This is a genomic window from Sphingopyxis sp. 22461 (genome assembly GCF_052044915.1).
GTDB lineage: Bacteria > Pseudomonadota > Alphaproteobacteria > Sphingomonadales > Sphingomonadaceae > Sphingopyxis.
The window spans coordinates 112,307-167,703 of sequence record NZ_JBQENY010000011.1; the positions used below are offsets into that span (position 1 = coordinate 112,307).

Annotated in this window: 56 protein-coding genes (1 of these 56 cut by a window edge); 22 read left to right on the forward strand and 34 right to left on the reverse strand. The window is 65.8% G+C overall.

The annotated features are described in order from the left end of the window. Positions 1 to 160 precede the first annotated feature (160 nt). The 4 genes from ACTJI5_RS18405 to xseA all read right to left on the reverse strand — a co-directional run bounded on the left by ACTJI5_RS18405 (position 161) and on the right by xseA (position 6,209). Positions 161 to 3,295 (reverse strand): TonB-dependent receptor domain-containing protein, encoded by a 3,135-nt coding sequence (locus tag ACTJI5_RS18405; protein ID WP_440861327.1) that lies wholly within the window; start codon positions 3,293 to 3,295, stop codon positions 161 to 163. Positions 3,296 to 3,564: 269 nt separating this feature from the next. Next, entirely contained in the window at positions 3,565 to 4,497 is a 933-nt protein-coding gene (locus ACTJI5_RS18410) for a M23 family metallopeptidase (RefSeq protein ID WP_440861328.1), read from the reverse strand. Further along, on the reverse strand, positions 4,494 to 4,706 hold the full coding sequence (locus ACTJI5_RS18415) for a DUF2093 domain-containing protein (RefSeq protein ID WP_037516223.1): 213 nt from the start codon (positions 4,704 to 4,706) through the stop codon (positions 4,494 to 4,496). Before ACTJI5_RS18415 ends, ACTJI5_RS18410 begins: the two co-directional genes overlap by 4 nt. 75 nt (positions 4,707 to 4,781) lie before the next feature. After that, positions 4,782 to 6,209, reverse strand: coding sequence for an exodeoxyribonuclease VII large subunit (gene xseA / locus ACTJI5_RS18420; RefSeq protein ID WP_440861329.1), 1,428 nt, complete (start codon positions 6,207 to 6,209; stop codon positions 4,782 to 4,784). Here xseA and purD point away from each other — a divergent pair. The 3 genes from purD to ACTJI5_RS18435 all read left to right on the forward strand — a co-directional run bounded on the left by purD (position 6,208) and on the right by ACTJI5_RS18435 (position 9,142). Further along, entirely contained in the window at positions 6,208 to 7,485 is a 1,278-nt protein-coding gene (purD, locus tag ACTJI5_RS18425; protein ID WP_440861330.1) for a phosphoribosylamine--glycine ligase, read from the forward strand. The two genes, xseA and purD, sit on opposite strands and share 2 nt — an antisense overlap. A 146-nt stretch (positions 7,486 to 7,631) precedes the next feature. After that, positions 7,632 to 8,465: a hypothetical protein gene (locus ACTJI5_RS18430; RefSeq protein WP_440861331.1), complete on the forward strand. Its 834-nt coding sequence runs from the start codon at positions 7,632 to 7,634 to the stop codon at positions 8,463 to 8,465. A 248-nt stretch (positions 8,466 to 8,713) separates the two neighbouring features. After that, a complete protein-coding gene (locus tag ACTJI5_RS18435; protein ID WP_310255774.1) occupies positions 8,714 to 9,142 on the forward strand; it encodes a hypothetical protein in 429 nt (142 codons plus the stop codon). Between the two features lie 38 nt (positions 9,143 to 9,180). Here ACTJI5_RS18435 and ACTJI5_RS18440 read toward each other — a convergent pair whose 3' ends face one another. Beyond that, on the reverse strand, positions 9,181 to 10,503 hold the full coding sequence (locus ACTJI5_RS18440; protein ID WP_440861332.1) for a hemolysin family protein: 1,323 nt from the start codon (positions 10,501 to 10,503) through the stop codon (positions 9,181 to 9,183). Positions 10,504 to 10,725: 222 nt separating this feature from the next. On the opposite strand from ACTJI5_RS18440, the gene ACTJI5_RS18445 reads away from it, so the two are divergent. Then, entirely contained in the window at positions 10,726 to 11,415 is a 690-nt protein-coding gene (locus tag ACTJI5_RS18445) for an OmpA family protein (protein WP_440861333.1), read from the forward strand. 55 nt (positions 11,416 to 11,470) lie between these two features. Here the strand turns inward: ACTJI5_RS18445 and ACTJI5_RS18450 are convergent, their stop codons facing one another. From ACTJI5_RS18450 to ACTJI5_RS18475, 6 genes are read right to left on the reverse strand one after another with little or no spacing between them, the layout of a single operon-like run. Continuing rightward, positions 11,471 to 12,100, reverse strand: a complete 630-nt coding sequence (locus ACTJI5_RS18450) for a MarC family protein (protein WP_037512727.1) — start codon at positions 12,098 to 12,100, stop codon at positions 11,471 to 11,473. After that, entirely contained in the window at positions 12,097 to 12,771 is a 675-nt protein-coding gene (locus ACTJI5_RS18455) for a hypothetical protein (protein WP_440861334.1), read from the reverse strand. The genes ACTJI5_RS18450 and ACTJI5_RS18455 overlap by 4 nt, the downstream gene beginning before the upstream one ends. Then, positions 12,771 to 13,667, reverse strand: coding sequence for a bifunctional methylenetetrahydrofolate dehydrogenase/methenyltetrahydrofolate cyclohydrolase FolD (folD, locus tag ACTJI5_RS18460; protein ID WP_440861335.1), 897 nt, complete (start codon positions 13,665 to 13,667; stop codon positions 12,771 to 12,773). Before folD ends, ACTJI5_RS18455 begins: the two co-directional genes overlap by 1 nt. Further along, positions 13,667 to 13,966, reverse strand: coding sequence for a YggT family protein (locus ACTJI5_RS18465; protein ID WP_058539877.1), 300 nt, complete (start codon positions 13,964 to 13,966; stop codon positions 13,667 to 13,669). The genes folD and ACTJI5_RS18465 overlap by 1 nt, the downstream gene beginning before the upstream one ends. Positions 13,967 to 14,010: 44 nt before the next feature. Then, on the reverse strand, positions 14,011 to 14,919 hold the full coding sequence (gene argB / locus ACTJI5_RS18470; RefSeq protein ID WP_414712706.1) for an acetylglutamate kinase: 909 nt from the start codon (positions 14,917 to 14,919) through the stop codon (positions 14,011 to 14,013). After that, entirely contained in the window at positions 14,916 to 15,572 is a 657-nt protein-coding gene (locus tag ACTJI5_RS18475) for a queuosine precursor transporter (RefSeq protein WP_325543555.1), read from the reverse strand. The genes argB and ACTJI5_RS18475 overlap by 4 nt, the downstream gene beginning before the upstream one ends. Positions 15,573 to 15,700: 128 nt before the next feature. Between ACTJI5_RS18475 and ACTJI5_RS18480 the strand changes: the two genes are divergently transcribed. The 3 genes from ACTJI5_RS18480 to ACTJI5_RS18490 all read left to right on the forward strand — a co-directional run bounded on the left by ACTJI5_RS18480 (position 15,701) and on the right by ACTJI5_RS18490 (position 18,134). Beyond that, entirely contained in the window at positions 15,701 to 17,053 is a 1,353-nt protein-coding gene (locus tag ACTJI5_RS18480) for a NupC/NupG family nucleoside CNT transporter (protein ID WP_440861336.1), read from the forward strand. Between the two features lie 119 nt (positions 17,054 to 17,172). After that, the gene (locus ACTJI5_RS18485) at positions 17,173 to 17,802 is read left to right on the forward strand and encodes a beta/gamma crystallin-related protein (protein ID WP_440861337.1); all 630 of its coding nucleotides are present in this window, start codon (positions 17,173 to 17,175) and stop codon (positions 17,800 to 17,802) included. Positions 17,803 to 17,816: 14 nt separating this feature from the next. After that, a complete protein-coding gene (locus tag ACTJI5_RS18490; protein WP_058539881.1) occupies positions 17,817 to 18,134 on the forward strand; it encodes an MliC family protein in 318 nt (105 codons plus the stop codon). A gap of 42 nt (positions 18,135 to 18,176) precedes the next feature. Here the strand turns inward: ACTJI5_RS18490 and ACTJI5_RS18495 are convergent, their stop codons facing one another. The 7 genes from ACTJI5_RS18495 to gluQRS all read right to left on the reverse strand — a co-directional run bounded on the left by ACTJI5_RS18495 (position 18,177) and on the right by gluQRS (position 23,890). Then, entirely contained in the window at positions 18,177 to 18,665 is a 489-nt protein-coding gene (locus ACTJI5_RS18495; protein WP_310255787.1) for a hypothetical protein, read from the reverse strand. Between the two features lie 167 nt (positions 18,666 to 18,832). Beyond that, positions 18,833 to 19,699: a 3-hydroxyacyl-CoA dehydrogenase NAD-binding domain-containing protein gene (locus tag ACTJI5_RS18500; protein WP_310255789.1), complete on the reverse strand. Its 867-nt coding sequence runs from the start codon at positions 19,697 to 19,699 to the stop codon at positions 18,833 to 18,835. A 70-nt stretch (positions 19,700 to 19,769) separates the two neighbouring features. Beyond that, positions 19,770 to 20,756 carry an L-histidine N(alpha)-methyltransferase gene (gene egtD / locus ACTJI5_RS18505; protein ID WP_440861338.1) on the reverse strand — a complete coding sequence of 329 codons (987 nt, stop codon included), beginning with the start codon at positions 20,754 to 20,756 and terminating at the stop codon, positions 19,770 to 19,772. A gap of 1 nt (position 20,757) precedes the next feature. Further along, positions 20,758 to 22,029: an ergothioneine biosynthesis protein EgtB gene (gene egtB, locus ACTJI5_RS18510; RefSeq protein ID WP_440861339.1), complete on the reverse strand. Its 1,272-nt coding sequence runs from the start codon at positions 22,027 to 22,029 to the stop codon at positions 20,758 to 20,760. 181 nt (positions 22,030 to 22,210) lie between these two features. Next, positions 22,211 to 22,792: a cob(I)yrinic acid a,c-diamide adenosyltransferase gene (locus tag ACTJI5_RS18515; RefSeq protein WP_058539885.1), complete on the reverse strand. Its 582-nt coding sequence runs from the start codon at positions 22,790 to 22,792 to the stop codon at positions 22,211 to 22,213. 12 nt (positions 22,793 to 22,804) lie between these two features. Further along, on the reverse strand, positions 22,805 to 23,029 hold the full coding sequence (locus tag ACTJI5_RS18520) for an HIG1 domain-containing protein (protein WP_310255793.1): 225 nt from the start codon (positions 23,027 to 23,029) through the stop codon (positions 22,805 to 22,807). Between the two features lie 9 nt (positions 23,030 to 23,038). Next, positions 23,039 to 23,890, reverse strand: coding sequence for a tRNA glutamyl-Q(34) synthetase GluQRS (gluQRS, locus tag ACTJI5_RS18525; RefSeq protein ID WP_058539887.1), 852 nt, complete (start codon positions 23,888 to 23,890; stop codon positions 23,039 to 23,041). A gap of 170 nt (positions 23,891 to 24,060) precedes the next feature. On the opposite strand from gluQRS, the gene ACTJI5_RS18530 reads away from it, so the two are divergent. The 4 genes from ACTJI5_RS18530 (at position 24,061) to ppc (ending at position 28,523) form a co-directional block, all read left to right on the forward strand. Further along, on the forward strand, positions 24,061 to 24,627 hold the full coding sequence (locus ACTJI5_RS18530; RefSeq protein ID WP_037512689.1) for an HNH endonuclease: 567 nt from the start codon (positions 24,061 to 24,063) through the stop codon (positions 24,625 to 24,627). Between the two features lie 83 nt (positions 24,628 to 24,710). Further along, positions 24,711 to 25,136 (forward strand): YbaY family lipoprotein, encoded by a 426-nt coding sequence (locus ACTJI5_RS18535; RefSeq protein WP_058539888.1) that lies wholly within the window; start codon positions 24,711 to 24,713, stop codon positions 25,134 to 25,136. A 97-nt stretch (positions 25,137 to 25,233) separates the two neighbouring features. Further along, entirely contained in the window at positions 25,234 to 25,680 is a 447-nt protein-coding gene (locus ACTJI5_RS18540; RefSeq protein ID WP_439513115.1) for a hypothetical protein, read from the forward strand. Between the two features lie 164 nt (positions 25,681 to 25,844). Beyond that, positions 25,845 to 28,523, forward strand: a complete 2,679-nt coding sequence (gene ppc / locus ACTJI5_RS18545; protein WP_440861340.1) for a phosphoenolpyruvate carboxylase — start codon at positions 25,845 to 25,847, stop codon at positions 28,521 to 28,523. 84 nt (positions 28,524 to 28,607) lie between these two features. Here ppc and ACTJI5_RS18550 read toward each other — a convergent pair whose 3' ends face one another. From ACTJI5_RS18550 to ACTJI5_RS18565, 4 genes are all read right to left on the reverse strand, one after another. After that, a complete protein-coding gene (locus tag ACTJI5_RS18550) occupies positions 28,608 to 29,126 on the reverse strand; it encodes a hypothetical protein (protein WP_310255803.1) in 519 nt (172 codons plus the stop codon). A gap of 159 nt (positions 29,127 to 29,285) precedes the next feature. After that, positions 29,286 to 30,089, reverse strand: a complete 804-nt coding sequence (locus ACTJI5_RS18555) for an SDR family oxidoreductase (protein ID WP_037512680.1) — start codon at positions 30,087 to 30,089, stop codon at positions 29,286 to 29,288. A gap of 129 nt (positions 30,090 to 30,218) precedes the next feature. Next, entirely contained in the window at positions 30,219 to 31,337 is a 1,119-nt protein-coding gene (locus ACTJI5_RS18560) for an acyl-CoA dehydrogenase family protein (protein WP_440861341.1), read from the reverse strand. Positions 31,338 to 31,443: 106 nt separating this feature from the next. After that, a complete protein-coding gene (locus ACTJI5_RS18565) occupies positions 31,444 to 32,625 on the reverse strand; it encodes an acyl-CoA dehydrogenase family protein (protein ID WP_440861342.1) in 1,182 nt (393 codons plus the stop codon). Positions 32,626 to 32,798: 173 nt separating this feature from the next. On the opposite strand from ACTJI5_RS18565, the gene ACTJI5_RS18570 reads away from it, so the two are divergent. From ACTJI5_RS18570 to ACTJI5_RS18615, 10 genes are all read left to right on the forward strand, one after another. Beyond that, positions 32,799 to 33,656, forward strand: coding sequence for an SDR family NAD(P)-dependent oxidoreductase (locus tag ACTJI5_RS18570; RefSeq protein ID WP_440861343.1), 858 nt, complete (start codon positions 32,799 to 32,801; stop codon positions 33,654 to 33,656). Beyond that, entirely contained in the window at positions 33,653 to 35,110 is a 1,458-nt protein-coding gene (locus ACTJI5_RS18575; protein WP_440861344.1) for an MFS transporter, read from the forward strand. Before ACTJI5_RS18570 ends, ACTJI5_RS18575 begins: the two co-directional genes overlap by 4 nt. A gap of 110 nt (positions 35,111 to 35,220) precedes the next feature. Continuing rightward, positions 35,221 to 36,510 carry an acyl-CoA dehydrogenase family protein gene (locus ACTJI5_RS18580; protein ID WP_440861345.1) on the forward strand — a complete coding sequence of 430 codons (1,290 nt, stop codon included), beginning with the start codon at positions 35,221 to 35,223 and terminating at the stop codon, positions 36,508 to 36,510. A 22-nt stretch (positions 36,511 to 36,532) separates the two neighbouring features. Continuing rightward, a complete protein-coding gene (locus ACTJI5_RS18585) occupies positions 36,533 to 37,624 on the forward strand; it encodes a Zn-dependent alcohol dehydrogenase (RefSeq protein WP_440861346.1) in 1,092 nt (363 codons plus the stop codon). Beyond that, the gene (locus ACTJI5_RS18590) at positions 37,621 to 38,688 is read left to right on the forward strand and encodes a phosphotransferase family protein (protein WP_440861347.1); all 1,068 of its coding nucleotides are present in this window, start codon (positions 37,621 to 37,623) and stop codon (positions 38,686 to 38,688) included. The genes ACTJI5_RS18585 and ACTJI5_RS18590 overlap by 4 nt, the downstream gene beginning before the upstream one ends. Beyond that, the gene (locus ACTJI5_RS18595) at positions 38,685 to 39,461 is read left to right on the forward strand and encodes an SDR family NAD(P)-dependent oxidoreductase (protein WP_440861348.1); all 777 of its coding nucleotides are present in this window, start codon (positions 38,685 to 38,687) and stop codon (positions 39,459 to 39,461) included. Before ACTJI5_RS18590 ends, ACTJI5_RS18595 begins: the two co-directional genes overlap by 4 nt. Beyond that, positions 39,461 to 40,264 (forward strand): SDR family NAD(P)-dependent oxidoreductase, encoded by an 804-nt coding sequence (locus ACTJI5_RS18600; protein ID WP_440861386.1) that lies wholly within the window; start codon positions 39,461 to 39,463, stop codon positions 40,262 to 40,264. The genes ACTJI5_RS18595 and ACTJI5_RS18600 overlap by 1 nt, the downstream gene beginning before the upstream one ends. A 13-nt stretch (positions 40,265 to 40,277) precedes the next feature. Beyond that, entirely contained in the window at positions 40,278 to 41,480 is a 1,203-nt protein-coding gene (locus tag ACTJI5_RS18605; protein WP_440861349.1) for a serine hydrolase domain-containing protein, read from the forward strand. 61 nt (positions 41,481 to 41,541) lie between these two features. Continuing rightward, positions 41,542 to 43,575, forward strand: a complete 2,034-nt coding sequence (locus ACTJI5_RS18610; RefSeq protein ID WP_440861350.1) for a 3-hydroxyacyl-CoA dehydrogenase NAD-binding domain-containing protein — start codon at positions 41,542 to 41,544, stop codon at positions 43,573 to 43,575. A gap of 144 nt (positions 43,576 to 43,719) precedes the next feature. After that, on the forward strand, positions 43,720 to 43,956 hold the full coding sequence (locus ACTJI5_RS18615) for a hypothetical protein (protein WP_440861351.1): 237 nt from the start codon (positions 43,720 to 43,722) through the stop codon (positions 43,954 to 43,956). 97 nt (positions 43,957 to 44,053) lie between these two features. On the opposite strand, the gene mmsB is transcribed toward ACTJI5_RS18615, so the two are convergent. The 10 genes from mmsB to ACTJI5_RS18665 all read right to left on the reverse strand — a co-directional run bounded on the left by mmsB (position 44,054) and on the right by ACTJI5_RS18665 (position 52,240). Next, positions 44,054 to 44,929 (reverse strand): 3-hydroxyisobutyrate dehydrogenase, encoded by an 876-nt coding sequence (gene mmsB / locus ACTJI5_RS18620; protein WP_440861352.1) that lies wholly within the window; start codon positions 44,927 to 44,929, stop codon positions 44,054 to 44,056. Positions 44,930 to 45,047: 118 nt separating this feature from the next. Then, on the reverse strand, positions 45,048 to 45,830 hold the full coding sequence (locus ACTJI5_RS18625) for an enoyl-CoA hydratase-related protein (protein WP_440861353.1): 783 nt from the start codon (positions 45,828 to 45,830) through the stop codon (positions 45,048 to 45,050). Positions 45,831 to 45,944: 114 nt separating this feature from the next. After that, complete coding sequence (locus ACTJI5_RS18630) at positions 45,945 to 46,991, reverse strand: enoyl-CoA hydratase/isomerase family protein (protein ID WP_440861354.1); 1,047 nt, start codon at positions 46,989 to 46,991, stop codon at positions 45,945 to 45,947. Beyond that, positions 46,988 to 48,133 (reverse strand): acyl-CoA dehydrogenase family protein, encoded by a 1,146-nt coding sequence (locus tag ACTJI5_RS18635; protein WP_440861355.1) that lies wholly within the window; start codon positions 48,131 to 48,133, stop codon positions 46,988 to 46,990. Before ACTJI5_RS18635 ends, ACTJI5_RS18630 begins: the two co-directional genes overlap by 4 nt. Before the next feature lie 2 nt (positions 48,134 to 48,135). After that, positions 48,136 to 48,531, reverse strand: coding sequence for a RidA family protein (locus ACTJI5_RS18640; RefSeq protein ID WP_439512831.1), 396 nt, complete (start codon positions 48,529 to 48,531; stop codon positions 48,136 to 48,138). Then, positions 48,524 to 48,826, reverse strand: a complete 303-nt coding sequence (locus tag ACTJI5_RS18645) for an I78 family peptidase inhibitor (protein ID WP_058539909.1) — start codon at positions 48,824 to 48,826, stop codon at positions 48,524 to 48,526. The genes ACTJI5_RS18640 and ACTJI5_RS18645 overlap by 8 nt, the downstream gene beginning before the upstream one ends. Before the next feature lie 25 nt (positions 48,827 to 48,851). After that, positions 48,852 to 49,379: a hypothetical protein gene (locus tag ACTJI5_RS18650; RefSeq protein ID WP_440861356.1), complete on the reverse strand. Its 528-nt coding sequence runs from the start codon at positions 49,377 to 49,379 to the stop codon at positions 48,852 to 48,854. A gap of 59 nt (positions 49,380 to 49,438) precedes the next feature. Next, positions 49,439 to 50,356: a polysaccharide deacetylase family protein gene (locus ACTJI5_RS18655; protein ID WP_440861357.1), complete on the reverse strand. Its 918-nt coding sequence runs from the start codon at positions 50,354 to 50,356 to the stop codon at positions 49,439 to 49,441. Next, complete coding sequence (locus ACTJI5_RS18660; protein WP_037512643.1) at positions 50,353 to 50,742, reverse strand: RidA family protein; 390 nt, start codon at positions 50,740 to 50,742, stop codon at positions 50,353 to 50,355. Before ACTJI5_RS18660 ends, ACTJI5_RS18655 begins: the two co-directional genes overlap by 4 nt. A gap of 4 nt (positions 50,743 to 50,746) precedes the next feature. Beyond that, on the reverse strand, positions 50,747 to 52,240 hold the full coding sequence (locus ACTJI5_RS18665) for a CoA-acylating methylmalonate-semialdehyde dehydrogenase (protein WP_440861358.1): 1,494 nt from the start codon (positions 52,238 to 52,240) through the stop codon (positions 50,747 to 50,749). A 97-nt stretch (positions 52,241 to 52,337) separates the two neighbouring features. On the opposite strand from ACTJI5_RS18665, the gene ACTJI5_RS18670 reads away from it, so the two are divergent. After that, the gene (locus ACTJI5_RS18670) at positions 52,338 to 53,225 is read left to right on the forward strand and encodes a LysR family transcriptional regulator (protein WP_440861387.1); all 888 of its coding nucleotides are present in this window, start codon (positions 52,338 to 52,340) and stop codon (positions 53,223 to 53,225) included. On the opposite strand, the gene ACTJI5_RS18675 is transcribed toward ACTJI5_RS18670, so the two are convergent. Together ACTJI5_RS18675 and uxaC are read right to left on the reverse strand one after the other, a co-directional pair. Further along, entirely contained in the window at positions 53,222 to 54,541 is a 1,320-nt protein-coding gene (locus ACTJI5_RS18675) for a mannitol dehydrogenase family protein (RefSeq protein WP_440861359.1), read from the reverse strand. The genes ACTJI5_RS18670 and ACTJI5_RS18675 overlap by 4 nt on opposite strands. After that, on the reverse strand, positions 54,538 to 55,397 hold the 3' portion of the coding sequence (gene uxaC, locus ACTJI5_RS18680) for a glucuronate isomerase (RefSeq protein WP_440861360.1). The gene runs 553 nt beyond the window's last position; the window shows 860 of its 1,413 coding nt (coding positions 554–1,413); its start codon lies beyond the right edge, outside the window — the gene reads right to left on this strand; it ends in the stop codon at positions 54,538 to 54,540. The genes ACTJI5_RS18675 and uxaC overlap by 4 nt, the downstream gene beginning before the upstream one ends.

Genomic DNA, 55,397 nt, shown 5'->3' on the forward strand with positions numbered 1-55,397 from the left:
CACCGTCGGGCTAATGGATCCCGGATCAAGTCCGGGATGACGAAAATGGAAGGTGGCCGCTCACCACCCCAAAGCCGCCATTCGATCTGGCGCTCTTACGCCATAGAAAAAGGGGCGGACATTGCTGCCCGCCCCCAATTCTTGCCGAAGCGTGAAGTGACTAGAACTTCAGCTTTGCCGACACAGCGTAACGGCGACCCAGCGCGTCGTACGACGACGGGTAGGTGTTACCGCTGTTGTAGGTGGTCGAACCGATCGAGTTGCCAACGATCGGCGGCTTCTTGTTCAGCAGGTTCTGCACCGTCATCGTCACGGTCAGATTGTCGCTGACGCTGAAGCGGCCCGTCAGGTCGAAATAGTTTGCCGCCTTGATCTTGCGGAACGCCGGATCGACCATGCAGCCGTCCGGATCGGCACCGTTCGGATCGCGGCAGTCAGCCGGCGAGGCCAGAGCCGCGTCGAGGTCGCTCTGCAGCTGCAGCGGTTCGAACTGGACGCTGTCCTGCCAACGCCACAGCAGCGACAGGTCGACCTTGTCGAAGCCGAGCGTGAAGCGGTTCGAGAACTGGAACTCGGGCTGGATCGAGCCCGTGAACGAGCAGTTCACGCTGTAGAAGCCGACGCATTCGCGGTTGATCGAGTCGGGGTCCGCCGCGTTCGCGTTGAACTTCGAGCTACGCGTCCAGTTACCGACGAACGACCAGTCGAGGCTCGCGAAGCCGAGATCCGCGTTGTAGTTCATCAGCAAGTCGACACCGTCGGTGAACAGGCGGCCGAGGTTGTTCGTCGTGCCGAACAGGCCTGCGGTGGTCGCCGGATCGCCGTCGAGACCGCCGGTGAGCGGGTTACGACGGATCGACGTACAAGCCGGATCGGACGCGCTGGCAGCCGTGATGTCGCTGAAGCAGGCGCCGATGATATCGCCCGGAAGCGGCACGCCCAGAACGTCGTCGATCTTGATGTTGTAATAGTCGACCGACAGGTTGAACCGCGGCAGGAAGTCGGGCTGGAAGACCACACCGAGCGTCCAGGTGTTCGCCGTTTCCGGCTGCAGGTTCAGGTTACCACCGGTGGTGATGTTCGCCTGAGCCGCGGTCGGGTTGGTGATCGAACCGATCGTGCCGACCGGAGCGCCCTGTGCGATACAGATCGCGCGCAGGTTGGCGTTAGCCGTCGGTGCGGTGCCCGCGCAGGGGTCGAGAGCGAGGTTGGTCAGACCGACCGAGGTCGGCGTGAACAATTCGCCGATGTTCGGGGCGCGAACCGCACGGCTGTAGTTACCGCGGAACTTGACGCCCGCGCCCGGTTCCCAGCTACCGCCGGCTTTCCAGGTCCAGGTGTCATAGCCACCGGCGCCCTTGATGCTGTAATCCGAATAACGGATACCGGCTTCGAGGGTCAGGCTTTCGAAGAACGGCTTGTCTTCGACCAGCGGAGCGACGATTTCGGCATAAGCTTCATAAACGTCGTACGCGCCGTCGATGTCGGGAGCCGCACCGCCAGCACCGCCGAGTTCACCCGCGGTCTTGGCGAGCGTATCCGCCGACTGCTGCGCGGTGTATTTGCGATATTCGCCACCGAGAGCGAAGCCGATCGGCTGCACCGCCAGCGGCGACGCGAAGCCGACGTCACCCGAAATGATCGCACGAACCTGCGACAGCGAGGTGCGGTTGGTCGATGTGCTGTTTTCCGACAGGAAGTCAGCAGCGGCCGGGGTGATCGAGCCTTCGGGGCCGAACAGGTTGACGGGAACGCAGCCGTTCGACGTGTCCTGGCAGACCGGGTTGGCGAGCGTGCCGTTGACCAGCGATCCCTGACGGAAACGCGACTGCAGCGTGTAGTTCTGGATGCTCTGGATATTCTCCGATTCGCCATAGGCGCCTTCGATGTTCCAGTCGATCGTGTCGGTGATGCCGCCACGTGCGCCAACGCGATAATCGAAGAAGGTCGTCTGATAATCGCTGATGCGCGGACCGACTTCCGGCGTACGACGGTTCAGCGTTGCGGCCGGGTTGTTAAAATAACCTTCGCCGTCGCCAATCGAGCCATTCCCATCGACGTCGAACGGAACGAACGTGTTGTTAAAGCCGATCTCGCGATAAGCCGCATCACCGCGGCCGGTTGCGGCCGCTGCTGCGGAGCACTCGCCAGGTGTGAAACGCGGCGTGTATACGGACGTGCTCGGATTGACGTCGAACGCGCAGAACTGATTGCGCAGTGCAGTCGGCAGGAACGGATTGTTCAGGTTGATCGGCACCGAGCCGCCGAACGAGCCCGACGGTGCGATGATCGTCGAGACCTTGTTCTTCGAGAACATGCCGCGCGTGTAGACTTCGATCGCGTCCGACACTTCGTAGTTCGCCTGGCCATAGATGTTATAGCGTTCGAACGGCGTCTGGAAGATGTTGTCCGGGTTGAAGTTGAACGATGCGAACGGCGCAACGGCCTGGCCTGCGGCGTTGATCTGACGCACGCCGCCGTTGCCAGTGGCCGGATTGGTGTTAATCGTACCATCGGGGTTCAGCGGGCGGGTGCCCGAGAAGCGCGACGGAACCGCGGTGCCCGAACCGCCGTTGCCGCCGGTGTAGCTGTCGACCTGGAAGAAGGAGAAGTCGCGGTCGCCCTGATAGACGGCGTCGGCCGACTGATAGCCGATGCTCAGCACGGCGTTACCGCGGCCATCGTCGAAGTTCGCACCGATCGTGGCGTCGACGCGGAAGACGTTGCCGTCGCCCTGCTCGGTGATCTGGTTCGAAGCGGTGACTTCCAGACCCGCGAAATCGCGCTTGGTCACGAAGTTCACCACGCCGGTGATGGCGTCGGCACCATAGGTGGTCACGGCGGCGCCGGTCAGCGCGTCGACGCGCTCGATCAGGGCCAGCGGGATGTTGTTAAGGTCGACGCGGCCGTTCACGTCCGACGGAGCGACGCGGTTGCCGTTCAACAGGACGATGTTACGGACCGAGCCGAGGCCGCGAAGATCGACGTACGAACCGCCGGTGTTGCCGTTGTTGACGGCCGAACCCATGCTGGGGACGACGCCGGGCATTTCGCGCAGAACTTCTTCAGCGACGTTCGACTGCTTCAGTTCGATCGTGTCCGAGGTCGTAACGTTGACCGGGGTCGACTGTTCGAGGTTCGGGTTACGGATCAGCGAGCCGGTGACGACGATTTCCGACTGCGCGGCAGTCTCTTCGGCGGCGTCCTGCGCAAAGGCAGGAGCCGAAACCAGGGCGACACTCAATACGAGCGGCGCAGCGCCTAGCCTCAGCTTGGAATATTGGGTTTTCTTCACAGTGCAGTCCCTTGCTACTGGTGGATTGAATTACCCGGACGCCCCCGCGGCAGGCCAAAGCCGACGCGCACAGATGCCCCGATAGCGTGCGGGATGTAACTTCGTTCATGTCGAGTAAAGCGAATTCCCGGCGCAATCGGCGGTTTCGCGAGCCATTGTGACGTATTTGCAACAAACGCGGGAATCCGCGAAATACTATATGCTGCAGCGCGGCATTCCGCGACATATTGTTTCACTGGTTACGAATTCGCGGGGCACCCGGTCAGGGCTCAGCCGCCGATCGGCCCCGCCAGCTTGCCGGGGTCGAGCCGCGCGCCACGCCATTTCAGCCCCCAGTGCATATGCGGCCCCGTCGCGCGCCCGGTTCGCCCCACCGTGCCCAGCCGCTGCCCCTGCACGACCCGGTCGCCGACCCTGACATCGAGCCGCTGACAATGGAGGAAGGCGCTCGACAGCCCCATGCCATGATCGACGATCAGCAGATTGCCCTCGAGCGTGAAGGGGGCGCTCGCGGCGAGCACGACGACCCCGTCGGCGGGCGCGACGAACGGCGTTCCGGCCGGCACCGCGACATCGGTGCCGCTGTGATAGCTGCCGGGCTTGCCCTGATAGACACGCTGCGACCCGAAAAAACCCGACAGGCGCCCCGTCACCGGCCAGCGGAACGTCTGCCGCCAGCCGTCCGAATCGACCTGCATGTTCCGCGCCGCCGCGATCTCAGCGAGTTCGGCGGGACGGCGGCGCTCGAAATCGGCGTCGCTCGCCGCGCTGCCGCGATAGGGCGCGTTGATATGCTCGAGCCGCCAACGGCCTGCCGCGACCGCGATGACGCGCTGGACCTCGCGCCCGCCGGTCAGCGTCGCAACCAGCCGCGCGCTTGTCCCGGCATCGCGGTCGAACGCGATCAGGAAGCGTCCGTCGTCGGCGAACGGAATCGCCTTGCCGTCGAGGGTGAGCGCACGTGTGTCGCTTGGCGCCTGCCCGACCATCGCCGCGCCCTGTTCGGCGAGCCCGGCGAGCGTGAAGTCTGCGCGCACCGGCGCGCGCGGCGGCGCGGGCGGGGATGGCGGGGTGGCGACGGGCTGAACGGCGGGCCGCGGCGCGGGCCTGGTTTCGGTCTCGGCCGCCGGAACACAACCCGCAGCAACGATCAGGAGCCCCAACGCCGCCCCGTACCGCAGCCCGTCGGCCCCGACCCTCATGCCTTGCGCGCGGCGTCCAGTTCGGCCTGCACCGATATCTCGGCACTGGCATAGGGCTCCTGCCGCGCGACCGACCAATAGCGCAGCTCGTCGAGCCCGATCGGCGCGCCGCTCACCGCGCACAGCACATGGTCGCCGGGCGCAAGGACGCGAAACCCGTTCGGTCCATATTGCAGGCGGGCAAGGCGGTTGCGGCTGGCGATCAACATGATTCTCTATCCATTTAGCGGGCAAGTCAGGCCGCAACTATAACAGTATCGCGCCGCGCAGCCACCCCCGGATGCTCAGAAGAGCTCGCCCTGCCCCCGCTTGGGCTCCGCGGGCGGCGCCTTGCGCGCCGGCTTCGGCGTCGCAGGAGGCGACGCACCATCGCCGCCGACCGCGACCGGAACCTCGCCGTCGGCAAACTGCAGCTGCAGATGCCCGGCAGCGCGCGCCTTCGCCGCGGTCGTGACGATCGCGCCGCCGCCATCGCGCACCATCGCATAGCCGCGCGACAACAGCGCACGCGGGTCGAGGCTGTCGAGCAACCGCCCCAGCCCTTCGAGCAGCGCCCGGTCGCGGTCCCAGCGTCGCGCGAGCAGCGCGGGACGCAGCGCGGCCCCACGCGTCGCGAGCCGCTCCGAAATCACCGTCAGCCGGTGGCGCTGGCTGCGGTCGAGCCGGTCGCCGGCATCGTCGAGCCGCTGGCGCTGCGGCGCATAGAGCGCGTCGCGCTTCGGCAGGTGGCGCGCGAGGGCGGTCAGCCGCTCGCTCGCCAGTGCCTGATGCCGGTTCGCCGCCCCGATAATTCGGCCGTTCCACGTTGCCAGCTGCGCCTGCAGCTCGGCGCGCACCGGAACCGCCATCTCGGCCGCCGCAGTCGGGGTCGGCGCGCGCACGTCGGCGGCATAATCGGCGAGCGTCACGTCGGTCTCGTGCCCCACCGCGCTGATCGTCGGGATGCGGCAATCGGCGATCGCGCGCACGACCACCTCCTCGTTGAACGCCCACAGATCCTCGATCGACCCGCCGCCGCGCGCGACGATGACCAGATCAGGACGCGGCACCGGTCCGCCGGGCGCAATCGCGTCGAAGCCGCGCACCGCATTCGCCACCTGCGCCGCCGCGCCGTCGCCCTGCACCAGCACCGGCCAGACGATGACATGCGTCGGGCAGCGATCGGCCAGCCGATGGAGGATATCGCGGATCACCGCCCCGGTCGGCGAGGTTACGACGCCGATCGTGCGCGGCAGATAGGGAAGCCGGTCATATTTCCGCTCGCGGTCGAACAGCCCCTCGGCGCCGAGCCGCGCCTTCAATTTCTCGAAGAGCAGCATCAGCGCGCCTTCGCCCGCGACCTCGAGCGTATCGACGACGAGCTGATATTTGGAGCGCCCCGGATAGGTGGTGAGCTTGCCGGTCGCGATCACCTCGATCCCGTCCTCGGGCCGGAACGCGAGGCGCGCCGCCTGCCCCTTCCACATCACCATGTCGATCAGCGCATTATCGTCCTTCAGCGCCGCATAGAAATGTCCCGACGCGGCGCGTTTCGTCCCCGACAATTCACCCCGCACGCGCACGCGCGCGAAGCCGTCCTCGACCGTGCGCTTGATCGCCGCCGATAACTGGCTGACCGACAGCGCCGGTGCATTGTCGCCGGGCGCCGCCTCGGCTAACAGCCGCGCTTCGGTGCCATCGTCGGACGCCATATCGGGAAAAGGGACTGACATGAATATCCTGCTGGTCGGATCGGGGGGCCGCGAACATGCGCTCAGCTGGCAGTTGGCACAATCGCCAAGCTGCGCCAAGCTCTATGCCGCACCGGGCAATCCGGGGATCGAGGCGCACGCCGAATGTGTCGCGATCGCCGCCGACGATCTCGATGGCCTGATCGCCTTCGTAAAGGCGCATACGATCGATTTCGTCGTCGTCGGCCCCGAAGCCCCGCTCGTCGCGGGCCTCGCCGACCGGCTGCGCGACCTGGGCGTCGCGGTCTTCGGCCCCGGCGCCGCCGCGGCGCGGCTCGAAGGGTCGAAGGGCTTCACCAAGGATCTCTGCGCCCGCGCTTCAATCCCGACCGCTGCCTATGTCCGCTGCACCTCCGCCGACGAAGCGCGCGCCGTGCTCGAAGGCTTTTCGATCCCCGTCGTGATCAAGGCCGACGGCCTCGCCGCGGGCAAAGGCGTGATCATCGCCGAAACAATCGAAGAAGCGGAAGCCGCAATCGAGGACATGTTCGACGGCGCTTTCGGCGGCGCGGGCGCCGAGGTGGTGATCGAGGAATTTATGACCGGCGAGGAGGCGAGCTTCTTCGCGCTCTCCGACGGCACCGACGTGATGGCGTTCGGCAGCGCGCAGGACCACAAGCGCGTCGGCGACGGCGACGTGGGCCCGAACACCGGCGGCATGGGCGCATACAGCCCCGCCCCCGTGCTCACCCCCGATCTCGAAGCCAAAGTGATGGATCGCATCATCCGCCCGACGGTCAGGGCGCTCGCCGCCGAGGGCACGCCTTACGTTGGCGTGCTGTTCGCGGGCCTCATGCTCACCACCGAAGGCCCCAAGCTGATCGAATATAACGCCCGCTTCGGCGATCCCGAATGCCAGGTGCTGATGATGCGCTACGCCGGCGACCTCGCCGCGCTGCTTTACGCCGCGTCGACCGGCGCGCTCGCCGGCGCCGCCGCGCCCGCTTTCGCCAGCGATTATGCGCTGACCGTCGTGATGGCGGCGAACGGTTATCCCGCCACCCCCGAAAAGGGCGGCGCGATCCACGGCATCGCCGACGCCGAAGCGGGCGGCGTGCGCGTTTTCCACGCCGGCACGGCACGCGACGACGGCCAGATCGTCGCGGCGGGCGGGCGCGTGCTGGGCGTCACCGCAACGGGCCGCACCGTGACCGAGGCGCAGGCGCACGCCTACGCCGCCGTCGACAAGCTCGATTTCGCGACCGGCTTCTGCCGCCGCGATATCGGCTGGCGCGAGGTCGCGCGCGAAGCGAAGTGAACACTGACCTCGTCATTCCCGCGAAAGCGGGAACCCAGCGAGCCGACGTTGCAACTGCGTTCCCGCTTTCGCGGGAATGACGAATAAATATAGGTCGACCAAGTCCGTACGGCCGAATAGGCTATCCGCAACATTGGGAGAAGATCATGGCCTGGCTTCAGGAAAACTGGATTATCGCGGTCGTCGGCCTCGTCATTGCCGTCGTGCTGCTGTGGTGGCTGTTCGGACGCTCGAAACCCGAAGACATCGCACCAACCGTCGTCGAAACGGCGAAACCCGCGAAACCGCTCGAACCGGTGAAGCCCGAAATCATCGCCGCCGAGCCCGCACGCTTCAAACCGATCGAGCCTAAGCCCCAGCCCGTCGCGCCGGCCGCCCCGCCCCCGGCGCCCGAACCGGTCGCCAAGGCCGCTCCGCCGCCCCCCGAGCCCGCACCCGCTCCAAAGCCCGCACCCGTCGCCGAGCCTGTTGCCAAGGCCCCGCCCCCGGCGCCCAAACCTGCTGCGAAACCAAAAGCCGCCGCGAAGCCTGCCGCGAAGAAAACCACGGCCAAGGAACCGGCTGCGAAACCAGCGGCAAAGCCCGCGACAAAGACGGCAACCAAGCCCGCCGCCAAAAAGGCCACCAAACCGGCGCCCGCAAAGGCGGCCGCCGCCATTCCCGAAGAGCCGACCGTTCCGCCGCCACCCGCCCCCGCCCCGAAGCCCGCCGCGGCGGTGCCCAAAAGCGGCCCCGACAATCTGCAACTGCTGAAGGGTGTCGGCCCCAAGCTCGTCGTGCTGCTGAACGGCCTCGGCGTCAGCAGCTTCCGGCAGATCGCCGACTGGACCGACGCCGACATCGCGCGGATCGATCCGCAGCTCGGTACCTTCCAGGGCCGCATCGCACGCGACAATATCGTCGATCAGGCAGGCTATCTTGCGCGCGGCGACAAAGCCGGCTTCGAGGCGAAATATGGGGCGCTGGGCGGGGAGCTATAAGGGCGCAACCGACCGCTAGCGGACCTTCTTCTCCCCTCCCGCTTGCGGGAGGGGTCGGGGGAGGGCCTGTGACGGTGCGATACCCTCCCCGCTGCGGCTAGCCAGCAAGCTGGCAAGCCTCGCTGCCCCTCCCGCAAGCGGGAGGGGTGATCAGCTCGCTGCTGTAATGGCCGCTTCCCACCCCGAAGCGGAAGCAGACCCGCAAAATTCGCTTTCCTACATTCCTACGCCATGCTCCAAACTGGCCGATGGAACCTACGCACCCACCCGCGCCGCTACTCGCCGGCACCTGCCTCGCCTTCCATCCCGTGCCGCAGCAACGCCGCCGCGCCGACGGCTGGACACCGACAACGCAGCAATGCTTCATCCGCGCGCTCGAAGCGATGGGCTCGGTCGGGCAAGCGGCGCGCGCCGTCGGCATGGGTCGCCGCTCCGCCTATCGGCTGCGCGACCGCCCCGGTGCGGAGAGCTTTGCGCAGGCATGGGATCGGGCGATCGCAATGGGCCGGATGCGGCAGTTCGACTATGCGATGGATCGCGCGCTCAACGGCATCACCACCGTCCGGGTGCTGCGCGGCGGTGCGATCGACGTGACCGGCGGCCCGGATATGGACATCGTCCATTCGGCGCTGCGCGAGGATGCGGCGCCGCTTAAGGCCACAAAGGACTCACTTTGAGCGCGCTCACGCGGGGCTTTTGTGGCCTTAAGCCACGCCTATTCGGCTTCGTCATCCTTCGGCTTGCGCACCTCGGTAACGAGCAGCTTGTCGATCTTGCGCCCGTCCATATCGACGATCTCGAACCGCCAGCCCTTGTCGGTGAAACGCTCGCCTTCCTTGGGCAGATGCTTGAGGATCGCGAGCGCGTGACCCGCCGCGGTCGCATAATCGCGGTCGTCGCCGAGTTCGATCCCCAGTCGTTCGGCCATCTGGTCGGCGGGCATCGAACCCGCGATCAGCAGGCTGCCGTCCTCGCGTTCGACGACGAACGGCTCGCTGCCGATGTCCTGATCCGACGCGAATTCGCCCGCGATCGCGGCGAGCAGGTCGGCGGGGGTCACCAGCCCTTCGAAATGGCCATATTCGTCGTGGACGAACAGCATCGGCACGTCAGCGGCGCGCAAGGCTTCGAGCGCGTCCATCGCGTCGATCTGGTCATGGATCACTTTGGCCGGCCGCATCAATTGCTCGAGGTCGAGCGTCTCGCCCTGGAACAGCGCTGCGGCGATGTCGCGCGCCTGCACGACACCGACGATATCGTCGACCGAACCGCGCGCGACGGGCAAACGGCTGTGCGGCGTTTCGACCAGCTTGTCGCGCACCCCGCGCGCGTCGAGCGAGACATCGACCCAGTCGACATCCTTGCGCGGCGTCATCACCTCGCGCACCGGCCGGTCGGCCAGGCGCACGACGCCCGAGATGATCGCGCGTTCGCTTTCCTCGATCACCCCCGATTTCGACGCCTCGGCAACGATCAGGTGCAGTTCCTCGGCGGTCACGCGATCTTCCGATTCGCGTTTGAGCCCGAGCAGGCGAAAGACGAGCGCCGAGCTCGCGTCGAGCAACCCGACGAGCGGCGCGCCGATTTTCGACAACCAGTACATCGGCAGCGCCACCGCGATCGCGATCCGTTCGGGGGCGCGCAACGCGAATTGCTTGGGCACCAGTTCGCCCGCGATCAGCGAGAAATAGGTGGTGAGCGCGATCACCGCGGCAAAACCCGCCGCCTCGGCCGTTTCGGCTTCGAGGCCCAGCCACGCCGAAAGCCGGTCGGCGACGGGTTGCCCAAGGCTCGCGCCCGAATAGGCACCGGTCAGCACGCCGATCAGCGTAATGCCGACCTGCACCGTCGACAGGAAGCGCCCGGGGTCGGAGGCGAGCTGGCGCGCGATCTTCGCGCCGCGGCTGCCGCGCTTCTCGGCCGCCTGCAATCGCGGGTCGCGCGACGAGACGATGGCCAGTTCGGACATGGCGAAAACGCCGTTGAGGAGGACGAGGACCGCGATGATCGCCACATCGGACCAGGGGAAGGGGGTCATTGGGCGCTCGTACGGCGCATCGGCGCCCGGCCCCTGTCAGCGTCGGTCATGTCCGCCCTATAAGCGAAAGGCGGCGCATTGCACAATGGCGCACACCTGAATGCCCTGCTCAGTCGGCGTTCAGGCGAATTTTGGAACCAGATCGCCAGCCATATGTTATCGGCAAGGAAGGGCGGCATGCAAAGGACGCGAGGCATCCGCCGGATAAAGGGAGCGAAAAAGATGAACAGCAGGACGATCAAGCTCACCATAATGACCAGCATCGGCGCGATCGCGCTGACGGGTTGCGTCACCGATCCCGTGACCGGCGAACGCAAGATCTCGAAGGCCGCGATCGGCGGCGTCGGCGGCGCGCTCGGCGGCTATCTGCTCGGCGACCTGATCGGCGGGCGCAACAGCCGCACCGAGGAAATCGTCGGCGCGGGCATCGGCGCGGTCGCCGGCGCGGGCGTCGGCTATTATATGGACCAGCAGGAAAAGAAGCTGCGCGAACGCACCGCAGGCACCGGCATCGACGTCGAGCGTCAGGGCGACCAGCTCGTGCTCAACATGCCCGGCGACGTCACCTTCGACCTCAACAGCGCGATGGTGAAATCGCAGTTCCGCAGCGCGCTCGACAGCGTCGCGTCGACGCTCGCCGAATATCCGAGCACCTATATCGACGTCTATGGCCACACCGATTCGACGGGCAGCGACACCTATAACCAGGGCCTGTCCGAACGCCGCGCCGCGTCGGTCGCCGACTATCTCGGCGGCCGCGGCATCCAGCGCGCGCGCATGGCGACGCTCGGCTACGGCGAATCGCAGCTCAAATGCTCGCCCGAACGCAGCGAAGCCGATTATCAGTGCAACCGCCGCGTCGAAATCCGTATCGCGCCGGTCACCCAGAACGACGTCAAGGCGGCGCAGTAACCAGTTCCATTCCCGTGGAAAAGAAAGGGCGTCGCCGAAAGGCGGCGCCCCTTTTTTATCCGAGGCTCGGGAAGCTCGCCTTCAGCCCGTCGATCACGAATTGCGCCGCAAGCGCCGCAAGCAGCACACCGAGCAGGCGCGTAATCACCGCCTCGCCCTTGTTGCCGATCAGCCGCATCAGCGGCCCCGCCGAAAGCAGCGCCGCGAGCGTCAGCAGCAGCACGAGCAGCAGCGCGCCAAAGATCACGAAAGCGCGGTCGAGCCCGCTGTTCTGCGACACGAGCAGCATCACCGACGCGATCGATCCCGGCCCGGCGAGCATCGGCATCGCCATCGGAAATACCGACACATCCTCGATCTCGGGGGTCGCCATCACCTTCTCGGCGCGCTGCTCGCGGCGTTCGGTACGCTTTTCGAACACCATGTCGATCGCGATGATGAACAGCATGATCCCGCCCGCGATGCGGAAACTGTCGAGGTCGATGTGGAGAAAGCTCAGCAGCGCTTCGCCGAACATCGCGAAGAAGACGAGGATCAGCCCCGCGATCACCGTCGCGCGGATCGCCATCGAACGTCGCTGCGCCGCGCTCGCCCCCGTCGTCAGGCTGGCATAGATCGGCGCGCAGCCCGGCGGGTCGATGACGACGAACAGCGTGACGAACGCCGAGATGAAAAGGTCGATCATGGCTGCTTCGGCGCCGCGACCTGGTCGTCGATGACGGTTGCCATGTCCTTGCCGTCCCACAGGCGGATCGTGACGCGGCGCGACTTGTCGGCGCGGACAGTCGACGTCCAGCTCAGTGTCTGGTCGGGCGACAGGCCGACAGTCCTATCGTCACCCTCGCCGCCCGCCTCGACCGCTACCGCTACCGCAGGGCGTGAACCGCAGACCGCCTGTTTCGACGCGATGAAATCGGGGGCTTCGCGCGGGGTCGCCAGCGTATCGCCATGGTCGAGGGTCCAGGCGAGCTTGCCCTTCTTGGGATCGCGCAGCCAGACCGTCGTGAAATATCCGTTCGCCGGCCCCTTCTGCCACGCGCCCGTGGTGACGCCGACATTGCCGTCGCAGCTGGTATAGACCGCGTGCGGCTGCCACTTCACCGCCTCGGCGGGGTCCTTCTGCGACTTCAGCCAATTGCGCGCATTGACGCGCTGCGGCACGAACATCACCGCTTCGGGCGCCGCGGTTTCGCGAAACGCCGTCCACTGGCCCTTTTCCTGCGCGAGCCGCGAAAAACCGATTTCGGCGGCGATAAAAGCGCTGGGATTCGCTGCGAGCGGATCGCGTTCGCGTGCTATCACGGCGCCGCCGGCTATCACCAAAAGCGAAAGGACCGCGATAGCCAGACGGCGCATCAAAAACCCTCCGGATCGGCAAGGCCCGCACGGCGGTGCGCCGCAACGAGCGTGTTGCGCAGCAGGCACGCGATGGTCATCGGACCGACCCCGCCGGGAACCGGCGTGATCGCATCGGCGACCGCGGCGACGCTTTCATAATCGACGTCGCCGACGAGCCGGCCTTTCGCGGCGCCCTCGGCGGGCGGCAGGCGGTTGATGCCGACGTCGATTACGATCGCGCCGGGCTTGATCCAGTCGCCCTTCACCATTTCGGCGCGGCCGACCGCGGCAACGACGATATCGGCGCGGCGCACCAGATCGGGCAGATCCTTCGTCCGGCTGTGCGCCATCGTGACGGTGCAATTGGCGCCGAGCAGCAGCTGCCCCATCGGCTTACCGACGAGGATCGAGCGCCCGACGACGATCGCATCCTTGCCCGACAGGTCGCCGAGCCGGTCCTGGAGCAGCAACAGGCAGCCATAGGGCGTGCACGGCACCATTCCGGCGATGCCGAGCGCGAGGCGCCCAGCGCTTACCGGTGTCAGTCCGTCGACATCCTTGTCGGGATCGATCGTCGCGACCGCCGCCTGTTCGTCGAGATGGCCGGGCAGCGGCAATTGCAACAGGATGCCGTCGACGGCATCGTCGGAATTGAGCTGGCGCAGCAAGGCTTCGACTTCGGCCTGCGACGCGGTCGCGGGCAGCCGATGCTCGAAGCTTTCCATGCCCGCGGCGATCGTCGCCTTGCCTTTCGACCCGACATAGACCGCGCTCGCCGGATCATCGCCGACGAGTACGACCGCGAGACCGGGCGCACGCGACGTCGCGGCCTCGAACGCCGGCACCGCATCGGCAATCCGCGCCCGCAGGCCGGCGGCGAATGCCTTGCCGTCGATCACCTGCGCCGCGGTCATCACGCCATTCCGTTGGTGTAGGCGAGGCTCGCGAGATAGTTCAGCACCGGCCCGTCGATGATGATGATCAGGATCAGCACCAGCATCGGGGTCAGGTCGAGCCCGCCAAAATCGGGCATGATGCGGCGGAACGGGCGATAGAGCGGCTCGGTGATCCGGTCGAGCACGGTCCACAGCTGGCCGACGAACTGGTTATGCGTGTTGATGACGTTGAACGCGATCAGCCACGACATCACCGCCTGCGCGATGATGAACCACCACAGGACCGTCAGGATGATGTGGACGATCTGGAGGAGCATGAGAAGCAAGGCGATTTCTCCGTAAAAGGGTCTTGCCGCGTCTCTTAGCGGTGAATGAGCGTGCCTGCACCCCTCGCGGTGAAAATTTCCAGCAGCATCGCGTGCGGGATGCGCCCGTCGAGGATGACCGCCGCCTCGACCCCGGCATCGACCGCGGCGACGCAGGTTTCGACCTTGGGAATCATCCCGCCGGTGATCGTCCCGTCGGCTTTCAGCGTGTCGATCGCCGGGCGGTCGAGGTCGGTGAGCAGCGCCCCCGACTTGTCGAGCACCCCGGCGACGTCGGTGAGCAGGAAAAAGCGCTTCGCCCCCAGCGCCCCGGCGATCGCGCCCGCCATCGTGTCGGCGTTGATATTATAGGTCGCGCCATCGGCGCCCAATGCGACGGGCGCGACGATCGGGATGAAATTATCCTTCGTCAGATTGACGAGGATCGTCGGGTCGACCGCGACGGGTTCGCCGACAAAGCCCAGGTCGACATGCCGCTCGATCCCCGAATTGGGGTCGGGTTCGGTCCGGCTGACCTTTTCGGCGAGCACGAGGTTCGCGTCCTTGCCCGAAATGCCGACGGCGCGGCCGCCGAGCGCCGCGATCCAGCTGACGATTTCCTTGTTGATCTTGCCCGCCAGCACCATTTCGGCGACCTCGGCGGTTGCGGCGTCGGTGACGCGCAGGCCGCCGACGAAGGTCGATTCGATGCCGAGCTGCTTCAGCATCGCGCCGATCTGCGGCCCGCCGCCATGGACGACGACGGGGTTGATCCCGACCGCTTTCAGCAGCACGACGTCCTCGGCGAAGTCGCGCTGCGCTTCCGGGTCGCCCATTGCATGGCCGCCATATTTGATTACGAAGGTCTCGCCGGCATAGCGCTGCAGATAGGGCAGCGCCTCGACGAGCGTTTCGGCCTTGGCGAGCAGGTCGGGCATTTTCGAGGGATCGGTCATCGTCATCATCCTGCCGGCAGTTCGGCTTTAGCGTCCATCTTGCGGCCGATCGCGACCACCGCCATCACCAGCAAGGGCACCATCACCGCCGACAGGACGACCTTGGCGATCATCTGGCCGACCATCAGGTCGGCGATCGGGCGAACGCCGTAGAAGCTGACGGTGATGAAGATCAACGTGTCGATGATCTGGCTGAGCGCCGCGGCGACAAAACCGCGCAGCGGCAGCAACCGGCCGTTGTTCGCGGTCATCCGCGCAAAAATCCAGACGTTCAGGCTGACCGACACGCCATAGGCCAGGATACCCGCCGCCATCATGCGCCAGCCCTGTCCGACGATGATCGGAAAGGCTTCCTTGGCGGGCTCGTACATCCCCTCGTCGGTCGGGAGCTGCAGGACGAGCACCGTCAGGATGATCGCAAGAATGAGCGGAATGAAACCGAAGCGAACCAGCTTGTCGGCGACGGCGCGTCCGTGCAGTTCGGCGATCCCGCTCGAAATCGCGATCAGCGTTAGAAAGGGGAAAATCCCGGCTTCGACCGCCAGCGGTCCAAGCGCGACCTGTTTTGCCCCCAGGAAACCGCCGAGCGGAACCATGCCGCCGTAGAGGATCGCGAACAGCAGCAACGAAGGCGCGATCACGCGCGAAGAGCTATTTTCCATCGAGGCCGCTTAATCGCTTTTGCGGGTGCTGGAAAGTCCGAGAAACACGGCTCGGCGCGCGGCTCTTGCTCCGCCGCCAAAGCCCGCTAGACAGACCCCTTAAACTTGCGGGGGGACGCACTTACATCATGGAACGCCTGATCGGTCTGCTCGGCATCGTCGCATTGCTTGCGATTGCCGTGCTTTTTTCGTCGAACCGCCGCTGGATCCGGCTTCGCGTCGTCGTCCCCGCCTTCCTGCTTCAAGCCGGTTTCGCGGTGCTCGTCATCGGCACGCCGTGGGGCCGCGCGGTGATTCAGGCGATGTCGAACGCCGTCTCGAACCTGCTCGGCTATGCCAAGGCCGGCACCGACTTCATCTTCGGCCCGCTCGCCTCGCCCGAAATGGGCGCGAACAGCTTCGCAATCGCCGCGCTGCCCGTCATCATCTTCTTCGCCTCGCTCATCTCGATCCTCTATTATCTCGGCATCATGCAGTTGGTGATCAAATGGGTCGGCGGGGCGATCCAGAAGATCACCGGCATTACCAAGGTCGAAAGCCTCGGCGCGGCGGCGAACATCTTTGTCGGCCAGTCCGAATCGCCGCTCGTCATCCGCCCCTATCTGGCGGGCCTGACCCCTTCGCAGCTGTTCACCGTGATGACCGTGGGCATGGCGGGGGTCGCAGGAACTATCCTCGGCGCCTACGCCAGCATGATCGGCGAGCAATTGCTGCCCTATCTGCTCGCCGCGAGCTTTATGTCGGCGCCGGGCGGCATATTGATGGCCAAGATCATGATGCCCGACGATCCCAAGGATCTCGGCATCGAGCCCGTCATCATGCCCGAGGCCAGCCATGACGAGGAAAAGCCCGCGAACATCATCATGGCTGCGGCGCAAGGCGCACAGACCGGCGTCAAGCTCGCGGTCGCGGTCGGCGCGATGGTGCTTGCTTTCGTCGCGCTCGTCGCGCTCGCCAACGGGCTGCTCGCAGGGATCGGTGGCTGGTTCGGCTATCCCGACCTGTCGTTCCAGGCGGTGATCGGCACGATCTTCCGCCCCGTCATGTGGCTGATGGGTGTGCCGTGGGAGGAAAGCGCGGTGGTAGGCGGGCTGTTCGGCAGCAAGATCGTGCTCAACGAATTCGTCGCCTTCATCGACCTCGGCAAGGCGCAGGGCGACATGTCGATGGCGGCGGTCGCCATCGCGACCTTTGCGCTCTGCGGCTTCGCCAATTTCAGCTCGATCGCGATCCAGATGGCGGTGACCGGCGGGCTCGCCCCGAACCAGCGCCCGATGATCGCCAAGCTGGGGCTGAAGGCGCTGCTCGCGGGCAGCCTGTCGAACCTGATGTCGGCGGCGCTTGCGGGACTGATGCTCGGTGTCGCTCCGCCGCTCGCCGCGCCGCCGCCGACCGCGCCCGCGACGGCGGCACCCACCGAGGCCACGCCGACGACCACGCCGAAAAGCACCCCGGCAACCGAACCCGCCAAGGCACCCTGATTTACGTGCCGTAGCGTAACCGTCCCGGGCGATTGGGAGAATTTGCAAGCCGTCAGCGAATGGCGTAAACTTGGGCAAATAACAAATCCCGGGTCGCGTTCGCAAAATGGGAGGCTGTCATGAAAACCGCGTATCGTTTGTCGATCCTTGCCGCGGCCGCGGCGTCGATAGGGGCGGGTTTCCTCGCCACATCCTATGCCCAGACGGCCGAGACCGAACGCTACCGCCCCGATCGCCCGCCCGAAGCGACGATCTATCGCGACGCCGGCTATCGCGGCCCCGCGGTGTTCATAGGCGAGGAAAAGCCAAACCTCGGCCTCGCCTGGCCGGTCAATTCGATCCGTGTCCCGAACGGACGCTGGGAATTGTGCGAAAGGACGCGCTACCGCGGCAATTGCCGGACGGTCGATCGCGACACGCCGATGCTCAACAATGTCCTGCGCGGCCTCACCATCCAATCGATCCGCCCGGTTGGCGGCGGGGGCGGGGGCGGGGGCTGGAACCCGAATCCGCCCGCCAACGACCAGGTAGCGCGCGGCAATTTTGCCGAATTCCACACCCAGCCCGCAGAGCGCAACTATCGCGTGCTCGCCTGCGCGCGCGGATCGGCGACCGCCAATTGCGCGGCGCAGACCGCCGATAGCTGGTGCCGTTCGATCGGCTGGAACGGGTCGGCGCGCGAGCATATGGAAACGATCAGCGGGCGGGTCTACCTCGCCGACGTGCTGTGCGTGCGTTCGGGCTACTAAGGGGGGAAACAGATATGAAGGCAACAGCTCTTGTCGCGGCGGGCGCCGCGATCCTCGCGCTTGCGGCCTGTTCGTCGGTGCCCCGCCAAACCGGAACCGCCTATGAATGCGACCGCGGCACCCGGCTGAACGTCAACTATGTCGGTGACGGCGCGATCGTGCGCGTCAACGGCGGGCAGACGATGGTGCTCAAATCGACGCCGGCGAACAGCGGCCAGATTTACGAGAACAAGAACGGCGCACGACTGCACCGGCAGGGCAATGGCGTGACGTGGAACACCGCGCTGCGTTCGGCGCCCGAAAGCTGCCGCGCGATCGCGACGCCGCTGTAAAGCTCGAAAAGCGGTTCGCCTACGGCGGGCCGCTTTCAGTCGTCACGGCCGGGCGGGTGCCTTGCAACCGCGCTCAAGCCCGACGCCTTTCAGGAAACCGCGGCGCACCGTTCCGGCATAGACCGCGAGCGCGTAGCGCCGCCGTTCGGCGTTCGCGCCGGTGACCTCGGCGATCAACCCGCGAAAGGGAATAATCCCGCCCGCCACCGTACCGGCGACGCGGCCGGCGGTTTCTTCGCGCTTCTTGGCCAGACTCTTGTCGACCTGTTCGTTGACGTCGGCGCCGAGAACCTCGTTAAGCTCGCCAACCTCGCGGATGATCGCGGCGCATTTTCCCAGGCCGGCGAGTGAATAGGGGTCGTGCTGAATCGCCAGGAGCTTGGGAGGGATTTCCTTGCCGTCGAACGGTTCGGTCACCGAATTGGCGGTGTCCTTGATCGTCGAATCTTCGGGCGCGCCCTGCTGGGCGTGCGCATGGAAAGGCAGGACAAAAGCGGCGGCGGTCAGGCTCGTCAACAAAATGCGGCGCATGATCATTCCCCTCGGTTGCCCGGCCCGGATTGCCGCACCCATTCGACGCGCGGAAAAACGTCGGCTCCACTGTCCGGCGGCTGTACCACCCTACCGCGGACGCATCATCCTGTGCAACGACGCGTCGATCGTCCAGTCATAAACGGGAGCGACGTCGGTTACCGGCGTTATCGCGTCGGCACGGGCTCCGGCCCCGTCCAGTCATAGAAGCCGCGACCCGCCTTTTTCCCGACCCAGCCCGCGTCGACATATTGGACGAGCAACGGCGCGGGGCGGAATTTCGGATCGCCGGTGCCGCTGTAGAGCACACGAATGATTTCGAGGCAGGTGTCGAGTCCGATGAAGTCGGCGAGCGTGATCGGGCCCATCGGATGGTTGAGGCCCAAACGACAACCAGCGTCGATATCCTGCATCGTCGCAACGCCTTCGCCGAGCGCGAACACCGCCTCGTTGATCATCGGCATCAGCACGCGGTTGACGATGAAGCCCGGCGCATCATTGGCGTGGACGATTTCCTTGCCGAGACCGCGGCCAAAGGCTTCGACCTTTGCGAGCGTGTCGTCGCTGGTCGCGAGGCCGCGGATCAGTTCGATCAACCCCATCACCGGGACCGGATTGAAGAAATGGACGCCGATGAAGCGCGCCGGGTCGGGTGCGGCCTGCGCCAGCCGCGTGATGGGGATCGAGCTGGTGTTGCTGGCGAGGATCGCGGTCGCCGACAAATGTTGGCCAACACTCGCAAAGATCGCGCGCTTGATCTCTTCGCGCTCGGTCGCCGCCTCGATCACGAGGTCGGCGGGGGCGAAGGCGCTGTGGTCGGCGACGGGGGTGATGCGGGCGAGCAGCGCGTCGGCGTCCGCCTGCGTCATCTTCTCCTTGGCGACGAGGCGGCCCAGCGCCTTGGCGATCCCCGCCTTGCCCGCTTCGGCGCGCGCGAGATCGATGTCGGAGAGCAACACATCATGCCCGGCACCCGCCGACACCTGCGCAATGCCCGCACCCATTTGTCCCGCACCGATAACGCCGACGATCATATGCTGCCCTTTTCGCTGAAAACCGTGCCTGTGCCCCTACGGCTTCGGCCCCGTGCGTCAAGAGCGCGCGTCAGGGAGCGGAGCGGAAAGCGGTCGCTTCGGCGAGGATCAGGGCAAAGGCGGGATCGGCGTCGTCCCAGGTTGCGATCGGCGTCCAACCCGACGCGCGCAAAAGCAGGTTCGCGTCGCGCGCGCCGTATTTGTGGCTGTTCTCGCTGTGGATCGTCTCGCCCTTCGCCATCGTATAGCCGCGGCCGTCGACGGTGAACTCGATGTCGCACGCCGCAACGAGATGCATTTCGATGCGCGCATGGACATCGTCCCACACGGCTCGATGGGCGAAATTCTCGACCGGAATGTTGCCGCCGAGCTCGCGGTTGATCCGTTCGAGCAGGTTGAGGTTGAACGCCGCGGTCACGCCGGCCGGATCGTCATAGGCCAGCTCGAGCGTCGCCACATCCTTGATCCGGTCGATACCGATGAGGAGGAGCGACGCTTCGCCGAGCGCGCAGCGCCAGTTGCGCAAAAGGTCGATCGCGGTGCGCGCGACCATGTTGCCGATCGTGCTGCCCGGAAAAAAACCGAGCTTGGGCACGTCGGCGATTTCGTCGGGCATCGCCACACGCTGGGTGAAGTCGGCCTCGACCGGATAAATGGGCAGCCCCGGAAAGCGTATCGCGAGTGCCTCCGCACTATCGCGCAGGAAATCGCCCGAAATATCGACGGGCACATAAGCGGCGGGCACGATCGCATCGAGCAACAGCGGCGTCTTCGTCGAACTGCCCGAGCCGAGTTCGACGACCGCACGGCCCGGACCGATCGCGGCCGCGATGTCGGCGGCGTGGCGGGTGAGCATGTCGGTTTCGCTGCGCGTCGGATAATATTCGGGGAGCGCGGTGATATCCTCGAACAGCGCCGAGCCGGTCGCGTCGTAGAACCAGCGCGCGGGTATCGCCTTCGGCTGCTGACTGAGGCCGGCATGGACGTCGGCGCGAAAGGCTACATCAACGCCCGCGTCGTCGGCCGCAACTTGCCTGAGATTGCGCACAACGCCCATGTCAAAGATCCTTGGCTAACCGCACGCCGGTGAATTGCCAGCGCTGGTGGGGGTAGAAGAAATTGCGGTAGGAGGCGCGGAGATGGCCGCGCGGGGTCGCGCAGCTGCCGCCGCGCAGCACGAACTGGCCGCTCATGAACTTGCCATTATATTCGCCGACCGCGCCGGGGGCGGCGCGGAAGCCGGGATAGGGGCGGTAGGCACTGCCGGTCCATTCCCACACGCTGCCGAACATCTGTTGCAGATCGGCGTCGCCGGCGGCGGGAACAGGCTGCACCGGTCCGGCGGCGTCGAGTTGCTGGCCGCCGTTCGGGTCGAACGACGACGCCGCAGCCTCCCATTCCTGTTCGGTCGGAAGGCGCGCCCCCGCCCAGCTCGCGAAGGCGTCGGCCTCGAAGAAGCTGATGTGCGTCACCGGCGCGGCGGGGTCGATATCCTGCCAGCCCGACAGGGTGAAGGTCTGGCCGTCCTGCCAATAGGCCGGCGCCTCGATGTCCTCGGCGCGCACCCATGCCCAGCCGTCGCTCAGCCAGAGCGACGGAGTATGATAGCCGCCATCGGCGATGAATTCCTGCCATTCACCATTGCTCACCGGGCGGCTGGCGAGCGCGTGCGGGGTCAGCAGCGCATCGTGGCGTGGGCCTTCGCAGTCGAAGGCGAAGCCGGTGCCCGCATGGCCGACCTTCGCCACGCCGTCCGCACCCTTGATCCATTTCATCGCGGAAAACTGCGCAACTTCACTCGCGATTCGCGTTTCGTGGTTCCAGACCGCCGGGCCGAGCGGATTCTGCGCGAAGAGATGCTTCAGGTCGGTGAGCAGCAATTCCTGATGCTGCTGTTCGTGATGGATGCCGAGGTCGACGAGCGTCAGCGCACTCGCCGGGAGATCGGGCAGTGCGGTCTGGACCGCGGCATCGACATGCGCGCGCCAGACGCGCACCTCGTCGAGCGACGGGCGCGTCAGCAGGCCGCGATGCGGGCGCGCGTGGCGCGGCCCTTCGGCCTCATAATAGCTATTGAAGAGAAAGGGATAGCGGGTGTCGAAGAGCGTATAGCCCGGAACATGGTCGCGCAGGATGAAGGTTTCGAAGAACCAGCTCGTGTGCGCGAGGTGCCATTTGGCGGGCGACGCGTCGGGCATCGACTGTGCGCTCGCATCGGCATCGGACAACGTCTGGGCGAGATCGAGCGACAGGCGGCGCGTCGCGACGAAGCGCCGCATCAGCTCTTCCAGCGGATCGGTACGATTTTGGGCGTCGGTGCGGCTGGCCATGGTGAGACAATCCCCGGGGGTGCGATTCGGTTTCGCTGCGTGCCCGATTATGGTTACGCCGTGATGGAATGTCTAGGAACATTTAGGGAACACGCATTCGTCGCCCCCGCGAAAGCGGGGGCCGCCATCAGCCTTGCGCTACCTCTCCAGCGGCCCCCGCCTTCGCGGGGGCGACGATATCTTAGCGCGTCGCGCCGGGTTTCCAGAGAATATCGCCACCCGCCGCGGCGTTGATGTGCCGCGTGAGCACGAAGAGATGGTCCGACAGGCGGTTGAGATAGTTGAGCGCGATCGGGTTGAGGTCGCGCGCCGCGCCCGCCGCGACGGCGGCGCGTTCGGCGCGGCGCGTCACCGCGCGCGCGAGGTGGAGTCGCGCCGCGGCTTCGGTGCCGCCGGGCAGAATGAAGCTTTTGAGTGCATCGAGCGCGTCGTTCATGCGGTCGATCTCGTCCTCGAGCCGCGCGATCTGGCTCGGCACGATGCGCAGCGCCATTTCGTGCGGGCCGAAGCCGAACTGGATGTCGGGCGGGGTCGCAAGGTCGGCGCCGAGGTCGAACATCTCGTTCTGGATCCGCGCAAGCATAGCGGCTTCGTCGCTCGCCGGGTCAAGCGCCGCGGCGGCGATGCCGATGGCGCTGTTCGCCTCGTCGACGTCGCCGATCGCCGCCATCAGCGCGTCCGATTTGGCGACGCGCGATCCGTCGACGAGCCCCGTCGTGCCGTCGTCGCCGGTCCGCGTGTAGATCTTGTTGAGCTTGACCATTGCTGCGCCCGCTTATTTGCCCGCGGCGAACAGGCCGATCAGCACGAGCAGGATGATCGTGATCGCCTGCCACTTCACGCGCGCCATCATCATCTTGTTCTGCATCACCTGATTCTCATGGACCGTACCGTCCATCTGGGCTTTGTGCCCTTGCGAGAAATAGAAGAGCCCCCGCGCGAGCGAGAAGAGGACGAAGCCGGCGGCGATCACGACGCCAAGGATGAGCAGGATTTCCATAACCCCAATCTAGGGATTTTGCAGCGAATAGCCAGCGGGAAGCCGCCCTGCGGCCAAATCGGCGGCGAGTGCGCGCCCGCCGATCCCGGCCGCACGGAGCGAGGCGAGCGACGCCGCGGCGTCACGCTTCGCCAGCCTTTTGCCGTCGGGGCCGCAGACGAGCGCATGATGGCGATAAAGCGGGGTCGGCAGATCGAGCAGCGCCTGGAGCAGCCGGTGGACGTCGGTCGACGCGATCAGATCGGCGCCGCGGATGACGTGCGTCACCCCCATCGCGGCGTCGTCGAGCGTGCTCGCGAGATGATAGCTCGCCGGGGCGTCCTTGCGCGCGAGGACGATATCCCCGTGCGCCGCCGGATCGGCGGACCGAAGCCCCTGCCCCGCCTCTTCCCATTGCAGATCGCCACTTTCGGCAAGCGCACGCGCGGTGTCGAGGCGCCAGCAATGCGGTTCATCCGCGAGGCGGCGTGTCCGCTCGGTTTCGGACAAGCCCCGGCAGGTGCCGGGGTAGATCGCGCCGGATGGCCCATGCGGCGCCGACAGGCTCGCCGCGATATCGGCGCGGGTGCAAAAACAGGGATAGACGAGGCCGCGCGCGCGCAGATTGTCGAGCGCGGCGGCATAGTCGCCGAGCCGCGCCGACTGGCGCACCGGATCGCCGTCCCAGTCGATCCCGAGCCAGGCGAGGTCGGCGAGCGAGGCGCCGACAAATGACTCGCGCGAGCGGCTGCCGTCGATATCGTCGATGCGGATCAGGAACTTCCCGCCCGCGCGCCGCGCCGCGTCATGCGCGAGCACCGCGCTATAGGCGTGGCCGAGGTGGAGTTCGCCGGTCGGGCTGGGGGCGAAGCGGGTCAGCATGCGGCGCCGTCCGGGTCTAGATACTGTGCCTCTGCCCCGCCGGACATTCCATATCTTGCGGCACATCGCCTCTTGACGTGCGAATCATATGCGTGATGTAATGATGCTGTCACCCGGGACTGGCAGTGGCGCGCCATCCCGCGCAGTATAGGGGGCAGCGTAGCGTAGCCATGTTTCATCCCGATCTCGCCCGGCATCCCGATTCCTGTCCGGCCCTTGTTCTCAATGCAGACTATACGCCGCTCAGCTATTACCCCTTGAGCCTGTGGCCGTGGCAGACGGCGGTCAAGGCGGTTTTCCTCGACCGCGTCACCATCGTCGAAAATTACGAGCGCGAGATTCACTCGCCGACGAAGACGATGCCGATCCCCAGCGTCATCGCGCTGCGGCAATATGTGAAGCCGTCGCAGCATCCGGCGTTCACGCGCTTCAACCTGTTCCTGCGCGACCGGTTTTCGTGCCAATATTGTGGGTCGGGCAAGGATCTGACCTTCGACCATGTCGTGCCGCGCCGACTGGGCGGGCGGACGACGTGGGAAAATGTCGCGACCGCGTGCGCGCCGTGCAACCTCAAAAAAGGCGGCCGCACCCCGCAACAGGCGCATATGCCGATCTATCGGCAGCCCTGGCGCCCGACGAGCTGGCAGCTGCAGGACAATGGGCGGGCGTTCCCGCCGAACTATCTGCACACCAGCTGGATCGACTGGCTCTATTGGGATGTCGAGCTGGAAGGCTGAACGGCGCATGGGCGGGCGCGACAGCGTGGGTTCACCTCGATGGCATTAGGCGGCCGCCAACCATCGAAAAAAGGAGAAACATCATGGTTCGCATCGCTCGCTTGCTCGCCGTTGGCATGGTCACCGCACCTTTGCTCGCCGCGTGCGCGACAGTCCCGCCCGCCGAACAGCCCGTGTCGGTGACCGGCAGCATCACCTATCGCGAGCGCATCGCGCTGCCGCCGACCGCGCAGGTCGAAGTTACGTTGAGCGATGTCAGCCTGATGGACGCCCCGTCGAAGACGATCGCGCAGCAATCGTTCACCGCCGACGGCCGCCAGGTGCCTTTCGCCTTTTCGCTGACCGTCGACCAGCGCCAGCTCGACCCGCGCCACAGCTATGCCGTCGCGGCACGCATCACCGACGCGTCGGGGAAGCTGATGTTCATCACCGACACGCGCAATAGCGTTACGTTCGACGGGCGGCGCACAGTCGATATGGGGACGCTCAACCTCGTGAAAACGCGTTGATTCCCACCCTGCTGGACGGCCATCCTGAAACTTGATAGCCAATCCGTCGGCAATCGCCGCGCGGGGGGCGCAGGCGGCCGGCAAGGGGGAGGATAGCATGGCCTATCAAGGCGGCATCGGCGGCACGTTCAAGAATCTGTGGTCGCCCGACCTGACGACACGCGCGGGGGCGCTCAGTGCAGCCCAGACTGCATCAACGGCACTGACCATCGTCGCGACACTCAGTGTTTTGAGGCTGTGGTTTTCCGTGGGCACCGACAATCTTGTGCGGCTCATTGGCGACGCGAACCCGATTATCCTGATAGCGGTAGCTCACATCGTCCTGATGTTCGTCGCAGCGGCGCTGCTTCGCCAGGGCCGCGGGATTATCGTCGGAATTCTTGCCACATTATTATATTTTCTCAGCACGATCCTGAATGGAACGCCCACCTCATGGATCGTTGGCGCGGTTCTACTCGGCGCGATGGTCGGCGGAGTGCGCGGAGCCATCGCGCTAAAACGAGGCGAGGGATTTTCGGACGACGTCTACGAGACCTTTGCCTAACGCCTGTTGCTCCACGAGCCATGGAGAACGCGCAATAGTGTTACTCGAAGGGCACGTTTCGGGATAGATATAGGCGAACCGGCCCGCGAAGGCGCACAGATCTGGCGCGCGCATAGCTATGCGCCGCTTGACGCTGCGCCTTCGCAGGTGCAGCAATCCGGCGCATGGGCCCGCCTATCCAGATCTCGCAAAACCCCGACATCCGCTATTTGGGGCGGATCCTCGGTGACGTCATCCGCGCTTATGGCGGCGACAAATTGTTCCGCCAGACCGAATATATCCGCTCGTCGAGCGTCGACCGGCACCGCGGGATCGCGGGGGCCGAGGCGATCGACCCGGGGCTCGATGCGCTGAGCCTCGACGATACGATCGCCTTCGTGCGCGGCTTCATGCTGTTTTCGATGCTCGCCAATCTTGCCGAGGACCGGCAGGGGGTCGCGGCCGAGCCCGAGGCGACGGTCGCCGCCGCGATCGAAAAGCTGCGCGAGGACGGGATCGACGGCGATGCAATCGCGGCGCTGCTGAGCGCCTCGCTCGTCGCGCCGGTGCTCACCGCGCACCCGACCGAGGTGCGGCGCAAGTCGGTGCTCGACCACAAGAACCGCATCGCCGAGCTGATGCTGCTGCGCGACGCGGGGGCCGACGAGACCCCCGAGGGCGATGTCGTCGAGGATGCGATCCGGCGGCAGATCGTGCTGTTGTGGCAGACGCGCCCGCTGCGCACCGAAAAATTGTTCGTCGCCGACGAGATCGACAATGCGCTGACCTATTTACGCGACGTCTTTCTGCCCGTGGTGCCGAAACTCTATGCGCGGTGGGAAGCCGAGCTGGGGCAGCGCCCCGCAAGCTTCCTGCGCGTCGGCAGCTGGATCGGCGGCGACCGCGACGGCAATCCCTTCGTCACCGCCGAGACGATGCACATGGCGACGGCACGCAACGCCGCCGCGGTGCTCGGCCATTATATCGACGCGGTCCACCACCTTGGCGCCGAGCTGTCGGTGTCGGCGAGCCTTGCCGTGGTTCCCGAGGCGGTCGAAGCGCTGGCCGAGGCGAGCGGCGATGCCGCGCCGAGCCGCCGCGACGAACCCTATCGCCGGGCTTTGTCGGGGATTTATGCACGGCTGTGCGCGACCTACACGCAGATCGTCGGCCGCGCGCCGCCGCGCCCTTCAGCACTCAGCGGCGCCCCCTATTCCACCCCGGCGTCGCTTCGCCGCGACCTCGTCACCATCGCCAACGGCCTGTCGGCGAACAGCCAGGGCCAGTTCGGCGGCATCGGCGCACTCGGGCGGCTCATCCGCGCCGTGGAAGTGTTCGGATTCCACCTCGCGACGCTCGACATGCGGCAGAACAGCGCGGTGCACGAACGCGTGCTCGCCGAGTTGCTCAGCGTGTCGGGCGTTTGTCCTGATTATCTGGCGCTGGGCGAAGAGGAACGCGTCGCGCTGCTCACCGCCGAGCTACAAAGCGACCGGCCGCTAGCGGCGCCGTGGCACCAGTGGAGCGACGAGACCGCGGGCGAACTCGCGATCGTCCATGCCGCCGCCGATGTGCGCAAACGGCTGGGCAATGACGCGATCTGCCAGTGGATCATCAGCATGGCGCAGGAGCTGTCCGACCTGCTCGAAGTCCATGTCCTCGCGCGCGAAGCCGGACTGTGGCGGAGCGGCGGCGACGCGGGCCAGTCGAACCTGATGGTCGTGCCGCTCTTTGAAACCATCGCCGATCTCGACCGCGCCCCCGCGATCATGGCGCGCTATTTCGCGATGCCCGAAATCGGCCCGCAGATCGGCCAGCGCGGGCATCAGGAAGTGATGATCGGCTATTCGGATTCGAACAAGGACGGCGGTTATCTGACCTCGACCTGGGGATTGCATCAGGCGTCGCAGGCGCTGACCCCGGTGTTCGAGGAGGCCGACACGTCGATGCAATTGTTCCATGGCCGCGGCGGCGCGGTCGGGCGCGGCGGCGGCAGCGCCTTTGCCGCGATCCGCGCGCAACCCGCGGGCACGGTGCAGGGGCGCATCCGCATCACCGAACAGGGCGAGGTGATCGCGGCGAAATATGGCACCGCGGCGAGCGCGGCGACGAACCTCGAGGCGATGGTGTCGGCGAGCCTGCTCGCGAGCCTCGAGCCCGAGGCGCTGAGCGACAAGGATGCCGCGCGCTTTACCGCGGCGATGGACCAGCTGTCAGACGGCGCCTTCGCCGCCTATCGCGGGCTCGTCTATGACACCCCGGCGTTCAAGGATTTCTTCCGCGCGATGACGCCGATCGCCGAGATCGCAACGCTGAAGATCGGGTCGCGGCCGTCGAGCCGCACCAAGTCGAGCGCGATCGAGGATCTGCGCGCGATCCCGTGGGTGTTCAGCTGGGCGCAGTCGCGCGCGATGCTGCCCGGCTGGTACGGCACCGGCGAGGGTTTTGCGGCGTTCGAGGACAAGACGCTGCTGGCGGACATGGCGGCGGGCTGGCCCTTTTTCGCAGCGCTGCTCGGCAATATGGAGATGGTGCTCGCCAAATCGGACATGGGGATCGCCGCGCGCTATGCCGAGCTGGCGGCGGGAATCGACGGGCATGACGCGATCTTTGGCCGCATCCAGGGCGGATGGAACCGCGCGCATGACGGGCTCCTCGGCATCACCGGCCAGACGCGGCTGCTCGAGAAGAATCCGGCGCTCGAAGCGTCGATCCGGTTGCGCCTGCCCTATATCGAGCCGCTCAACCTGCTGCAGATCGAGCTGATGAAGCGCCACCGCGCCGGCGAAACCGATCCGCGCATCGCCGAGGGCATCCAGCTGACGATCAACGCGATCGCGACGGCGCTTCGGAATAGCGGCTGATCGTCATCCCAGCGAAAGCCGGGACCGCTCTCGTTACTTCCAATCGCCAGCGGCCCCAGCTTTCGCTGGGGCGACGGTGTAAGGTCAGCTCTTGACGATCACCACCTCGCCCCTGGCGTTCGCGCCGTCGGGGACGAAGTTGATGCGGAAATCGGCGCCGTCCTTGTCCTTGCCCGCGAGCGCGTCGCCGCTGCGCGTGATCTTGACGCCCTTTTTGGCGAACTCGGCGGCCATCCAGTCGGCCGCCTTCGTCGGCGCCGCGGGCGAGGTGAAGCCGAGTTTCACCGTCGCCTTGTCGGCGCCGCTCTTGTCGTTCGCGTCGACGTCGACCTTGGTGACCTTGCTCCCCGGATAGAGCTTCACCCCGTCGATATCGAAATCGCTCTCGATATCGAGGTCGACGAAATCGGGGATGTCGATGTCGATCGCGGCGCCATCGCCGCCGATCTTGATATTGCCGCCGTCCTTGCCGGTCTTGATCTGCACCCCGCCATGCTCGTCGCCGGCGTTGATCGAGACTTCGGTGCCCTCACCGGCCTTTTTCTCTTCCGAACCGCAGGCGGCGAGGAGCATCATCGGGGGGATCAGGAACGCGAGACGCATGGACTATCTCCTTGGTGCATTAGTTACATAATACACCTTGGAGACAGCCGAGTCAAATTCCTCTTTCGTCACCACGGACTTGATCCGGGGTCCCGCTATTCGACGTTGCAAAGCGGGATGCCGGATCAAGTCCGGCATGACGATGAAAGATAGGGCGGATCAGGCGTCGATGCTCGTCCGCACGTCGCCGTGGACCAGCCCGCCGTCGACGGTGATCGTGTCGCCGACGACATAGTCGCCCGCCTTCGACGCGAGGAAGATCGCGGCGCCCGCCATATCCTCGGGCACGCCGATGCGCTTCACGGGGATGCTCTTCGCCACCGCGTCGCCATGGTCGCGCGCCGCCTTGTTCATGTCCGACTGAAAAGCGCCGGGCGCGATCGCGGTGACGAGGATATGATCCTGCACCAGCCGCGCGGCGAGGCGTTTGGTGAGGTAGAGGATCGCCGCCTTCGAGGCGTGGTAGCTGTAGGTTTCCCACGGGTTCAAACGCTGGCCGTCGATCGAGCCGATGTTGATGACCTTCGCCGGACGGTCGGCGGTGCCGCCGCCCTTGAGCAGCCCGTGGAGCGCCTGCGTCAGGAAGAAGGGCGATTTGACGTTGATGTCCATCACCTTGTCCCAGCCCGCCTCGGGGAAACCCTCGAACGGTTCGCCCCAAGCGGCGCCGGCGTTGTTGACGAGGATGTCGAGGCGTTCCTCGCGCGCTTCGAGCTCCGACGCGAGCGCGCGGCAGCCTTCGACGGTCGAGAGGTCGACGGGCAGGCCGATGACCTTGCCCGGATAGCGCGTTTCGAAATCGGCGACGGCCTCCTCGATCTGCGCGCTCTTGCGCGCCGAGATATAGACGCGCGCCGCGCCCGCGGCGAGATAGCCCTCGACGATCATCTTGCCGATCCCGCGCGAGCCGCCGGTGACGAGTGCGATGCGGCCGTCGAGGCCGAACATGTCTTGGAGGTTCATTTGCTCATCCTTTTGCTCCCTCCCCTTCAGGGGAGGGTTGGGTGGGGCATGTGGGCATGACGCCCTCCCCGCTGCGCCCCGGACTTGATCCGGAGCTCGCTGCCCCTCCCGCAAGCGGGAGGGGTGAGATTAGTAGCCGTTCATCCGCGCAACCTGGTCGATGTGATAATGCACATCGCCCATATATTCGGCGAGCGCGCGGTCGCGTTTCATATAGAGGCCGATGTCATATTCGTCGGTCATGCCGATGCCGCCGTGCATCTGCACGCCCTCGCGCACCGCGAGGTTGGCGGCGCGGCCGGCCTTGGCCTTGGCGACCGAGACCATCAGCCTCGCGCCCTCGCTGCCCTCGTCGAGCAATTGCTGCGCCTTCATCACGGTGGCGCGCGCGACTTCCATCTCGCCATAGAGATGCGCGGCGCGGTGCTGGAGGCCCTGGAACTCGCCGATCAGCTTGCCGAACTGCTTGCGTTCCTTGAGGTAATTCACCGTCATGTCCATCGCGCCCTGCCCGACGCCGACCATTTCGGCGGCCGCTCCGGTGCGGGTGGCGGCGAGCAAAGCGTCGAGGATTTCACCGCCCGCATCGACCTCACCGATCACCGCGTCGGCGTCGACCTCGACCCCGTCGAGGGTGACGTGGCTCGCCAAGCTGCTGTCGACGAGGCGGCGCGGATCGGCGGTGACGCCCTTCGCATCCTTCGGCACCGCGAACAAAGTGATCCCGCCGTCGGTCTTCGCCGCGACGATGCTCATGTCGGCGACATGGCCGTGGAGGACGAAGCTCTTCTTGCCGTCCAACCGGAACCCATTGCCCGCGCGCGTCGCGGTCGTCGCGATGCGGTCGGGGCGATGCTTCGCACCCTCGTCGATCGCGAGCGCGATAATTGCCTCGCCAGATGCGATCGCGGGGAGCCAGCGGCCCGCCTGCGTGCCACCCGCCTTGGCGAGCGCGGCGACCGCGCCGACGCTGGTCGACAGGAAGGGCGACGGGGTCAGGTTGCGGCCGATTTCCTCGAGTACGATGCCCGCCTCCATATGCCCCATGCCGAGCCCGCCATGCGCCTCGGGAACGAGCATGCCGGGCAGCCCCATTTCGGTGAACTGCGTCCAGAGGTCGCGCGAGAAGCCGGTGGCGTCGGCGGTGTCGCGGAGGCTGCGCAGGTGCGAAACCGGCGCCTGTTCGGCGACGAAGGGGGCAACGCTGTCCTTGAGCATCGCCTGGTCGTCATTGTGATAGAGCGGCATATCTGTCCCAATCTCTTTTCGTCATCCCAGCGAAAGCTGGGATCGTTGGCGGCGTGCACCGCCCTATTCCAATAGCGGCCCCAGCTTTCGCTGGGGCGACGCGTTGTTAAGCCCCCGGCAAATCCAATATCCGCTTGGCGATGACGTTGAGCATGACTTCGCTCGTCCCGCCTTCGATCGAATTGGCCTTGGTGCGCAGCCAGCCGCGCGCGCGCGCGCCGCCCTTGGTCTCTTCGCTGTCCCATTCGAGCGCTTCGCTGCCGCCGCCTGACATGACGAGTTCGTGGCGGCGCTTGTTGAGTTCGGTGCCGACATATTTCATCATGTTCGAGCTGGCGGGGTGCGCGCGCCCGGTCTTCCACATGTCCATGAAACGCTCGCCCATCGCGCGATAGGCGAAGACATCGACGTCGAACGCCGCCATTTCGGCGCGCAGGATCGGATCGTCGAGTTCGCCCGCTTCATTCTTGCCGAACGCCTTGGCAAAGGCGCCGCCGATGCTGACCATGTCGCCGCCGGCGCCGCCGCCCGAGATCATCTCGCGTTCGTGGCCGAGCAGATATTTGGCGACGTCCCAGCCGCGGTTCACTTCGCCGATGAACTGCGTCTTCGGCACTTCGACATCGTCGAAGAAGGTTTCGCAGAAGGGCGAGTTGCCGCTGATCAAGAGGATCGGCTTCGTCGTGACGCCCTTGCTCGCCATGTCGAAGAGCATGAAGGTGATGCCCTGATATTTGTTCGCCTTGTCGGTGCGGACGAGGCAGAAGATCCAGTCGGCCTTGTCGGCGTAGCTCGTCCAGATCTTCGACCCGTTGACGACCCAATGGTCGCCCTTGTCCTCACCAAAGGTCTGGAGCGAAACGAGGTCGCTGCCCGAGCCGGGCTCCGAATAGCCCTGGCACCAGCGGATTTCGCCGCGCGCGATCGGGTTCAGATATTCGACCTTCTGCTCCTCGGTGCCGAATTGCAGCAGCGCGGGGCCGAGCATCCAGATGCCGAAGCTGTCGAGCGGCGAGCGCGCGTGGATGCGCTTCATTTCCTGTTTGAAGACCTTGGTCTGCTCGGGGGTCAGCCCGGCGCCGCCATAGGGTTTCGGCCAGTCGGGGACGGTGTAGCCTTTGGCGACGCACGCCTCGAGCCACGCCTTCTGGGCGTCGTTCTTGAACACCCAATTGCGGCCGCCCCAGCAGACGTCGCCTTCGTCACGCACGGGCTCGCGCATTTCAGCGGGGCAGTTCGCCTCCAGCCAGTCCCGCACCTCGGCGCGGAAAGCGTCCAGTTCGCTCATCCTTTTGGCTCCTCTTCTGCGGCCAAATCTACGTCCGCTTCGCTAGTTTACGCAAGCGTCAACTTGGAGAAACGAGCCTGCCCTTACGGCGCCGTAGCGTCGGTTTGACCGCCGTTGACGCGTCACCTTTGGCGCCTAAGCTAAGTGGCAAAAGAAAACGGGAGAATGGGTCAATGCGATTCGCAGGCAAGATAGCCGTCGTCACCGGAGCGGCGTCGGGCATCGGCAAGGCAGCGGTTTTGAAACTCGCGGGCGAGGGCGCGCACGTCTTCGCCGCCGACATCGACGAGGCGGGCGGACGCGCGCTGGCCGAACAGTCGAACGGCAGGATCGACTTCGTCCGCTGCGACGTCACCAAGCCATCGGACATCGAGGCGTTGATGAATACCGCCGCGGCGAAAGCCGGGGGCATCGATATCGTCTTCAACAACGCCGCCGCCGCGGGCGACCGCGCGCCGATCGACGAGATCAGCCCCGAGGGCTGGGACCTGACGATGGACCTCGTGTTGAAATCGGTCGCGATGGGGATCCGTTATGCCGCGCCGCATATGAAGGGCCGCAAGGGTGCGAGCATCGTCAACACCGCGAGCGTCGCGGCGCTTGGTGCCGGCTATTCGCCGATCGCCTATGCCGTCGCCAAGGCGGGCGTGCTTCATCTATCCAAGATCGCCGCGACCGACCTCGCGCGCTACGGCATTCGCGTCAACGCGATCTGCCCGGGCTTTATCAACACCAATATCTTCACCTCGTCGCTCGACGTGCCCGACGCGCATAAGGATCAGGCGAAGGCGATCATCGCGGGGATGAGCGAGGCCGCGCAGCCCGTCGCGCGCGGCGGCCAGCCCGAGGATATCGCCAACGCCGTCGCGTACCTCGCGAGCGAGGAGTCGAGCTTTATGACCGGCACGCATATGCTGGTCGACGGCGGGCTGACGATCGGCCAGCGCCATGCGTGGGACCCCGAAGCCCCCGGGCTGTTCGACGCCCTCGTCGCGATGGAGGATGCGGCGAAGGCCGGGGCGCCGGCGTGAACGCGGCGATCGCCGCGCCGAAAGCCACGCACCTGCCGGTCCGGCTGAAGGTCATGCACGGGCTGGGCAGCATCGCCTATGGCGTCAAGGACAACGGCTTTTCGACCTTCCTCCTGCTGTTCTACAATCAGGTGATCGGGCTCGACCCCGGCGGCGTCGGTGCCGCGATCATGGTCGCGCTGATCGCCGACGCGTTCGTCGATCCGATCATCGGCGAACTCACCGACCGCACGCGCAGCCGCTGGGGGCGGCGCTTGCCGTGGCTTTATGGCGCGCCGATCCCGCTCGCGATCATGTGGATGCTGCTGTGGCACCCACCCGAAATGAGCAACGCTATGACCGTGGCGTGGCTGATCGGCTTTGCGATCATCGTCCGCTCGCTCGTGTCGATGTGCGAAGTGCCGTCGGTCGCGATCGTGCCCGAACTCACCGGCGACTATGACGAACGCACCGTCGTCATGCGCTATCGCTTCCTCTTCGGCTGGGGCGGCGGCCTGCTCATCCTGCTGCTCGCCTATGGCGTGTTTTTCGGCGGTGCGAAGGGGCTCGTCGATCCCGACGGCTATTTCCCCTATGCGCTGACCGGCGCGCTGCTGATGGCGGGCGCGGTCCTGACCTCCGCCGCGGGGCAGCACAGCCGCATCGCGGTGTCGAACGTCGCCGATGTGAAACCCGCGATGACGCTGCGCCAGGTTCTCGGCGAGATGCGCGACACGCTGTCGAACCGCGCCTTCCTGTGGCTGATCTTCGCCGCGCTGTTCGGCTTCGTGAATCAGGGCATCACCTTTTCGATGAACAATTACCTGCTCGGTTTCTTCTGGCAGTTCACGCAGGGCGAGATGGTCGCCTATGTCTTTCTGCTGTTCGCTTCGATGATCGCGGCTTTCATACTCGTCGCGCCCGTGTCGGCGCGGCTCGGCAAGCGCGACGGCGCGATTTTCGCGGGCGCGATCTCGCTGCTCGTCAACAGCGGCATCTATTTCGCGTGGATCCAGGGGTTTTTCCCCGGCATGCCGGGCAAGCCGAGCGTCGCAGCGATGTTCGCGCTCGTGTTCGTCTCCAACAGCTTCTCGATCATCCTGATGATCCTGTCGTCGTCGATGATGGCCGATGTCGTCGAAGCGTCGCAGAGCGAGACCGGGCGTCGGTCGGAAGGGCTGTTCTTCGCGGGCTATTTCTTCATGCAGAAATGCGCGACGGGTATCGGCATCTTCGCTGCGGGGCTGATCCTGTCGTTCGCGGCCTTTCCGGCGAATGCCAAGCCGGGCGAAGTCGGGAGCGACGTGCTCGGCAATCTCGCGCTCGGCTATGCGCTCGCGGTGCTGGTCATCGGCACGCTGGGGCTGATCGTGATGCGCAAATTCCCGATCTCGCGCGCCGATCACGAGGCGCGGCTCGCGCTGCTGGGCGACGTCGCACGCGGCGAACCCGATGCCACGGGGGCGCATCCGTAACGATCATGTCGCCAAGCGGCGGAATGATGTAATTTTAGGGCCGCGGGACTTGGCAAGGCCGACGAATCGGTCCAAAGGTTTACGTGAACGTAAAGGGAAAGGACGCGCAGATGGACTTCGATCTCACCGACCGGCAGGTCTATTGGCGCGACCGGGTACGCGATTTCATCGAACGCAAGGTTCGCCCCGCAGTCCCGACCTATAACGAACAGGACAAGGCGGGCGACCGCTGGAAGGTCATCCAGATCGTCGAGGATCTGAAGGCCGAAGCGAAAGAAGCCGGCATCTGGAACCTGTTCATGCCGCCCAAGTCGGGCGCGCACCACCATGTCGACGAGACGTTCGAATTCGAAGGACCCGGCCTCTCCAACCTCGAATATGCGCTGTGCGCCGAGGAAATGGGCCGCGTCGGTTTCGCGAGCGAAGTGTTCAACTGCTCGGCGCCCGACACCGGAAACATGGAAGTGTTCCATCGGTACGGCACGCGCGCGCAGAAGGATAAATATCTCGGCCGGCTGATGAACGGCCAGATCCGTTCGGCCTTCCTGATGACCGAGCCGCGCGTCGCCTCGTCCGACGCGACGAACATTGAAACGCGCATCGAGCGCGACGGCGACGATTATGTGATCAACGGCACCAAATGGTGGTCGTCGGGTGCGGGCGATCCGCGCTGCGAGGTCGCGATCGTGATGGGCAAGACCGACTTTGCCGCGAAGCGCCACGCGCAGCAGTCGATGGTGCTGATGCCGCTGAATGCGCCGGGCGTGAACATCCTGCGCCACCTGCCCGTCTTCGGTTATGACGACGCGCCGCACGGCCATATGGAAATCGAGCTGAAAGACGTGCGCGTCAACGCCGAAGAGGCGATGCTGCTCGGCGAAGGCCGCGGGTTCGAGATCGCGCAGGGGCGCCTTGGCCCGGGGCGCATCCATCACTGCATGCGCACCATCGGTGTGGCGGAAGAAGCGATTGCGAAGATGGCGAAGCGGCTGCAGTCGCGCGTCGCCTTTGGCCGCAAGGTCGCCGAATACAGCATCTGGGAACATCGTCTGGCGCGCGCGCGCATCGATATCGAAATGACGCGCCTGCTCTGCCTCAAGGCCGCCGACATGATGGACAAGGTCGGCAACAAGTCGGCCGCGGCCGAAATCGCGATGATCAAGGTGCAGGCGCCGAACATGGCGCTGAAGATCATCGACGACGCGATCCAGGCGCATGGCGGCGGCGGCGTGTCCGAGGATTTCGGGCTCGCCAAAGCCTATGCGCATCAGCGCACGCTGCGCCTCGCCGACGGGCCCGACGAAGTCCACGAACGCGCGATCGCGCGGATCGAATTCGCCAAGCATAGCGAAGCGAGCGAGCCGGGCTTCTCGTCGGGCGACATCGGCGTTTCGCGTTAAAACCTGAATTCGGAGAGATATTGTGACCAAAGCCGCGATTCTGATCGAACCGGGCAAGCCGCTGTCGATCGAGACGGTGCAGATTGCCGACTGCGGCCCGCACGAGGTGCGCATCCGCACCGCCGCGTGCGGGCTCTGCCATTCGGACCTCCATTTCATCGACGGCGCCTATCCGCACCCCCTCCCCGCGATCCCCGGCCACGAAGCCGCGGGCATCGTCGAGGCGGTCGGCAGCGAAGTGCGCACGGTGAAGGTCGGCGACGCGGTCGTCACCTGCCTCAGCGCCTTCTGCGGCCACTGCGAGTTCTGCGTTTCGGGCCGCATGTCGCTGTGCATGGGCGGCGATACGCGCCGGCCGGTCGGATCGGCGCCGCGCATCACGCGCCCCGACGGCAGCATCGTCAACCAGATGCTCAACCTCTCGGCCTTTGCCGAAACGATGCTCGTCCACGAACATGCGTGCGTCGCGATCGACCCCGCGATGCCGCTCGACCGCGCCGCCGTCATCGGCTGCGCGGTGACGACGGGTGCGGGCACGATCTTCAACGCGTGCAAGGTGACGCCGGGCGAGACCGTCGCGGTCGTCGGCTGCGGCGGCGTCGGGCTGGCGACGATCAACGCCGCGAAGATCGCGGGCGCGGGGCGCATCATCGCCGCCGATCCGGTTCCCGAAAAGCGCGCGCTGGCGGTGAAGCTCGGCGCGACCGATGTGGTGGACGCGCTCGCCGACGATGCCGCGAAGCAGATCGTCGAGCTGACCAAGGGCGGCGTCGACCATGCGATCGAGGCGGTCGGGCGTCCGGCGTCGGCGAGCCTTGCGGTCGCGTCGCTGCGCCGCGGCGGCACCGCGACGATCCTCGGCATGATGCCGCTTTCGGAAAAAGTGGGGCTCAGCGCGATGGACCTGCTCTCGGGCAAGAAATTGCAGGGTGCGATCATGGGCGGCAACCGCTTCCCGGTCGACATCCCGCGCCTCGTCGACTTCTATCTCCGCGGGCTGCTCGACCTCGACAGCATCGTTGCCGAGACGATCCCGCTCGAGCGGATCAACGAAGGCTTCGACAAGATGAAGAAGGGCGACGCCGCACGGTCGGTGATCGTGTTCGACCAATGACGCTCGACGCGCAAAAGGCCTTCAGCGGCACCGTTGCGCCCGAGGGCGCCGACGTGCTCGACGAAGCGAAGCTGACGGCGTGGATGGAAGCGCATGTCGAAGGCTTCGAAGGTCCGCTGACGCAGGGCAAATTCGCGGGCGGCCAGTCGAACCCGACGTACAAGATCAGCGCGCCGTCGGGCAATTATGTGCTGCGGCGCAAGCCCTTCGGCCCGCTGCTGCCGTCGGCGCACGCGGTCGACCGCGAGTATAAGGTGCAGGCGGGGCTCCACAAGATGGGCTTCCCCGTCGCGCGCCAATATGGCCTGTGCACCGATGACACGGTGGTTGGCAGCTGGTTCTATGTGATGGGGATGGTCGACGGACACACGATCTGGGACGGCGCGATGCCGGGGTCGACGCCGGAAAATCGCCGCGCGACCTATGAAGCGATGATCGATACGCTCGCCGCGCTGCACAGCGTCGATGTCGAGGCGGCGGGGCTTTCGGACTTCGGCAAGCCGGGCAATTATTTCGGGCGCCAGGTCGACCGCTGGACCAAGCAATACCGGCTTTCCGAAACCGAGACGATGGACGAGATGGAGCAGCTGATCGCGTGGTTGCCCGCGACCTTGCCCGAACAGACGCGCACCAGCGTCGTCCACGGCGATTACCGCATCGATAATATGATCTACGCCAAGGATCGGCCCGAGGTACTCGCGGTGCTCGACTGGGAACTGTCGACCTTGGGCGATCCGCTCGCCGATTTCACCTATGTCGCGATGGCGTGGGTCACCGAGAATGGCGGCCGCTCGGGCGTCATGGACCTCGACCGCGCGGCGCTCGGCATTCCCGAACTCGACGAGATGGTCGAGCGTTATTGCGCCGCCACGGGGCGCGACGGCGTGCCCGACATGAACTGGTATTTTGCGTATAATTTCTTCCGCCTCGCGGGCATCATCCAGGGGATCAAGAAGCGCGTGATCGAGGGCACCGCCTCGTCGCAGCACGCGAAGGATATGTCCGAACGCGTCCGTCCGCTCGCCGAAAAGGCATGGGATTTTGCAAAGAAGGCCGGCGCATGAGCCTGTTCGACATGACGGGGCAGGTCGCGCTGATCACCGGATCGTCGCGCGGCATCGGGAAAGCCACGGCGGAAGCGATGGCCGAACAGGGCGCGAAGGTCGTGATCTCGAGCCGCAAGGCCGACGCCTGCGAAGAAACCGCAGCCGAAATCAACGCGCGCTTCGGCGACGGCACCGCGATCGCGGTGCGCGCGAACATCTCGTCGAAGGAAGAGCTGGAGATATTGGTCGCCGAAACGCGCCGCGCCTTCGGCAAGATCACCACGCTGGTCTGCAACGCCGCGTCGAACCCTTATTATGGCCCCGGGCTCGGGATCAGCGACGACCAGTTCCGCAAGATCATGGATAACAATATCCTGTCGAACCACTGGCTGATTTCGATGGTCGCGCCCGAGATGCTCGAACGCGGCGAAGGGTCGATCATAATCATCAGCTCGATTGGCGGGCTGAAGGGATCACCGATCATCGGCGCCTATGGAATCTCGAAAGCCGCCGACATGCAGGTCGCGCGCAATTTCGCGGTCGAGTTCGGGCCGCGCGGCGTGCGCGTCAACTGCATCGCGCCGGGGCTGGTGCGCACCGACATGGCGCGCGCCTTGTGGGAAAATCCCGAGACGCTCAAACGATCGACCGCCGCCTCGACCCTGAAGCGCATCGGCGAGCCGCACGAGATCGCGGGCGCCGCGGTCTTCCTCGCCAGCAAGGCGGGAGCTTTCACCACCGGCCAGACCATCGTGTGCGATGGCGGGGCCACGATTTCAGGAGGCGCATGATGGGCGCGTTGGACGGCAAGGTTGCGATCATCACGGGTGCCGGTTCGGGCATCGGCCGCGCGAGCGCGCTGCGCTTTGCCGCCGAGGGCGCGAAACTCGTCATCGGCGACAAGACCGCCGCGGTGCACGAGACCGCGAAGCTGGTGAAGGATGCCGGCGGCGAGGTCGTGGCGCTTGAGATCGACGCGGGTGTCGAGGCCGATGTCGCCTCGCTCGTCGCGACCGCGAAAGACACCTATGGCGCGCTCGACGTTGCCTTTGCCAACGCCGGGATCATCGGCGACATGGGCGGCATCTTCGATTTCGACCCCGATGCCTGGGCCGAGACGTTGCGCGTCAATTTGATCGGCCCGGCGCTGATGGTGAAGCATGCCGGCAAGGCGATGGTCGATCAGGGCCGCGGCGGCGCGATCGTGCTGACCGCGAGCGTCGCGGGTCTCAATTCGGGCGCGGGTCCGGGGGCCTATTCGGCGTCGAAGGCGGGCGTGATCAACCTCGCCAAAGTCGCGGCGCAGCAGCTCTCGACGAGCGGCGTGCGCGTCAACGCAGTGTGCCCCGGCCTCACCGAAACGGGGATGACCAAGCCGACCTTCGATTATGCCAAGGCCAAGGAAGTCACGCACAAGCTCGGTCAATTGAACCCGCTCCGCCGCGCGGCGCAACCCGAGGAACTCGCCAATGTCGCGCTGTTCCTCGCGAGCGATCAGGCAAGCTATGTCAACGGACAGGCGATCGCGGTCGACGGCGGCCTCACCAGCTCGCACCCGGTGACACGCCAGTTGCTCGGCCAGACCTCGCACTGATAGATCGATCAGCATGACACATGGATTCGACACCGCGCGGCTCGACCGCATTCCCGCCTTTCTCGCCGCCAAATATGTCGACACCGGCCGCCTGCCGCACGCGGCGACGCTCGTGTCGCGGCGCGGCGAGATCGCGCATCTGTCGTGCATCGGCGAGGCGCGGCCGGGCGAGGCGCTGAAAGAGGATGCGATTTTCCGCATCGCGAGCATGACCAAGCCGATCACCAGCATCGCCTTCATGATGCTCGTCGAGGAAGGCAAGGTCGCGCTGTCGGACCCGCTGGTGAAATTCTGCCCCGAGTTCAAGGACACCGGCGTGTTCGTCGCTGGCGGCGGCAACGTCCCCTTCCTGACGCGGCCGCCCGCGTCGCCGATCCGCATGGTCGACCTGCTGCGCCATACCGCGGGGCTGACCTATGGCTTTCAGGAGCGCACCCCGGTCGACGGCGCGTATCGCAAGGCAAAGATCGACGATTTCGACGCCGATTATACGATGGACAGCTTCATCGCCGATCTGGCGAAGATCCCGCTGCAATTCGACCCCGGCGCGCACTGGAATTATTCGATGGCGACCGACGTGCTCGGCGCGGTGATCGAACGCATCGAGGGCAAGCCCTTCGCGCAGGTTTTGCAGGAGCGCATCTTCGGCCCGCTCGGCATGGTCGACACGGGGTTCAAGGTGCCCGCCGAGCAGCAGCACCGGCTGACCGACGCCTATGCTTTCCACCCCAAGAACAGGATGCAGGATTTCGACGGTGGCGCGAAGAGCCGCTGGGCGAAGGATCGCAGCTTTCATTCGGGCGGCGGCGGGCTTGCTTCGACGATCGACGATTATCACCGTTTCTGCCTGATGCTGCTCGGCGGCGGCAAGCTCGGCGATGTGCGGATCATCAGCCGCAAGACGCTCGAGCTGATGACGTCGAACCATCTGCCCGGCGGCGGCGACCTGACGCAGCACAGCGTCGGCATCTTCAGCGAGGCCGAAAATGCCGGCATCGGCTTCGGTCTTGGCTTCGCGGTGAACGAAAGCCCCGCGCAGACGATGACCCCCGGATCGGTCGGCGATTTTTACTGGGGCGGCATGTTCTCGACCGGCTTCTTCGTCGATCCGGTCGAAGAGATTTGCATGGTCTTCATGACCCAGCTGATGCCCTCCTCCACCTATCCCGTGCGGCGCGAGGTCAAGACCTTTGTCCACGCCGCGATCGACGATTGAAGATGCAACACCCCTTTCCGTTCGCACCGCGCGAACGGGTTCCAGATTGAAGGAGTCTCCCATGTCCGAAGAAACCCCCGTCAGCGTCACGCTGGAAAAGGATGGCGAAATCGCCGTCATCATCGTCAACAACCCGCCCGTGAACGCGCTGAGCTGGCACGTCCGTCAGGGGCTGGAAGATCATTTCGCCGCCGCGCTCGGCGATGACAGCGTCAAGGCGATCGTGCTGCGCTGCGCCGGTGCAACCTTCATCGCGGGCGCCGACATCAGCGAGTTCGGCAAGCCGCCGCGCGGCCCCGATTTCAATGCGGTGCTCAACAGCATCGAAGCGGCATCGAAGCCCGTCGTTGCGGCGATCCACGGCACCGCGCTCGGCGGCGGCTTGGAGACCGCACTCGTCTGCCATTATCGCATCGCGGTCCCTTCGGCGAAGCTCGGCGTGCCCGAGGTCAAGCTTGGCTTGCTCCCCGGCGCGGGCGGCACGCAGCGCCTGCCGCGCGTCGTCGGGGTCGAAGCCGCGGCGACGATGACCTCGACCGGCGATCCGCTTCCCGCCGCGAAAGCCAAGGAACTCGGCCTCGTCGACGAACTCGCGGGCGAAGACAGCCTCGCCGCCGACGCGATCGCCTTTGCGCGCGCGAAGATCGCCGATGGCCCGCGCCCGACGCGCGAGCGCCCGGTGTTCGGCGACGTCGCGGTGATCGAACAATTGAAGACCGCAAACGCCAAGCGCTGGCGCGGTTTCGAAGCGCCTTACGCCAACCTCGCCTGCGTCGAGGCGGCGACGCGCCTGCCCTTCGAGGAAGGTCTCGCGTTCGAGCGCGAGCAGTTCATGAAGCTGATGTTCGGCAGCCAGTCGGCGGCGCAGCGCCACATCTTCTTCGCCGAGCGTCAGGCCGCGAAGATCGACGGCCTGCCCAAGGACACGCAGCTGCGCGACATCAAGAAGGTCGGCGTGATCGGCGCCGGCACGATGGGCGGCGGGATCAGCATGAACTTCCTCCAGAAGGGCATCCCGGTGACGATCGTCGAGATGCAGCAGGAAGCGCTCGACCGCGGCACCGGCGTGATCCGCAAGAATTACGACGCGTCGGCCGCCAAGGGCCGCTTCAAGCCCGAACAGGTCGAGGCGATGATGGGCATCCTGACCCCGACGCTCAATCTCGACGATCTGGCCGACTGCGACCTGATCATCGAGGCGGTCTATGAGAATATGGACGTCAAGAAGGACATCTTCGGCAAGCTCGACAAGATCGCCAAGCCCGGCGCGATCCTCGCGTCGAACACCTCCTATCTCGACATCGACGAGATCGCGACCGCGACGAGCCGCCCCGGCGACGTGCTCGGCATGCACTTCTTCTCGCCCGCCAATGTCATGAAGCTGCTCGAAGTCGTGCGCGGCGACAAGACCGCACCCGACGCGCTGGCGACCGCGATGGCGATCGGCAAGAAGATCGGCAAGGTCGCGGTGGTCGCGGGGGTGTGCGACGGCTTCATCGGCAACCGCATGCTCAAACCCCGCCAGGTCGAGGCGATGAACCTGCTCATGGAAGGCGCGACGCCGCAGCAGATCGACAAGGTCCATGTCGAATTCGGCATGCCGATGGGTCCGTTCCAGATGAGCGACCTCGCCGGCGTCGACATCGGCTGGCACCGCGACCCGACGCGCATCGAAAGCATCCGCGACGCGCTCGCCGCGGTCGGCCGCTGGGGGCAGAAGACCGGCAAGGGCTTTTACGACTATGACGAAAAGCGCAATCCGTCGCCCAGCGCCGAAGTCGCCGAGATCATCGAGGATTTCCGTCAGCGGTCGAACAAGGCGAAACGCGAGATCAGCGATCAGGAGATCATCGAGCGCACGCTCTATCCGATGGTCAACGAAGGCGCGCTGATCCTGGCGGAAGGCAAGGCGCAGCGCGCGTCGGACATCGATGTCGTGTGGATCTATGGCTACGGCTGGCCGGTCTATCGCGGCGGCCCGATGTTCTGGGCGGGGCTGGAAGGCACCGACAAGATCGTCGCGGCGCTCGAGAAACATGGTTTCGCGGTCGCGCCTTTGCTCAAGGAAAAGGCCGAGGCGAAGTCGGGCTTCTAAGCCCTTCCCCGCTTACGAAGATCGGGCCGTCTGTCCCAGCGCGGGGCAGGCGGCCTTTCTTTTGCCTTCGCGCCGCCGCAGGTGCGACCGGAAACTTGCGATTCAGGGTTAAAGCGCTGGCAAGACCTGCCGTTAGGGCAGAGCATGAACGCCATGTCCGCCCTCGCCGTCCTTCTGCTGACCGGCAGCGTGCCGGTGGCCGCCCCGGTGGCGACGCCGCAGGTTAGCGCGATCGGCGTGGCGCGCGCGCGGATATTGGCGCCTGCCGAGGTGCGGCGGGTCGGTGACCGGATCGAAGTGCGCTCAGGCGAGCGCAAGGCGCCAACGCAAGTGCATCGTACCGAACGCAAAGACGGCGGAGAGACGGCCGATTTTTATTGAGCGTTCGTCGCCCCCGCGAAGGCGGGGGCCGTAGTCGGCTTATCACGATGGCGCGGCATCAGACCGCCAGCGGCCCCCGCCTTCGCGGGGGCGACGGTTATTTCTGCAGCGTCTTGATGATCGCCGAGAAATCGCGACCGTCCTTGTCGGCTTCGACAAAGGCTTCGTAGAGTTCGCGCGCCTTCGATCCCATCGGGACGCCGGCATCGACGCTCGCCGCCGCCTCCATCGCAAGGCGCAGATCCTTGAGCATCAGCGCCGCGGCGAACCCGCCCTTATAATCATTGTCGGCGGGGGTCGTCGGCCCGACGCCGGGGAGCGGTGCGTAGCTCGTCAGCGACCAGCATTGCCCCGACGACACGCTCGCGATGTCGAAGAATTTCTGCGGGTCGAGCCCGAGTTTCTGCGCGAGCGCGAGCGTTTCGCACGTCGCGACCATCGAGGCGCCGAGGAGCATATTGTTGCAGATCTTCGCTGCCTGCCCCGCGCCCGCGTCGCCGGCATGAATCACCGCCTTGCCCATTTTCGCGAGAATCGGTTCGGCGCGCGTGAAGCCCTCACCGGTGCCGCCGACCATGAAGGTCAGCGTGCCCGCGTTGGCCGCGGCGATGCCGCCCGAAACCGGTGCGTCGACCGCGACGAGGCCAGCATTGGCGGCGGCTTCAATATTGCTACGCGCGGTTGCAACATCGATTGTCGAGCAATCGAGCAGTAGCGTGCCGTCGTCGGCGTGTGGGAAAACGGCTTCCTGATACACAGCAGCAACGTGCTTGCCCGCCGGAAGCATGGTCACCACGGCCTCGGCGCCGGTGACCGCTTCGGCCGCCGATGCCGCGCGAGTGCAGCCCGCCTCGACCGCGCGCGCCAGCGCCTCTTCGCTGAGATCGAATGCGCGGACTTCGTGCCCCGCTTTCGCCAGGTTCGCGGCCATGCCGCCGCCCATATTGCCGAGTCCGATGAATGCGATTTTCATTTAATCTCCCCTCCCGCTTGCGGGAGGGGCCGGGGGAGGGCCTGTCCCGAATATTGCACTGGCGAGGAGGGAACAGGCCCTCCCCTAACCCCTCCCGCAAGCGGGAGGGGAACTGGGCTCACCGACCCTTCCACACGCCTTCGCGCTTTTCGATGAAGGCGGCCATGCCTTCGGCCTTGTCCTCGGTCGCGGCGAGGATCTGGAACAGGCGGCGTTCGTAGATCAGCCCCTGATCGAGCGTTGTTTCGAACGCGGCGTTGACCATGTCCTTGTTCACCATCGCGGCCATCGGCGGCATGCCGGCGATCACCGTCGCGGTCTTTACCGCTTCGTCGACCAGCGTCGCATGCTCGACGACGCGCGCGACGAGGCCCGAGCGCTCGGCTTCGGCGGCATCCATCATCCGGCCGGTGAGGCACATTTCCATCGCCTTCGCCTTGCCGATCGCGCGCGTCAGCCGCTGCGACCCGCCCATGCCGGGGGCGACGCCGAGCTTGATTTCGGGCTGGCCGAATTTCGCCTTGTCCGACGCGATGATGAAGTCGGCCATCATCGCGAGCTCGCAGCCGCCGCCGAGCGCGAAACCGTTCACCGCGGCGATCCACGGCTTGCGAACCTTCTTCACGAAGTCGCTCGTCCATTTCGAGAAGAAATCCTCGAGGTAGAAATCGGACGCTGGCTTGTCGGCCATTTCCTTGATGTCGGCGCCCGCGGCGAACGCCTTGTCGCCCGATCCGGTGAGCACCGCGCAGCGCTGACTGTCGTCGGCTTCATACGCCGCAAAGGCCGCGATCAGGTCGTCGAGCACGCCCGAGTTGAGTGCGTTCAGCGCCTGCGGGCGGTTGAGCGTCACCAAGGTGACGGCCCCGCGCGTTTCGACGAGGAGGGTTTCATAGGTCATTCGAGCAATCTCCGGATTATCGTCATGCCGGACTTGATCCGGCATCCCGCTTTGTGACGTCGATGAAGCGGGACCCCGGATCAAGTCCGGGGTGACGAAGAGTGAGTGGCAAGGTTAAGTGAGCGGCGTCCATTTCTGATCGTCAGGCAAAGGCGCGAAGATCGCGTCGATCCAGTCGTCGGTGACCGCTTCGGCGGTCGGCGGATCCCATTTCGGGCTGTTGTCCTTGTCGATAATCAGCGCGCGGACGCCCTCGAGGAAGTCGTGCATCTGAACGACGCGGCTGCCGATTGCATATTCCTGCGTCATCTGCGCGGCGAAGTCGTGCATCTCGCCGCCTTCCTTGAGCTGGCGGAGCGCGACCTTGCACGTCTGCGGCGATTTGCCGTGGAGCGTCGCGAGCTCCTTTTCGGCCCATTCGCCGCCGTCGGCTTCGAGCGCGGCGAGGATATCCTCATAGGTGTCGCTCGCGAACAGCCGGTTGATCCGTTCGAGATGCTGGGTGATTCCGGCGGGCGGCGCGGTGACCGACAGCTCGCCCAATATGCCGCCGATGCGGTCGGGGTCGACCGCGATGCGCGCCTTCGCCTCGGCGAGCTTTTCGGAGGGCAGATAATGCGTCGCGAGGCCGAGCGCCAAACACTCCGCGCCGTCGAGCCGTGCTCCGGTGAGCGCGAGATAGGCGCCGACGCGGCCCTCGAGACGCGGCAGATACCAGCCGCCGCCGACATCGGGAAACAGGCCGATCCCCGTCTCGGGCATCGCGAAGCGCGTATGCTCGGTCGCGACGCGATATTTCGCCGGCTGCGAAATGCCGACCCCGCCGCCCATCGTGATGCCGTCCATGAAGGCGACGACGGGCTTGGGATAGGTGAAGAGCAGATGGTTGAGGCGATATTCGGTGTGAAAGAACTGGCGCGCTTCCTTGCCATCCTTCGCGCCGCTCTCCGCAAGCATGCGGATGTCGCCGCCGGCGCAGAAGCCGCGGCCCTCGCTATGGTCGATGATCACCGCCTCGACCGCGTCGTCATCGCGCCACGCCACCAGCGCGTCGATCATCGCTTCGCACATGGCGAGGTTGAGTGCGTGGATCGCCTTCGGGCGATTGAGCGAAATGCGGCCGACGCGGACGTCAGTCGAGATCAGGACATCGTTGGTCATTGGCGCAGCAGGTCCCTTCCGACGATCATCCGCATCACCTGGTTGGTGCCTTCGAGGATCGAATGGACGCGCAGGTCGCGCCAGAAACGCTCGATCGGATAGTCACGCAGATAGCCATAGCCGCCGAACAGCTGGAGCGCGTCGTTGACGATCTTGCTGCCATTGTCGGTCGCGAGCCGCTTCGCCATCGCCGAGAAGCGCGACTTGTCGGGGGCGTTCGCGGTCACTTTCGCTGCCGCCACATAGAGCAAAGCGCGCGCGGCTTCGAGGTCGGTCGCCATGTCGGCGAGCATGAATTGCGTGTTCTGGAAATCGGCGATCGGCTGGCCGAACTGCTGGCGGTCCTTGGTATAGGCGATCGCTTCGTCGAGGCAGCGCTGCGCGCCGCCGAGCGAGCAGGCACCGATGTTGAGGCGTCCGCCGTCGAGCCCCGCCATCGCAAAGCGGAATCCGTCGCCCTCGGCGCCGACGAGATTTTCGACGGGGACGTGGCAATCTTCGAAAATCACCTGCGCGGTCGGCGAGGCGTTCCAGCCGAGCTTCTTTTCGGGCGCGCCGAAGCTGAGGCCCGGCGTGTCCTTTTCGACGACGAGGCAGCTGATCCCCTTCGACTTTTCCTCGCTGGTGCGGACCATGCAGACATAAATGTCGTTATAGCCCGCGCCCGAAATGAACTGCTTGGTGCCGTTCAGCACATAATGATCGCCGTCGCGCTTTGCCGTCGCTTTCAGGGCCGCGGCGTCGGACCCCGAGCCCGGTTCGGTCAGGCAATAGCTCGCAATCTTCTCCATGCTGACGAGGTCGGGCAGGAAGCGCGCCTTGACCTCGGCGCCGCCGAAGCGGTCGATCATCCATGTCGCCATATTGTGGATCGAGACATAGGCGCTGGTTGCCGGACAGCCATAGGCCATCGCCTCCATGATCAGCGCCGCTTCCATCCGGCCGAGCCCGATGCCGCCCGATTCCTCGCCGACGTAAATCGCGCCGAAACCGAGCTCGCCCGCCGCCTTCCACACGTCGACGGGATAATGATGTTTCTCGTCCCATTCGGCCGCGAAGGGCGTGATGCGGTCGGCGGTGAATTTGCGCGCCATATCCTGGATGGCGAGCTGGTCGTCGGTAAGCTGGAACTGGTCGGTCATGGTCATTTCTCGATGATGGCTTCGGCTTCGATTTCGACTTTCCACTCGGGGCGGATCAGTGCGGGCACAACCAGCATCGTCGATGCCGGTCGGACATTTTTGAATGCCGATCCGTGCGCGCGACCAACAAGGTCGGCGTCGGCCGCGTCGGTGATATACATTCGCGTGCGCACGACGTCGGCGAAGCTGCCGCCGAGCGCCTCGAGCGCCTCGCCGATGATTGCGATACAGCGTGCCGCTTGTGCGCCAGCGTCGCCGGGGGTCGATGTACCGTCAGCCTCGATCGGCGCGCAGCCCGCGACGTCGATGCGGTTCCCCACCCGAACCGCGCGGCTGTAGCCGTAGACCGGTTCGAACGGGGACGCCGAGCTATGGTTGCGGCGCGTGCTGTCAGCCACAGCTGATCCGCTCGATCTTGAGCGCATCGTCATAGGAGACGGTGAGCCGGTCGGGGCGGAAATCCATGGTGACCGCGGTGCGCGGCGGCACCCAGCGCAGCGTCCGCGCGCCGCTGCCCTTGAGGAGCTGGCCGCCGACGTCGGCAGTCGCGGTCTGGCCGACGAGCGATTGCACCGCGTCGGCGTTGCACGCAGCCTCGGCAGGCGGGGTCGGGGTTGATTCGACGGGCGGCCGCTCCTGCGTACAGGCGGCGAGCGGCAGAAGGGCGGCGATTGCCAGCATGCGAATGTCCATCGTGAATCTCCCTTTCAAAAAACCGTCATCCGGCGCAGCGCGTATAGCGCATCGCGCCCGCAGCGGCACCCTCGCCGGAATCGCGGCGGACGAGCGTCTTGCCGCCGTCGGCGAGGTCGAGCTGCATCCGGCGATCCCATTCGACGCCCTCGCCGCTGAACTTGTAGTCGGCGACGATGCGGTCGGCGTCGCTTTCGCGAACGCGCGCGAGTTCGCCATGCGATTCGTAGAAGCGCAGGTTGGTTGCATCGATCGTCAGCGCGGTGAGGTCGGTGCCCTTCTTCGCCTTGCAATCGGCGACCTTGAGCGCCCAGCGGCCGCGGATCGCGGACGGGATCGTCTTGCCGTCGCCAGCGGTTTTGGCTTCGGGCTTCGGCGGGGTTTCCTCGGCGGCGTCGGGCAGGTCCGCATCGACCGCCGGTTCGGCGGGCGCCGGACGCTCGGCCTTTTGCAGCGGCGAGATCGCCGCGCTGTCTTCGGGCTGCGATTTATCCTCGCCGCCGCTGCACGCGGCGAGCAGCAGCAATCCGGCGGGAAGCATCAGGCGGGTCATCGGCAATCTCCTTCGAAAGGAGAATGCCCGGCGCAGCGTACGGGTTTCATCGCCGCGCATCATTCGCCCAGCACCTTGTCATTGAACACCGCGGTTGCGAGATCGGTCTGGTTATAGCGATACCAGCGCGGCGCGGGGATACCCGCAGCCCAAGCGAGCGCTTCGGTCAGTGTGCCGTTCGCGGCCGGCGTGTCCGGCATTTCCTTGCCGATCGGATCGGCATAGGCGGTATCGGCGCTGACGACGGTCCAGCCCGCGTTGCGCAACGCACGGACGAGGTCGCCGATATGGAGCGCGGCGAGATCGGTTTCGTGGAGAAGGAGCATCTGGACCGGCTGGCGGCCGGTGACGCGCCGCATCATCGCGTCGGCGAAATCGGCGGCCTCGACATGCCAGCTGACATAGAGGTCGCCGAGCGCCTTGCGATCGATCGTCTTTCCCGCCTGCACCGCTTCGCGCGCCAGATTTTCGAGGTGCCAGTCCGACGATTCGGCGGTGACATAGCCGTTGCACAGGCCGCGCGCGGCGAGGCCTGTGCGCAAGGCATCACGCTTCGCCTTGTCCTTTCCGCCCTCGTCAAGAAAGGGAAAGCGGAACCAGGGACGATAGCCGGGGCGGCCCTTGAGCCAGACCTCAGCGGCGTCGAGGTCGGCGAGATAGGCCGCGGTATCGGTCGTGCTCAGCCGCTTGTGGCTGTTGCTGTGGTTCGCGATGACATGGCCCGCTGCGACATAGGCGGCGATGCGTTCCGCCCCGCCCACGCCGTCGCCCTGCCCGATCGCACCCGGAACGACGAAGAAGACCGCTTGCGGGGCTTTTGCCTTCTTCAGTTCCGCGATGATGCGCTGCGCGCGCTCGTCGGGGGCGAAGAAGGCACCGGCATGGCGCGGAACATCGTCGAAGCTGAGCGCGATCTGCTTTTGCGCGTGCGCGGGCTGCGCGAGAAGCAGGAAAAAGATCGCGAGCCACAGCCTCATTCGGCGGCCGCCACGATCTCGATCTCGACCAACCAATCGCTTTCGAGCGTCTGCGCGACGATCGCGGTGGTTGGAATGCGCCGCGTACCGAGCGCCTTGAGCCGGGCGGCGGCATTGGCTTCCGCATAGCTTGCATCGCGCAAATAGCTGGTCAGCCGGACGATATTGGCGGTGTCCATATCTGCGCTGGCCAGAATCGCGCGGAGATTGTTCCACACGCAATCGAGCTGTTCTTCCAGCGTCGCGGGAGCCGAGAAATCCGGTCTCAAACCCATCGTGCCACTGACGAACAGCAGCCGCCCGGCCCCGCGAACCTCCATCGCATGCACCCAGTCACCGCCGGTCGCGTAAACGCCCTCGGTCGGATTATGGGGGATCATCTCCATCGCCTTACCCCATCGTCGGAATGACGAAGGCGTTGCCCCCGTCGGGCGATCCGTCGGGCCAGCGCTGCGTGATCGTCTTGACCTTCGTCCAGAATTTCACGCCCTCCATGCCGTGCTGGTTGGTGTCACCGAACGCCGAGCGCTTCCAGCCGCCGAAGCTGTGATACGCAACGGGCACCGGGATCGGCACGTTGATGCCGACCATGCCAACGTTGACGCGCGCCGCGAATTCGCGCGCGGCGTGGCCGTTGCGCGTGAAGATCGCGACGCCATTGCCGTACTGGTGCTTGCTGGGCAGTTCGAGCGCGGTTTCGAAATCGGGGGCGCGGACGATCTGGAGCACGGGGCCGAAGATTTCTTCCTTGTAGCTTTCCATGTCGGTGGTGACATGGTCGAACAAAGTCGGGCCGATGAAGAAGCCCTTTTCATGCCCCTGAAGCGAGAAGCCGCGGCCGTCGACGACGAGCTCGGCGCCCTCGTCGGCGCATTTCTGGATCCAGCCTTCGACCTTTTCCTTGTGCGCCTGCGTCACCACGGGGCCATAATGCGCCTCGGCATCGGTCGACACGCCGACGCGCAGCGCCGCGATTGCGGGGATCAGCTTGGCTTTCAGGCGCTCGGCGGTCTCATCGCCGACGGGGACGACGACGGGCAGCGCCATGCAGCGCTCGCCCGCCGAGCCGAAGGCAGCGCCGGTCAAATCGTTGACGACCTGGTCGAGATCGGCGTCGGGCATGACGATGCCGTGGTTCTTCGCGCCGCCCATCGCCTGCACGCGCTTGCCGTTCGCGACGCCGCGGTTGTAGACATAATGCGCGATATCCGACGAGCCGACGAAGCTGACCGCGCCGATATCGGGATGGTCGAGGATCGCGTCGACCATTTCCTTGTCGCCGTGGACGACCTGGCAAATGCCCTCCGGAAGGCCGGCTTCGAGAAAGAGTTCGGCGAGGCGCACGGGAACCGACGGGTCGCGCTCGCTCGGCTTGATGATGAAGGCGTTGCCCGTCGCGATCGCGACGCCGCTCATCCACAGCGGGATCATCGCGGGGAAGTTGAACGGAGTGATGCCCGCGCCGATGCCGATCGGCTGGCGCATCGAGTAAACGTCGATGCCGGGGCCGGCGCCCTGCGTATATTCGCCCTTGAGCACATGCGGGATGCCGCAGCAGAATTCGATGACTTCGAGCCCGCGCTGAATGTCGCCCTTCGAATCGGCGATCACTTTGCCATGCTCGCTCGACAACATGTGCGCGAGGCTGTCCATATTCGCTTCGACGAGGCGCTTGAATTCGAACATCACACGCGCCCGGCGCTGCGGGTTCGTCGCGGCCCAGCCGGGCTGCGCCTTCTTCGCCGCGGCGACCGCGCGGTCGAGAAGCGCCGCGTCGCCGAGCGCGACCTGCGCCTGCACGCCGCCGCTGTTGGGGTCGAAGACGTCGCCCTGGCGGGCGCTGCCGCCGGCACCGCCGACGATGTGATGGTCGATCTGTCGCATGTCCGAGTCTCCCGTAAAATCTTGCCGCTGCCACAGACCATGTGCGCCCCTTTTGCAAGGGATAGACTTGCAGGACGATACTGCATATTCGCAGGTCATGGATTGGGATAGGCTGCAATATTTCCTGTTCGTCGCGCGCCACGGCACGCTCGCGCGCGCCAGCGCGGCGCTGCACGTCGATGCGACGACGGTGAGCCGGCGGATAAGCGCGCTCGAAGCCGCGCTCGGCCAGACCTTGTTCGAACGCGCGCCATCGGGTTTCGTTCTGACCGCGGCGGGCCGGGCGCTCGTTCCGCACGCCGAAGCGATGGCGGCGGCGGCGGCGCGCATCCATTCGGCGCGCGAGGATGCGTCGGCACTGTCGGGGCAATTGCGCGTGAGCGTGTCCGAAGGGTTCGGCAACAGCTTCATCGCGCCGCGCCTTGCGGGCTTCGTGGCGGCGCATCCCGAACTGGAGATCGACCTTGTCGCCTCGTCGGGCTTCCTCAACCCGTCTCGGCGCGAGGCCGATATGGCGGTGCTGCTCGCGCGGCCGCGCAAGGGCCCGCTGATCACGCGCAAGCTGTCGGATTACAGCCTCGGCATTTATGCGCCCGCCGATCGGCCCGACTGGCAGGAAGCGGTCGCCGCCGCGCCGCTGTCGCGCACGGGCATCCCGGTGATCGGTTATATGCCCGACATCCTCTATGCCCCCGAACTCGACTATCTGGGCGAGATCGAGCCGGGGCTGCGCGCGACGGTGCGCTCGTCGTCGATCCTTGCGCAGCGGCGGATGATCGCGGGCGGCGCGGGTATCGGCGTGCTCCCCTGCTTCCTCGCGGCGGGCGATCCGGGGCTGGTGCGCGTGCGGCGCGAGCAGACGGTCGCGCGCGCCTTCTGGCTCGCGCTCCACCGCGACGTCGCGCCGCAGCCGCGCATCCGGGCGTTTATCGATTGGCTCGATGCCGAGGTGCGCGAGAGCCGGGGGTTGCTGGTGCCGGCCTAGGCCGGACGCCAGTCGGATGCGATGAGGCCGCCGTCGCCGAACAGCCTTTCGATTGCATCCGTATCGGCTGCCGCTTTGCGCAGCTTGTCCGCGAGCGGGTCGTCGATCGGATGGTCGCTCCGCAGGAAAGCGATCCATGCGGCAATCCCGACTTCGAGCGAGGAGCAGCGCTGCCCGTGTGCCTGATGCCACGCCAGCGTTTCGAGCCAGCGCTGCGGAATCTTCTGGCTGCCGTCCATCGCGATCTGGATCAGCCGGTGGTGGAGCGCCGGATTGGCGAAGCGGTCGAGCAGCGCGTCAGCATAAGCGGCCAAGTCCTGCCCCGGCGCGGCGTCGATCGTCGGCGTGGCTTCTTCGCGCAGCAGCCTTTCGATGACCGGGTGAATTTCGGGATCGGCGACGGCCTGATGGACATAGTCATGCCCCCGGCCAAGCCCGATATAAGCGAGCGCGGAATGCGCGCCGTTGAGCATGCGGAGCTTCGCCGTCTCATAGGGTGCGACATCGGCCACCAGCTCGGCGCCGACCTTTTCCCAGCGCGGGCGCGGGCCGGCGAAATCATCCTCGATCACCCACTGGCTGAAGCCTTCGGTGACGACCGCGCCTTCGTCGCGCGCGCCGAGCGTGGCTTCAACGACGGCACGGTCGGCGTCGGTCGTCGCGGGTACGATACGGTCGATCATGGTCGCGGGACAGGTGCATTCGCCATCGAACCACGCCGACAAATCGGGATGATAGGCGGCGAGATAGTCGCGCATCAATCGGCGAAGCACCGTGCCATTGCCCGCAAGATTGTCACAGCTGAGCAGGGTGACGCCGCGCAGCCTGGCGGCCTTGCGCGCCGCCAGACCGGCGGCAACGAAGCGATAGAGGCTTGAGGCGCCGACCGCCGCGGCAAGATCGAGCGATCCATCAGCGCGGCGCAAATAGCCTTTCTCGGTGACCGTGAAGCTGACGATATGCGTTGTCGGTGCGGCGATGGCGTCGATCACCGCTTGCGGATCGTCCGCCGCAACGAGCACTTTCCGCACCGCGCCGATCAGGCGCAATTCCGCACCCGCCGTGCCCCGCGTGCTGACGGTGTAGAGTCCTTCCTGCGGGTTCAGTTGCGCGGCGACATCGCCCGAACGGAGCGAGACGCCGACGATGCCCCAATCGCGGTCGCCCGCGCCCATCGCATCATCGGTGTACACCGCCTGATGCGCGCGATGGAACGCACCGATGCCGATATGGACGATGCCCGCGGCCTGCGCGGCGCGGTCGTAGCCCGGCGCCGGGACCGATGTCGGCAGCGGCGTTTGCGCGGACAGCCTCACAGTCTGTACGCGGCCTTGGCGAGATTGTAGCTGAGGTCGGTCGCGAGCTCCGCCGCCTCCCATTCCTCCATCCGGTGTTCGGCGACCAGCTGGGCCAAAAAGCCGCAGTCGATGCGCCGCGCGACATCATGGCGTGCGGGGATCGACAGGAAAGCGCGCGTGTCGTCATTGAAACCGACCGTATTGTAGAAGCCCGCGGTCTCGGTCGTCTGGCTGCGGAAGCGGCGCATCCCTTCGGGGCTGTCGTGGAACCACCAGGCGGGGCCGAGTTTCAGCGCGGGATAATGTCCCGCGAGCGGCGCGAGTTCGCGCGCATAGCTCGTCTCGTCGAGCGTGAAGAGGATGATCGTGAGCCCCGCTTCATTGCCATATTTGCCGAGCAACGGGCGCAATGCATGAACATAGTCGGTCGCGGTCGGGATATCGGCGCCCTTGTCGCGGCCATAATGTTCGAACAGCCACGGGTTGTGGTTGCGGAAACTGCCGGGATGGATCTGCATCACCAGCCCGTCGTCGAGGCTCATACCCGCCATCACGGTCAGCATATGCGCGCGGAACAACTCGGCGTCGGCAGCGCTGACGTCGGCGCTTGTGACACGCGCGAACAGCGCTTCGGCCTCGGCATCCGAAAGGTCGGCGGTCGCCGCGGTCGGATGGCCATGATCGGTCGAGGTCGCACCCATGTCGGCGAAGAAGGCGCGGCGATTGCGGTGCGCGGCGAGATAGCCCGCATAGCTGAAAGCATCTTCGCCCGACAGGTCGGAGAAGCGCTTCAAATTATCGCGAAAGCCCTCGAATTCTGGGTCGACCACCGGGTCGGGACGATAGGCGGTGATGACGCGCCCGCCCCATTCTC

Bases quoted from the DNA above. Each gene is read 5' to 3' on its own strand.
- ACTJI5_RS18410 (WP_440861328.1), bottom strand. From the start codon at position 4,497: ATGAGGGTCGGGGCCGACGGGCTGCGGTACGGGGCGGCGTTGGGGCTC.
- ACTJI5_RS18415 (WP_037516223.1), bottom strand. From the start codon at position 4,706: ATGTTGATCGCCAGCCGCAACCGCCTTGCCCGCCTGCAATATGGACCG.
- purD (WP_440861330.1), top strand. From the start codon at position 6,208: ATGAATATCCTGCTGGTCGGATCGGGGGGCCGCGAACATGCGCTCAGC.
- xseA (WP_440861329.1), bottom strand. From the start codon at position 6,209: ATGTCAGTCCCTTTTCCCGATATGGCGTCCGACGATGGCACCGAAGCG.
- ACTJI5_RS18430 (WP_440861331.1), top strand. From the start codon at position 7,632: ATGGCCTGGCTTCAGGAAAACTGGATTATCGCGGTCGTCGGCCTCGTC.
- ACTJI5_RS18435 (WP_310255774.1), top strand. From the start codon at position 8,714: ATGGAACCTACGCACCCACCCGCGCCGCTACTCGCCGGCACCTGCCTC.
- ACTJI5_RS18440 (WP_440861332.1), bottom strand. From the start codon at position 10,503: ATGACCCCCTTCCCCTGGTCCGATGTGGCGATCATCGCGGTCCTCGTC.
- ACTJI5_RS18445 (WP_440861333.1), top strand. From the start codon at position 10,726: ATGAACAGCAGGACGATCAAGCTCACCATAATGACCAGCATCGGCGCG.
- ACTJI5_RS18450 (WP_037512727.1), bottom strand. From the start codon at position 12,100: ATGATCGACCTTTTCATCTCGGCGTTCGTCACGCTGTTCGTCGTCATC.
- ACTJI5_RS18455 (WP_440861334.1), bottom strand. From the start codon at position 12,771: ATGCGCCGTCTGGCTATCGCGGTCCTTTCGCTTTTGGTGATAGCCGGC.
- folD (WP_440861335.1), bottom strand. From the start codon at position 13,667: ATGACCGCGGCGCAGGTGATCGACGGCAAGGCATTCGCCGCCGGCCTG.
- ACTJI5_RS18465 (WP_058539877.1), bottom strand. From the start codon at position 13,966: ATGCTCCTCCAGATCGTCCACATCATCCTGACGGTCCTGTGGTGGTTC.
- argB (WP_414712706.1), bottom strand. From the start codon at position 14,919: ATGATGACGATGACCGATCCCTCGAAAATGCCCGACCTGCTCGCCAAG.
- ACTJI5_RS18475 (WP_325543555.1), bottom strand. From the start codon at position 15,572: ATGGAAAATAGCTCTTCGCGCGTGATCGCGCCTTCGTTGCTGCTGTTC.
- ACTJI5_RS18480 (WP_440861336.1), top strand. From the start codon at position 15,701: ATGGAACGCCTGATCGGTCTGCTCGGCATCGTCGCATTGCTTGCGATT.
- ACTJI5_RS18485 (WP_440861337.1), top strand. From the start codon at position 17,173: ATGAAAACCGCGTATCGTTTGTCGATCCTTGCCGCGGCCGCGGCGTCG.
- ACTJI5_RS18490 (WP_058539881.1), top strand. From the start codon at position 17,817: ATGAAGGCAACAGCTCTTGTCGCGGCGGGCGCCGCGATCCTCGCGCTT.
- ACTJI5_RS18495 (WP_310255787.1), bottom strand. From the start codon at position 18,665: ATGCGCCGCATTTTGTTGACGAGCCTGACCGCCGCCGCTTTTGTCCTG.
- ACTJI5_RS18500 (WP_310255789.1), bottom strand. From the start codon at position 19,699: ATGATCGTCGGCGTTATCGGTGCGGGACAAATGGGTGCGGGCATTGCG.
- egtD (WP_440861338.1), bottom strand. From the start codon at position 20,756: ATGGGCGTTGTGCGCAATCTCAGGCAAGTTGCGGCCGACGACGCGGGC.
- egtB (WP_440861339.1), bottom strand. From the start codon at position 22,029: ATGGCCAGCCGCACCGACGCCCAAAATCGTACCGATCCGCTGGAAGAG.
- ACTJI5_RS18515 (WP_058539885.1), bottom strand. From the start codon at position 22,792: ATGGTCAAGCTCAACAAGATCTACACGCGGACCGGCGACGACGGCACG.
- ACTJI5_RS18520 (WP_310255793.1), bottom strand. From the start codon at position 23,029: ATGGAAATCCTGCTCATCCTTGGCGTCGTGATCGCCGCCGGCTTCGTC.
- gluQRS (WP_058539887.1), bottom strand. From the start codon at position 23,890: ATGCTGACCCGCTTCGCCCCCAGCCCGACCGGCGAACTCCACCTCGGC.
- ACTJI5_RS18530 (WP_037512689.1), top strand. From the start codon at position 24,061: ATGTTTCATCCCGATCTCGCCCGGCATCCCGATTCCTGTCCGGCCCTT.
- ACTJI5_RS18535 (WP_058539888.1), top strand. From the start codon at position 24,711: ATGGTTCGCATCGCTCGCTTGCTCGCCGTTGGCATGGTCACCGCACCT.
- ACTJI5_RS18540 (WP_439513115.1), top strand. From the start codon at position 25,234: ATGGCCTATCAAGGCGGCATCGGCGGCACGTTCAAGAATCTGTGGTCG.
- ppc (WP_440861340.1), top strand. From the start codon at position 25,845: ATGGGCCCGCCTATCCAGATCTCGCAAAACCCCGACATCCGCTATTTG.
- ACTJI5_RS18550 (WP_310255803.1), bottom strand. From the start codon at position 29,126: ATGCGTCTCGCGTTCCTGATCCCCCCGATGATGCTCCTCGCCGCCTGC.
- ACTJI5_RS18555 (WP_037512680.1), bottom strand. From the start codon at position 30,089: ATGAACCTCCAAGACATGTTCGGCCTCGACGGCCGCATCGCACTCGTC.
- ACTJI5_RS18560 (WP_440861341.1), bottom strand. From the start codon at position 31,337: ATGCCGCTCTATCACAATGACGACCAGGCGATGCTCAAGGACAGCGTT.
- ACTJI5_RS18565 (WP_440861342.1), bottom strand. From the start codon at position 32,625: ATGAGCGAACTGGACGCTTTCCGCGCCGAGGTGCGGGACTGGCTGGAG.
- ACTJI5_RS18570 (WP_440861343.1), top strand. From the start codon at position 32,799: ATGCGATTCGCAGGCAAGATAGCCGTCGTCACCGGAGCGGCGTCGGGC.
- ACTJI5_RS18580 (WP_440861345.1), top strand. From the start codon at position 35,221: ATGGACTTCGATCTCACCGACCGGCAGGTCTATTGGCGCGACCGGGTA.
- ACTJI5_RS18590 (WP_440861347.1), top strand. From the start codon at position 37,621: ATGACGCTCGACGCGCAAAAGGCCTTCAGCGGCACCGTTGCGCCCGAG.
- ACTJI5_RS18595 (WP_440861348.1), top strand. From the start codon at position 38,685: ATGAGCCTGTTCGACATGACGGGGCAGGTCGCGCTGATCACCGGATCG.
- ACTJI5_RS18600 (WP_440861386.1), top strand. From the start codon at position 39,461: ATGGGCGCGTTGGACGGCAAGGTTGCGATCATCACGGGTGCCGGTTCG.
- ACTJI5_RS18605 (WP_440861349.1), top strand. From the start codon at position 40,278: ATGACACATGGATTCGACACCGCGCGGCTCGACCGCATTCCCGCCTTT.
- ACTJI5_RS18610 (WP_440861350.1), top strand. From the start codon at position 41,542: ATGTCCGAAGAAACCCCCGTCAGCGTCACGCTGGAAAAGGATGGCGAA.
- ACTJI5_RS18615 (WP_440861351.1), top strand. From the start codon at position 43,720: ATGAACGCCATGTCCGCCCTCGCCGTCCTTCTGCTGACCGGCAGCGTG.
- mmsB (WP_440861352.1), bottom strand. From the start codon at position 44,929: ATGAAAATCGCATTCATCGGACTCGGCAATATGGGCGGCGGCATGGCC.
- ACTJI5_RS18625 (WP_440861353.1), bottom strand. From the start codon at position 45,830: ATGACCTATGAAACCCTCCTCGTCGAAACGCGCGGGGCCGTCACCTTG.
- ACTJI5_RS18630 (WP_440861354.1), bottom strand. From the start codon at position 46,991: ATGACCAACGATGTCCTGATCTCGACTGACGTCCGCGTCGGCCGCATT.
- ACTJI5_RS18635 (WP_440861355.1), bottom strand. From the start codon at position 48,133: ATGACCGACCAGTTCCAGCTTACCGACGACCAGCTCGCCATCCAGGAT.
- ACTJI5_RS18645 (WP_058539909.1), bottom strand. From the start codon at position 48,826: ATGGACATTCGCATGCTGGCAATCGCCGCCCTTCTGCCGCTCGCCGCC.
- ACTJI5_RS18650 (WP_440861356.1), bottom strand. From the start codon at position 49,379: ATGACCCGCCTGATGCTTCCCGCCGGATTGCTGCTGCTCGCCGCGTGC.
- ACTJI5_RS18655 (WP_440861357.1), bottom strand. From the start codon at position 50,356: ATGAGGCTGTGGCTCGCGATCTTTTTCCTGCTTCTCGCGCAGCCCGCG.
- ACTJI5_RS18660 (WP_037512643.1), bottom strand. From the start codon at position 50,742: ATGGAGATGATCCCCCATAATCCGACCGAGGGCGTTTACGCGACCGGC.
- ACTJI5_RS18665 (WP_440861358.1), bottom strand. From the start codon at position 52,240: ATGCGACAGATCGACCATCACATCGTCGGCGGTGCCGGCGGCAGCGCC.
- ACTJI5_RS18670 (WP_440861387.1), top strand. From the start codon at position 52,338: ATGGATTGGGATAGGCTGCAATATTTCCTGTTCGTCGCGCGCCACGGC.